The 57,671-nt window shown below is 50.9% G+C and carries 42 protein-coding genes and 1 tRNA gene; 26 read left to right on the forward strand and 17 right to left on the reverse strand.

What is annotated here, in order from left to right; genetic code table 11:
• The coding region (locus RIC19_RS15890) for a T9SS type A sorting domain-containing protein (RefSeq protein WP_350179327.1) at nucleotides 1-5,925 on the forward strand (5,925 nt) is incomplete at its 5' end.
• 102 nt (nucleotides 5,926-6,027) lie between these two features.
• On the opposite strand, the gene RIC19_RS15895 is transcribed toward RIC19_RS15890, so the two are convergent.
• A complete protein-coding gene (locus RIC19_RS15895) occupies nucleotides 6,028-7,893 on the reverse strand; it encodes a hypothetical protein (protein ID WP_350179328.1) in 1,866 nt (621 codons plus the stop codon).
• 195 nt (nucleotides 7,894-8,088) lie between these two features.
• Nucleotides 8,089-8,724 carry an N-acetylmuramoyl-L-alanine amidase gene (locus tag RIC19_RS15900; RefSeq protein ID WP_350179329.1) on the reverse strand — a complete coding sequence of 212 codons (636 nt, stop codon included), beginning with the start codon at nucleotides 8,722-8,724 and terminating at the stop codon, nucleotides 8,089-8,091.
• 307 nt (nucleotides 8,725-9,031) lie between these two features.
• Between RIC19_RS15900 and RIC19_RS15905 the strand changes: the two genes are divergently transcribed.
• A complete protein-coding gene (locus RIC19_RS15905; RefSeq protein WP_350179330.1) occupies nucleotides 9,032-9,520 on the forward strand; it encodes an FKBP-type peptidyl-prolyl cis-trans isomerase in 489 nt (162 codons plus the stop codon).
• Nucleotides 9,521-9,539: 19 nt separating this feature from the next.
• On the opposite strand, the gene RIC19_RS15910 is transcribed toward RIC19_RS15905, so the two are convergent.
• Both RIC19_RS15910 and RIC19_RS15915 read right to left on the reverse strand, forming a co-directional pair.
• Nucleotides 9,540-10,433, reverse strand: a complete 894-nt coding sequence (locus tag RIC19_RS15910; protein WP_350179331.1) for a glycerophosphodiester phosphodiesterase family protein — start codon at nucleotides 10,431-10,433, stop codon at nucleotides 9,540-9,542.
• Between the two features lie 178 nt (nucleotides 10,434-10,611).
• Nucleotides 10,612-13,851 (reverse strand): TonB-dependent receptor, encoded by a 3,240-nt coding sequence (locus tag RIC19_RS15915; protein WP_350179332.1) that lies wholly within the window; start codon nucleotides 13,849-13,851, stop codon nucleotides 10,612-10,614.
• Nucleotides 13,852-14,167: 316 nt separating this feature from the next.
• Here RIC19_RS15915 and RIC19_RS15920 point away from each other — a divergent pair, with 316 nt between their 5' ends.
• Nucleotides 14,168-16,834, forward strand: coding sequence for an Ig-like domain-containing protein (locus RIC19_RS15920; RefSeq protein ID WP_350179333.1), 2,667 nt, complete (start codon nucleotides 14,168-14,170; stop codon nucleotides 16,832-16,834).
• A 63-nt stretch (nucleotides 16,835-16,897) separates the two neighbouring features.
• Entirely contained in the window at nucleotides 16,898-17,689 is a 792-nt protein-coding gene (locus RIC19_RS15925) for a patatin-like phospholipase family protein (RefSeq protein ID WP_350179334.1), read from the forward strand.
• On the opposite strand, the gene RIC19_RS15930 is transcribed toward RIC19_RS15925, so the two are convergent.
• The gene (locus tag RIC19_RS15930) at nucleotides 17,682-18,176 is read right to left on the reverse strand and encodes a phosphoribosyltransferase family protein (protein ID WP_350179335.1); all 495 of its coding nucleotides are present in this window, start codon (nucleotides 18,174-18,176) and stop codon (nucleotides 17,682-17,684) included. The two genes, RIC19_RS15925 and RIC19_RS15930, sit on opposite strands and share 8 nt — an antisense overlap.
• A 149-nt stretch (nucleotides 18,177-18,325) precedes the next feature.
• Between RIC19_RS15930 and RIC19_RS15935 the strand changes: the two genes are divergently transcribed.
• From RIC19_RS15935 to RIC19_RS15945, 3 genes are all read left to right on the forward strand, one after another.
• Nucleotides 18,326-19,687, forward strand: coding sequence for a 4Fe-4S dicluster domain-containing protein (locus RIC19_RS15935; protein WP_350179336.1), 1,362 nt, complete (start codon nucleotides 18,326-18,328; stop codon nucleotides 19,685-19,687).
• A 40-nt stretch (nucleotides 19,688-19,727) separates the two neighbouring features.
• On the forward strand, nucleotides 19,728-20,519 hold the full coding sequence (locus RIC19_RS15940) for a (Fe-S)-binding protein (RefSeq protein WP_350179337.1): 792 nt from the start codon (nucleotides 19,728-19,730) through the stop codon (nucleotides 20,517-20,519).
• 606 nt (nucleotides 20,520-21,125) lie between these two features.
• Nucleotides 21,126-21,734 carry a hypothetical protein gene (locus RIC19_RS15945; protein ID WP_350179338.1) on the forward strand — a complete coding sequence of 203 codons (609 nt, stop codon included), beginning with the start codon at nucleotides 21,126-21,128 and terminating at the stop codon, nucleotides 21,732-21,734.
• 101 nt (nucleotides 21,735-21,835) lie between these two features.
• Here RIC19_RS15945 and RIC19_RS15950 read toward each other — a convergent pair whose 3' ends face one another.
• The gene (locus RIC19_RS15950; RefSeq protein ID WP_350179339.1) at nucleotides 21,836-22,132 is read right to left on the reverse strand and encodes a hypothetical protein; all 297 of its coding nucleotides are present in this window, start codon (nucleotides 22,130-22,132) and stop codon (nucleotides 21,836-21,838) included.
• A gap of 137 nt (nucleotides 22,133-22,269) precedes the next feature.
• Nucleotides 22,270-23,274: a class 1 fructose-bisphosphatase gene (fbp, locus tag RIC19_RS15955; RefSeq protein WP_350179340.1), complete on the reverse strand. Its 1,005-nt coding sequence runs from the start codon at nucleotides 23,272-23,274 to the stop codon at nucleotides 22,270-22,272.
• Nucleotides 23,275-23,376: 102 nt separating this feature from the next.
• Between fbp and RIC19_RS15960 the strand changes: the two genes are divergently transcribed.
• The 3 genes from RIC19_RS15960 (at nucleotide 23,377) to RIC19_RS15970 (ending at nucleotide 25,656) form a co-directional block, all read left to right on the forward strand.
• Complete coding sequence (locus RIC19_RS15960; protein WP_350179341.1) at nucleotides 23,377-23,844, forward strand: hypothetical protein; 468 nt, start codon at nucleotides 23,377-23,379, stop codon at nucleotides 23,842-23,844.
• 87 nt (nucleotides 23,845-23,931) lie between these two features.
• Nucleotides 23,932-24,399, forward strand: coding sequence for a sporulation protein (locus RIC19_RS15965; protein ID WP_350179342.1), 468 nt, complete (start codon nucleotides 23,932-23,934; stop codon nucleotides 24,397-24,399).
• Between the two features lie 9 nt (nucleotides 24,400-24,408).
• Nucleotides 24,409-25,656 (forward strand): ABC transporter permease, encoded by a 1,248-nt coding sequence (locus tag RIC19_RS15970; protein WP_350179343.1) that lies wholly within the window; start codon nucleotides 24,409-24,411, stop codon nucleotides 25,654-25,656.
• A gap of 25 nt (nucleotides 25,657-25,681) precedes the next feature.
• Here RIC19_RS15970 and RIC19_RS15975 read toward each other — a convergent pair whose 3' ends face one another.
• Both RIC19_RS15975 and RIC19_RS15980 read right to left on the reverse strand, forming a co-directional pair.
• Nucleotides 25,682-26,305 carry a DsbA family protein gene (locus RIC19_RS15975; protein ID WP_350179344.1) on the reverse strand — a complete coding sequence of 208 codons (624 nt, stop codon included), beginning with the start codon at nucleotides 26,303-26,305 and terminating at the stop codon, nucleotides 25,682-25,684.
• Between the two features lie 292 nt (nucleotides 26,306-26,597).
• Nucleotides 26,598-29,024 carry an alpha/beta hydrolase family protein gene (locus RIC19_RS15980; protein WP_350179345.1) on the reverse strand — a complete coding sequence of 809 codons (2,427 nt, stop codon included), beginning with the start codon at nucleotides 29,022-29,024 and terminating at the stop codon, nucleotides 26,598-26,600.
• A gap of 265 nt (nucleotides 29,025-29,289) precedes the next feature.
• On the opposite strand from RIC19_RS15980, the gene RIC19_RS15985 reads away from it, so the two are divergent.
• The 3 genes from RIC19_RS15985 (at nucleotide 29,290) to RIC19_RS15995 (ending at nucleotide 32,048) form a co-directional block, all read left to right on the forward strand.
• Nucleotides 29,290-29,880, forward strand: coding sequence for a YceI family protein (locus RIC19_RS15985; RefSeq protein ID WP_350179346.1), 591 nt, complete (start codon nucleotides 29,290-29,292; stop codon nucleotides 29,878-29,880).
• Between the two features lie 143 nt (nucleotides 29,881-30,023).
• The gene (locus RIC19_RS15990; RefSeq protein WP_350179347.1) at nucleotides 30,024-31,340 is read left to right on the forward strand and encodes a hypothetical protein; all 1,317 of its coding nucleotides are present in this window, start codon (nucleotides 30,024-30,026) and stop codon (nucleotides 31,338-31,340) included.
• 108 nt (nucleotides 31,341-31,448) lie between these two features.
• Nucleotides 31,449-32,048, forward strand: a complete 600-nt coding sequence (locus tag RIC19_RS15995) for a hypothetical protein (protein WP_350179348.1) — start codon at nucleotides 31,449-31,451, stop codon at nucleotides 32,046-32,048.
• A gap of 1 nt (nucleotide 32,049) precedes the next feature.
• On the opposite strand, the gene RIC19_RS16000 is transcribed toward RIC19_RS15995, so the two are convergent.
• Both RIC19_RS16000 and RIC19_RS16005 read right to left on the reverse strand, forming a co-directional pair.
• Nucleotides 32,050-34,002, reverse strand: coding sequence for a hypothetical protein (locus RIC19_RS16000; protein WP_350179349.1), 1,953 nt, complete (start codon nucleotides 34,000-34,002; stop codon nucleotides 32,050-32,052).
• Between the two features lie 15 nt (nucleotides 34,003-34,017).
• On the reverse strand, nucleotides 34,018-35,028 hold the full coding sequence (locus tag RIC19_RS16005; protein ID WP_350179350.1) for a PorP/SprF family type IX secretion system membrane protein: 1,011 nt from the start codon (nucleotides 35,026-35,028) through the stop codon (nucleotides 34,018-34,020).
• 62 nt (nucleotides 35,029-35,090) lie between these two features.
• On the opposite strand from RIC19_RS16005, the gene coaE reads away from it, so the two are divergent.
• The 3 genes from coaE to rsgA all read left to right on the forward strand — a co-directional run bounded on the left by coaE (nucleotide 35,091) and on the right by rsgA (nucleotide 37,968).
• Nucleotides 35,091-35,714 (forward strand): dephospho-CoA kinase, encoded by a 624-nt coding sequence (gene coaE, locus RIC19_RS16010; protein WP_350179351.1) that lies wholly within the window; start codon nucleotides 35,091-35,093, stop codon nucleotides 35,712-35,714.
• Nucleotides 35,701-36,819, forward strand: coding sequence for an LOG family protein (locus RIC19_RS16015; protein WP_350179352.1), 1,119 nt, complete (start codon nucleotides 35,701-35,703; stop codon nucleotides 36,817-36,819). The genes coaE and RIC19_RS16015 overlap by 14 nt, the downstream gene beginning before the upstream one ends.
• 81 nt (nucleotides 36,820-36,900) lie before the next feature.
• Nucleotides 36,901-37,968, forward strand: coding sequence for a ribosome small subunit-dependent GTPase A (gene rsgA, locus RIC19_RS16020; protein ID WP_350179353.1), 1,068 nt, complete (start codon nucleotides 36,901-36,903; stop codon nucleotides 37,966-37,968).
• On the opposite strand, the gene msrC is transcribed toward rsgA, so the two are convergent.
• Both msrC and RIC19_RS16030 read right to left on the reverse strand, forming a co-directional pair.
• Entirely contained in the window at nucleotides 37,965-38,483 is a 519-nt protein-coding gene (gene msrC, locus RIC19_RS16025; protein ID WP_350179354.1) for a free L-methionine (R)-S-oxide reductase MsrC, read from the reverse strand. The two genes, rsgA and msrC, sit on opposite strands and share 4 nt — an antisense overlap.
• 83 nt (nucleotides 38,484-38,566) lie before the next feature.
• A tRNA-His gene (locus RIC19_RS16030) sits at nucleotides 38,567-38,643 on the reverse strand.
• Between the two features lie 127 nt (nucleotides 38,644-38,770).
• On the opposite strand from RIC19_RS16030, the gene RIC19_RS16035 reads away from it, so the two are divergent.
• Nucleotides 38,771-39,538 (forward strand): hypothetical protein, encoded by a 768-nt coding sequence (locus RIC19_RS16035; protein ID WP_350179355.1) that lies wholly within the window; start codon nucleotides 38,771-38,773, stop codon nucleotides 39,536-39,538.
• 5 nt (nucleotides 39,539-39,543) lie between these two features.
• On the opposite strand, the gene RIC19_RS16040 is transcribed toward RIC19_RS16035, so the two are convergent.
• Entirely contained in the window at nucleotides 39,544-40,083 is a 540-nt protein-coding gene (locus tag RIC19_RS16040) for a hypothetical protein (RefSeq protein WP_350179356.1), read from the reverse strand.
• Between the two features lie 137 nt (nucleotides 40,084-40,220).
• Between RIC19_RS16040 and RIC19_RS16045 the strand changes: the two genes are divergently transcribed.
• Genes RIC19_RS16045 through RIC19_RS16055 form a run of 3 tightly spaced genes read left to right on the forward strand, consistent with a single transcriptional unit; the run spans nucleotide 40,221 to nucleotide 42,515 of the window.
• Nucleotides 40,221-40,808, forward strand: coding sequence for a Uma2 family endonuclease (locus tag RIC19_RS16045; RefSeq protein WP_350179357.1), 588 nt, complete (start codon nucleotides 40,221-40,223; stop codon nucleotides 40,806-40,808).
• Between the two features lie 24 nt (nucleotides 40,809-40,832).
• A complete protein-coding gene (locus RIC19_RS16050) occupies nucleotides 40,833-42,266 on the forward strand; it encodes an ArnT family glycosyltransferase (protein ID WP_350179358.1) in 1,434 nt (477 codons plus the stop codon).
• A gap of 18 nt (nucleotides 42,267-42,284) precedes the next feature.
• The gene (locus RIC19_RS16055) at nucleotides 42,285-42,515 is read left to right on the forward strand and encodes a hypothetical protein (RefSeq protein WP_350179359.1); all 231 of its coding nucleotides are present in this window, start codon (nucleotides 42,285-42,287) and stop codon (nucleotides 42,513-42,515) included.
• 249 nt (nucleotides 42,516-42,764) lie between these two features.
• Here RIC19_RS16055 and RIC19_RS16060 read toward each other — a convergent pair whose 3' ends face one another.
• Nucleotides 42,765-48,593, reverse strand: a complete 5,829-nt coding sequence (locus tag RIC19_RS16060; protein ID WP_350179360.1) for a non-ribosomal peptide synthetase — start codon at nucleotides 48,591-48,593, stop codon at nucleotides 42,765-42,767.
• 65 nt (nucleotides 48,594-48,658) lie between these two features.
• Here RIC19_RS16060 and RIC19_RS16065 point away from each other — a divergent pair, with 65 nt between their 5' ends.
• Entirely contained in the window at nucleotides 48,659-49,390 is a 732-nt protein-coding gene (locus RIC19_RS16065; protein WP_350179361.1) for a 4'-phosphopantetheinyl transferase family protein, read from the forward strand.
• Here RIC19_RS16065 and RIC19_RS16070 read toward each other — a convergent pair.
• Complete coding sequence (locus tag RIC19_RS16070) at nucleotides 49,387-50,511, reverse strand: hypothetical protein (RefSeq protein ID WP_350179362.1); 1,125 nt, start codon at nucleotides 50,509-50,511, stop codon at nucleotides 49,387-49,389. The two genes, RIC19_RS16065 and RIC19_RS16070, sit on opposite strands and share 4 nt — an antisense overlap.
• Nucleotides 50,512-50,515: 4 nt before the next feature.
• On the opposite strand from RIC19_RS16070, the gene RIC19_RS16075 reads away from it, so the two are divergent.
• The 5 genes from RIC19_RS16075 (at nucleotide 50,516) to RIC19_RS16095 (ending at nucleotide 56,204) form a co-directional block, all read left to right on the forward strand.
• The gene (locus tag RIC19_RS16075) at nucleotides 50,516-51,235 is read left to right on the forward strand and encodes a glycosyltransferase (RefSeq protein ID WP_350179363.1); all 720 of its coding nucleotides are present in this window, start codon (nucleotides 50,516-50,518) and stop codon (nucleotides 51,233-51,235) included.
• A complete protein-coding gene (locus RIC19_RS16080; protein ID WP_350179364.1) occupies nucleotides 51,232-52,152 on the forward strand; it encodes an aldo/keto reductase in 921 nt (306 codons plus the stop codon). Before RIC19_RS16075 ends, RIC19_RS16080 begins: the two co-directional genes overlap by 4 nt.
• Before the next feature lie 2 nt (nucleotides 52,153-52,154).
• Nucleotides 52,155-53,291, forward strand: a complete 1,137-nt coding sequence (locus RIC19_RS16085) for an NAD(P)/FAD-dependent oxidoreductase (RefSeq protein ID WP_350179365.1) — start codon at nucleotides 52,155-52,157, stop codon at nucleotides 53,289-53,291.
• Between the two features lie 209 nt (nucleotides 53,292-53,500).
• Entirely contained in the window at nucleotides 53,501-54,532 is a 1,032-nt protein-coding gene (locus tag RIC19_RS16090; protein ID WP_350179366.1) for an outer membrane protein assembly factor BamB family protein, read from the forward strand.
• A gap of 409 nt (nucleotides 54,533-54,941) precedes the next feature.
• On the forward strand, nucleotides 54,942-56,204 hold the full coding sequence (locus RIC19_RS16095; protein WP_350179367.1) for an arginine deiminase: 1,263 nt from the start codon (nucleotides 54,942-54,944) through the stop codon (nucleotides 56,202-56,204).
• Between the two features lie 224 nt (nucleotides 56,205-56,428).
• Here the strand turns inward: RIC19_RS16095 and RIC19_RS16100 are convergent, their stop codons facing one another.
• Nucleotides 56,429-57,553, reverse strand: coding sequence for a hypothetical protein (locus RIC19_RS16100; RefSeq protein ID WP_350179368.1), 1,125 nt, complete (start codon nucleotides 57,551-57,553; stop codon nucleotides 56,429-56,431).
• Nucleotides 57,554-57,671: the final 118 nt, after the last annotated feature.

Consider the following 57,671-nt stretch of genomic DNA (forward strand, 5'->3'; position numbering starts at 1 on the left):
CCGGCAGGCACAGATGTGTCCTTCCCCTTCACTGGAACACTGGATTTTGATGCCGACCACGACGCCTGCCCCGGCGACGTATTCGAGTACGGCACTCAAGCGAATACAGCAGGCATAAATACCATAAGCTGGGCTTTGTCCGGCGGCGGCAATATCCTGGACGGCCAGGACGACCGCAACATTCAGATAGAGTGGACGACACCGGGCACACATACCCTGTCGTTCCTGGTAACGAATAATGCGACTGGCTGCACCGCTGCGAACTCCCTTGAGGTGACAGTACAGGATGCGCCAGCTATCACGATTGGCTCATTCGCCGGCAATCCGTTTGACGAAGTGTGCGAAGGTGATCAGGCGATCTTTTTGTCATCAATCTCTTCTTCCGGTCCGCCACCGGTAGCCAATTACAGCTGGAGCTTTTCCGGCAGCCCCGCTGTAGAACCGGGTGCAGGCACAGGAGGTACCGGGCAATTGGCCTCAGATAATACACCACGGCGAATCGGTGCGACCTGGGCTGATGCAGGCTCAGAGATGGTGGATTTAATGGTAACTTATGACAATGGTTGTTCAGTAGATGCCCCAACCCATACAGTAACCGTCAATCCATTGCCAACAGTTGAAATTCAACAGTTTGCAGGTAACCCGTTTGCGGAGGTATGCTCAGGTGAGACCGGTGTCTACCTGGCTAACCTAAGTAATCCGTCCCCCGGAGGAAACGTAAACAGCTACAGTTGGAGCGTTAGCCCTGCTGCACCGATCACCCTTGCAGGGCAGTCAGGTGATGTAAGTGGCCGCCGCCGCGCTGAGATCGCATTCCCACCAAATATGGGGACGGCTCCGGTGATGTATACGGTGGAGTTGACGATAGAAGATGCAAATGGCTGCGTGAATACCGCTACACAGGTAGTAGAGGTTCGCCCCGAACTGAAGATGTCTTTCGACTTTAAAAACCCTCCTGGCTTTGCCAATAATGAAATTTGCAATGGAGGCACTGTTGAAATCGATCTTGATGTGCTGCCCGGTCAGGAAGCCTTTTACAGTGAAGGAAGCGACTATGAAATCCGTAATGTGATTGTACGCCACCGTACAGGCAGCGGCAGTACCTTTATTGCCGGTTACGGCCCTGTAAGCGGCGGCACGCTGAACAATGGAGATGTGATTTCGGGAGTAACCGAAACGCTGTCGCACAATGAAGCTGAGCCGGTTTTCATTCAGTACAACTTTGTACTGGAAGACCTGGTATGTGGCACGCAGGACTTCCGTTCTGTAGTAGTTGAGGTTCGCCCTCAACTGAAACTGGCGTTTGACTTTTCTGCTCCTCCCGGTTTTGCCAACAACGCGTTGTGCAATGGCAGCACCGTTGATATTGGTGTAGATGCTCTGCCTGCTCAGGCTGCGCTTTACGGATTGGGCAGTGATTATCAGGTAGAAGTAGTGGTGGTGCGCCACCGGGTAGGTAGCGTCGGCGGCTTTACCAATGGTTATGGTCCAGTTATGGGTGGTACATTGAGCAACAATGATATAATCACCCAAATCAATGAGTCCCTGTCGCATGACGAAACGGCTTCCGTATTCGTACAGTACAACCTGGTATTGAAAGACCTGAAGTGCGGCAGTAATGACTTCCGGTCCGTGGTAGTGGAGATCAAGCCACAGCCAAAAATCGGTTTTGTCTTCAATAACCCACCTAGTGCTTTCTGCCCGAATTCGAACGAAATTTGCAACGGAGACGAGGTGAACTTTGACCTGGTGTCCGAAGCAGAAGGCCTTGTGGAAGGTACAGACTTTGAGTTCCGCCTGCTCGGTGCGGCTTATAAGATAGGCGGTAACTGCCAGGGCGGTGGCTATACGGATGGCTACGGCCCGGTAAGTGGCGGTATCCCCGGCGGTACTACGCTGTCTGATTATGTAGCAACGCTCAGTCATGGAGAAACCGACATCGTTTGGGTCCGCCTGAGCTTCGTAGCAGAGGACCTTTCCGGCTGTGGTAATGATGATTTCCGCAGTGTTTGGGTCGGCGTACGGCCTTCACCAGCGGGTACGATCAGCAATTCCGGTCCGGTGTGTGCCAATGCGGATGCATTCCTGACTTTTGAAGGAACAATTGGCCAGCCGCCTTACGAGGTTGTCATTGCAGAACTCAATGGGGGCAATTACACCTCTGCCGGAGCTGGCAACGGCAATCCGTTCTGGACCCTGCAGGGATTGGAGCCGGGTTCTTACACCTATACCCTGACTGCTATCCGGGATGCCAATGGTTGTGAAACCACAGGTTTGAGCCAGCAAACTACTGTAGTAGTGCTGCCTGAGCCTGAGATTTCCTGCCCTGAGAACATTACGGTGCAAACCAGCAACAACGGTACCGGCGATTGCACAGCTTCAGCCAGCTGGACTAACCCAACCGAAAGTGCCAGCGCCTGCGCTCCGGTCACATTGACCATTAGTATCGATAATGGTACACCGCAAACAGTTGTACAGGGTGAAACTTTCACGACTACCCTGAGCGGTGGTGACCATACCGTGACTTATGTGGTTACAGATGGCAACAGTAATCAGGACGATTGCAGCTTCACCGTAACGGTTGAAGATGACGAGCGCCCATCCAGCATCGCACTGCCAGATGTAGCTCTGACAACAGAGGAGGATGGTGCTGCATGCCCCGGTGCTGCCAATACCAGCCTGGTCGTTGATCAGGCCAACCCGATTGCCACTGCAGCGGACAGCTGGAGCTACTTTGTGCACGGCGTGGAAATCGATGGTTTCAATGACCTCACCGACAATTGCAGTGATCCTTCTGAGATTGCAATTTTTGTTTGGGAAATCAACGAAATTTCTACCGATGCGTGCGAGAGCAGTTTCAAAGTTTTCTTCCGCTATTTTGATGAGGCAGGCAACTTCCGTCAGCGCGGTAAAACCTTTACAGTTGTTGATGATACCCGCCCGAGCAGTATCGCTTTGCCGGATATGACCTTCACTACAGAGGATGGCGCAACCTGCCCCGGATCAGCAGATACAGATTTGGTGGTTGATCAAAGCAGCCCAATCGCTACTGCAGCCGATAACTGGAGCTTTACGGTACATGGCAAAACGGTGCAGGGCTTCAATAACATCACCGACAATTGCAGTGACCCTTCTGAGATTGAAATTTTCGTTTGGGAAATCAATGAGATCACCACGGGCGACTGCGAGAGCAGCTTCAAGGTGTTCTTCCGTTACTTCGATGCCTGCGGTAACTTCCGTCAGCGCGGACAGACCTTTACCATTCAGGACAATACCAAGCCAGACTTCAACAAAGGCGGGTTCTCCGAGGAATTCACGCTGGCAACAGAAGATGGCGCGGACTGCCCCGCCAACGCATCAGTAGATGGCCTGGAGACAGGCGACGTGCTGACGCCTGGTGCAGCGGTGCCCTTCACTGTAGCTGGTGTGTCCTTCACTACGCCAACGGACATGGTGAGCGACAACTGCGTAGCGCAGAGCGACCTGCTGCTGACCGTAGATGTGGTGAACGAGGACGTGATGAGCGAAGGCGACGACTGCAGCAAGCAACTGCGCGTACGCTACAAGCTGGAAGACGGCTGTGGCAATCAGCGGTTCTTCACACAGGAGTTCACAGTGACGGACAATACCAAGCCGGACTTCAACAAAGGCGGGTTCTCCGAGGAATTCACGCTGGCAACAGAAGATGGCGCGGACTGCCCCGCCAACGCATCAGTAGATGGCCTGGAGACAGGCGACGTGCTGACGCCTGGTGTAGCGGTGCCCTTCACTGTAGCTGGTGTGTCCTTCACTACGCCAACGGACATGGTGAGCGACAACTGCGTAGCGCAGAGCGACCTGCTGCTGACCGTAGATGTGGTGAACGAGGACGTGATGAGCGAAGGTGATGACTGCAGCAAGCAACTGCGCGTACGCTACAAGCTGGAAGACGGCTGTGGCAATCAGCGGTTCTTTACGCAGGAGTTCTCGGTAACCGACAATACCAAGCCGGACTTCACCGTACCTGCTGATATTACGATCTTTACAGATGCAGATTGCGAATTTGATGCATCTGTAGCCGAAACTGGTGACGCAACGGATATAACCGACAACTGCGCATCCGGACTGGAGGCAACTTTCAGTGATGAAGTAGCAGCAGGCAATTGCGAAGGTGAGCAGATCATCACTCGTACCTGGTCTGTGGATGATGGATGTGGTAATGTAACCACCAAGGTGCAAACCATCACGGTGGAAGACAATACCGATCCCGAATTTACCGTACCAGCCAACACCACGATCTTCACGGATGCTAACTGCGGATTTAATGCCGATCCTTCGGAAACAGGTGATGTGGAAGACGAGTCCGACAATTGCACCACCGATCTTGAAGCCACTTACACCGATGAAGCAGAGGCAGGCGATTGTGCAGGTAAGCAGGTCATTACCCGTACCTGGAGCCTGACAGATGACTGTGGCAATACTACCACTCAAGTGCAAATCATCACGGTGGAGGATAACACCGATCCGACCTTTACTGTACCGGACAATACCACCATCTTTACCGACGCTGATTGTGAATACGATGCCGATCCTTCCATCACCGGTACGGTAGACGATGAGTCTGATAACTGCTCTGCAGATTTGACGGCCAAGTACGCGGATGTGATTGCAGCAGGCAGCTGCCCCGGCGAAGTAATCATTACCCGTACGTGGACGCTTACTGATGAGTGTGGCAATACCACAGAAAAGGAGCAGACCATCACGGTAGAAGACAATACGCCACCAACACCTGTTTGCCTGAACGGTGTGCTGATTCCACTCGACCCGGATGGTGAACGCACGCTTCTGGCAGAAGACGTGTTGGATTTCAGTGCTTCATTTGACAACTGCAGCGCGGTATCCGTTACGGCTATCAGCCCGGCAGTGGTAGATTGTGATGATGTGGGTGGATTAACTTCTGTCCTGGTCACGGCATCCGATGAGTGTGGCAATGAAGCAACCTGTACAGCAACGATTGAAGTTTCTGATGAAACCGCTCTGCCTGCCCCATGGGAAGGTGTAGACATCGGAGATGCTGGCACGGGTAACTTCTACAGCTACAACCCATGCGTACCTCCACTGGGCGAGTTTACCATCGAAGGTGGTGCAGGCAACACTCCACCATCGGGTGAAGATGACCTTGCAACGATCTCACAGACCCTGTGTGGGAATGGCATTGTTGGTATTCAAGTAAAAGTGGAGTCTGTATCTGGCGGGTTTGGCGGTGTTTTCATCCGTGAAAGTAACGCGCCGGGTGCCAAATACGCCGCATTACTTAGGTACAACAACAATAATGCGCTGGTGTGGGAAAGCCGGACAACAACGGGCAGTACGCTGAATTGGGGCATCAATGGTGCAACTTTCCCTTACTGGCTGCGGATCTACCGTCAGGGAGACCTGGTACGGGCAGAATACAGCGTAACAGGTAGCCAATGGGTTCCTTACCGTCAGGTAGAACTGGATATGGGCACTTGTGTTGAAGTAGGTATGGTTGCTTATAACGATCATCCTAATGCAGGAGGCCTGGTTGAAGCTGTGTTCAGTAATGTAATAGTGGCGGGCAACAACTCTGCCAGTACAAGCAGCCTGGTTATAGATCAGGGTACAAATGGGATGACGCAAGGCCTGGAAAATGAAACGGCCTTGGGAGGCAGCCATTTGGACCTGAGTGTTTACCCGAACCCTGCTTCTGATCAAGTGACCCTTGAGTTTGGTGCAGAAGTACCGGAGCTGTCTACCATCACTCTGCGCAATCAATTGGGGCAGGTGATGAAGCAAGAGCAGCTTCGTACTCCTGATACCCAAATGGATTGGGATATAACCACTTTGACACCGGGGGCTTACTTCTTTGAAGTACGTACGGCTTCAGGTGCTCCGCAGGTGGTTAAATTCCTGAAGATGAAATAGGTTAATTAAGCCTGAAATTTATCATTAACAGGTTACAGCGCTTGGTGCGACTTAGGTTTCGCGCCAGGCGCTTTTTTATGCCAATAAGTGCGTTTGCCTTTATTAGTTTCCGGGATCTGCACTATTATTGACATCTCCCGATTTTATGCCTACAAAGTCGAAATCAGGAATATTCCCGGTGATGTTATTGATCATGAAAATGTCCGGTAAGGGCGTAACCGTGGGAGCGTTGGAGCCATTTAGCGGCCAGGCTGCCGGCACAAATCGCCAGATATCTACCGAATTAAACTCAATATCAATACCCAGTATAGCTTTACGGATGGCTATTTGATCCAGTACTGAAATCGACTGAGAGTTGTTCACATCAGCAGCGATCTCTTTGTAGGGGCTGTCCAGGCTAAGTAAGCCGAGGTTATGCTGCCCGATACGGATAAGGTCGAGGTTGGAAATCCCTTCCTGAATGTCATCTTCCTTGGACGCGCGCAGCCCAACGACACTTCCGGTTGGTACGTCAAAAAAAGTGTACAGCCCATCCGCGCCGGTGGTGACGGTGTCGTTGACCAGTCCTGATAAATATACGGTAGCATTAGCAACCGGAGCCCCTACCTCATTGGCAAGGATTCCGCCTATACTTACCGTAGCGGGTGGCGCGGTATCAAGCCCCCCCAGGGTATCCGCTCCGGTATCTGCAGGGTCCAGCCAGTCCATCAGGCGGGTAGCTGATGTAGTACCTTCGTCCCAGGAAAGGGTCAGGCGGCCGTAGTAGGCATTCGTGTTGTCACACCCATTAAACCCACCGTGCAGCTGCCCTCTGATTTTGCCGGTGCTATCAAACAAAGCGCTGCCAGAGGATCCCTGCTCAAAGGTGCCAAGGCTAAAGTCCACATCAAAGTGGTGGTTAGGAGGCGTGGCGCCTGCCTGCCAGTTGATGCTGCTCGGATGAACCTGCGCCTGATCAAACGCTGACAGTTTTTTAATATCCCCGCTGGGGTGGTGGAACATCACCCCGGATGGCGGAGCAGTAGGTCGGCGGTCCCAACCCGCAAAATAGGCTTCGAAATTGGGCGGCAGGTTATTAACCAGCTCAAACAAAACAAAATCACTTTCTCTTCGGCTGGCCCGGCGCTGGCATCCCATGAGAGATTGGAAAGCTGGCTCGGTGGATGGATTGCCACAGTTTTCGCTTTCGTAGTTGAAATCGAACCGCCACATGCCGTACAAAGGCGTGTAGCCCTCGTCACAGTGGAAAGCACTCAGGACAAAGGGCGTTTCATCTTCGGCAGTATTGTTGATCAGGGTGCCACTACAGTATCCGGTCCCTTCCTCCAGCACCATCACAATACGGCATACACTGCGTTGGATATCACGGAAATCTGCACCCTCATCACAGTTGGCGTTGGGGTGGCAGTCCAGGCTGCTTCCAAAGCCAAAATTCAGGACACTACGGTTGGGACTTTGCCGGTACCCATAATCTACGCGGCGGATATGGATACGGCCTTGCTGCCGGGCGTGGGCGGGCTCCCGGTAAACCAGTTGTGCCGTTGCTCCTTTAGTAAAGCCCGAAAAAAAATGCCCGGTAGGCTGGTTATCCTGAAAGGTATAAGTGGCTTTGCGGTCTTCTTCCGGGCTGAACATTTCGAGTTGACTGCCCGGAGGTAGGTAGAATTGGTCGTAGATGAAGCCCAGCCCTAGTGCTCCGGGAACGGTAACGGTGCAGGTCCAGGTGGCACTGCCATCGGCGTGAGCCTCCCAGGTACCACTATTGTCCAGACCAATGTCGGCAACAACAGGCGCGGCCACCCGGCTGTGCAATCCGTTCTCTTCATCTGCCTTGAGCAGGCGTTCAACGTTAGGTGGGGCTAATTGTACCGCTGTGTTTGGATAGGAGGAATCAGGCGAGGCAATCTGGGCGTGCGCCCATTGGAATAAAGCCAAGCCAATTACGGGGAGTAAAAGCTTAAGTTTCATAGGATTATGTTCTTTGTCATATTCGTTTACAACAACAGGGTGCCTGTTCTTGTAATTTGTAAAAGTACAAAGAACTTACGGTAAGGCAATACGATTAAACGAGTATTCCGGTTCGGGTACCTTAGAGCTTAGAGCTTAGAGCGTGTTGGGACTTTTGTCTTCTATTCGTTCCAAAAGCAAAATCCCAACAAGTTCTTACAAACTATTGGCGTGATCAATGATGGTGCGTACCTGTGCCTCTGCGAACCGGTCTACGATTTCGGGGTTCATAAGCAGTAGAGCGTCCTGGTAGTTGTCAAAAAACAGGTGCTCAATCAGCACTGCCGGCATCATCGTCCGGGTAAGGACGTAGAAGCGTGCTTCTTTATCGTAGTCGCCATCCGACCGGTCTGTGCGCATAGTGATGCGGTCACCGAGCAGGTCCCTGACATGCCCCCAATGGGCATCGGCAATCCGGTCGGAGGCCGTCACGCCCGGCGAAGTATAGATTTCGTACCCTCTGGCCCCCGCACCGGAGGCATTTGCGTGGGTGGACAGGAAGATGCCACGCCGGTAGTTTCTGTAGTACCAGTTCGCCTGGTCCACCCGGTACTGTAGTGGAAAATCTACATACTCATGGTAAACGGGAAGGTACGGTATGCCCAGGATTTGGAGTTTCTGAATGACTCTAGCCACAAGCGCACGGTTCCAGACGCCTTCGTAGAACCAGGAGCCATTGTGGAATTGCCCTTGTTGGTGCTGAAATTGCTTGCCGGGCGCGGTCGTGTACTGTCCAGATGGATTGACGCCCCCGTGGCCTGCATCAAGGAATACGCAAAAGTTGTCATTCATAGTGGTTCCAGTTTGCCGTAATATAAGAACTTGTTGAATATGAATTGCTTGATAGAGATTTATAAGCGTAAATTTTGTATGCCCCTGAATCAGGCGCTCTTGGATCTGACAAAGAACCTTGATCCATGACCTATACAAAACCTACATTCATAAACGCTAATAGAATAAGAAAGCTATAGATTAACGTAATGCTACGGACGTTGTTTTTACGTTAGGGAATCAAAGAGTTGCTATATTTTTCTTTTTTTTGCATTATAATCGTCAAGCTACGGATTGACAATCACCCAAATAAAATTATCGGTGCGCTATGAAAAAACTGATTTTCTTACTTTCCGCTTTTGCAGTATTGGTATCTTTAGGCTGCGAACAGCAAAATCAATTTCTCCCTGAGCCTGTGGAGGACCGCTCGGAAGAAGACGAGATCACCATCGTCAACTATCTGGAGGAAAACAATCTTCTGGCTGATGCCGAACGCCACGAAAGCGGCATCTATTACATCATTGAAGAAGAAGGGGAGGGGAGTGAGTTCCCTACGGCCAATTCTCAGGTATTGGTAAAGTACAAAGGCTATCTGCTTGACGGTACAGTCTTTGATGAAACCGAGGGAGAAGATGCCCGTCAATTCAATTTGACGAATACGCTCACCGGCTGGCGCGTTGGCGTACCACTGGTCAAAAGAGGTGGGAAAATACAGTTGTTTATCCCCTCCAACCTGGCCTACCGAAATACACCACAAGAGGATATACCCGCCTACTCTATACTGATTTTCGAAATAGAGCTGGTCAATTTTCTATAAACCGTATGCTCAGTAGAAATTAATCTTCAAAGGCTTTAAATACGGCAATAGGGCGGTCTGTCGCGAGCACATCTGCACCAGCTTTGTACAATTTGCGGTACACCCGATCGCCTTTTGCTGTTGCGCTTTTGTCCAGGTTGCCTATCGTTCCTATGATTATGGTGATACCGGCATCTTTCAGGCTTTTGTAAAACTGCGGCGACCGCTCAGTGAGCCCGGTAAAAGCCATGAGGTTACTGCGCGTAAACGGCCCATCGAGGTAGCGTTGGAGTTCCTCCTGATTGCGTATAGTTACCGACAGCCTTATTCTGGGGTCTGTCAGATAAGCCTTTAATGCATCCTCGTAATTGTAAGTGATGACAGAAGCATAGTTTATCGCACCCATATTCCGGACCGTTTCCACCACCTTTTCAATAGGGACCCCACGTTTCACATCAAGGGTGAGTTGATTATCATTTGCTGCCCAGCTTAGTACTTCTTGCAGGCTAGGCGGGTGATAGCGCGTAATAATCCCATAATCATCTTGGAGGTATAGTGCGCTGATAGCTGCCCAGTTTGTTTCCCAGACCAGCCCGCTGCCCGTTGTTGTCCGGTCCAGGGATTGATCGTGCATAAGAAAAAGGATACTATCTGAGGACATATTCACGTCGCACTCAATAATGACCGGTGCCTGCCTGGAGACAAACTCAAAGGTTTCCAGGGCATTTTCCGGGTAGCCGGCAATGAACCTTCCGCCCCGGTGCGCGCTGATAAGCGGTCGGGTAGCCTCTTTGCAGATAACGGAATCACGTTTGGAGGGGGCTTTTTGAAGCGCGGTAACTTCAGGTGAATCGGGAGTGGGAGCAGCTATTGTCTGATTCCACATTAAGGGCATAAGCAAGAGCATACATGCCCACAAGGATGTTTTTTGCATGAGTTTGGGTTAGTTTTTTGTGCATTTGTTAAGAGTAAGAACGGGTTTGTTATGGTTTTTGTTTCTTATGGTTGAACAAAAAATAAAAAACCAGCAGCTAAAAGCTGCTGGTTCAGTATAAAATCATCTAAGCTATTTTGAGGTATCTGTAAGGACAGGCCTCAAATTATTAGTTAAACTAGTTGAAGATGTAGCGCAGGCCAAGACGCATACGCCAGCGTGAGCTGAAGTTGTTGATATTCAGCGCATCTGTATTCAGGCCTTCTTCGGTGTAAGAGAAAGTAGGTGTAGTTCCATCTTCTGCGTACCCTTCGAAAGTGTAGAGTTCATAGTAGTTGAAGCTGCCTGGCACGTTGTAACGTACACCCCAGCTTGGGTTGATCAGGTTAGCCAGGTTGAACACATCCCAGCTCAACTGCATCTTGTGGTTCTTACCACCTACGTTCACGCCAAAATCCTGACGAACAGAAAGATCGAGGAAGCTGATGAAAGGCAGGAAGTTAGAGTTCTTCTCTGCGTAGCCTCCGCGGTTTTCGCTCAGGTAAGGATCATCTTCAATGAAAGCATTCAGGCGGTTCCACTGTTCCTGTGGAGAAATGCCATCTGCTTCTACCAGGGTGATTTCGTTCTGGCTAGCAGGAATGTAGATCAGGCTACGGTTACGGCTGGTACTACCGGTCTCCTGGTTGATATTACGGGCATCTCGTCCGCCAATGACATAAGAGTAGGGGCTGCCTCTGAGTCCCTCATAGAGCAGGGTGATAGAAGTAGAGGCATTCTTTGCCTTGTTCCAGTCGAAGGTATAGTTCAGCGTACCCAGGACACGGTGGCCAAGTGCGAAGTCAGAACGACCAAGGACAGGGTTGTTTCGACCATCAAAGCCGACTTGTCCACGCCACTGTGAAGAGTTCTGAGATGAAGTACCTTCGTTGATAGCTTCTGCATCACCGTAAGTATAGGACACATTAGCGGTTAGACCAAAGTCAAAAGCTTTTGCCAAAGAGGCAGTAAGGGTGTAAGTATATCCCTCATTGGTATTAGATGCTACATAGATAGCGCTATAGCGTGGATCAACATCGTCCCGTACGAAAACTGGACGGTCATCATTACCTGTGTTGGTCCAGTTAAAGTCGACGGTTGGATCATTGTTGACATTCGTGTACAAGACGTTGTTGAGAGTCTTTGTATAAACACCCTCAAAAGATGCAAAAATACCACCTGGAAGTTCTGTATCTAATGCCAGGTTACCACGCAGTACCTGTGGGTAACGGAAGTCTTCTGTAAAGAGGTCTACCTGACCAGAAGGTATGCTAAAGTTCTCGTTGGTGTATTGACGCTGGATTTCAGGGATGAAGTCAATCGAACCTTCAATATCACCTTCGTCTACACTGCCCTGTGTCACACCGTTGTTATTGAACATCGCTCCTGGCCACACGAAGGGAATACGGCTGGTGAAGATACCAAGACCACCACGCAGAACGGAGCTTCGATTGCCAGTCAGGTCATAATCGAAGCCTAAACGCGGAGATATCATCAATTGACCTTCTGGAGCTTGTCCTCCCGTTATGTTTCCTGCCACGTCGTAAGTAGTAGCTAAGTCAGGAAGCGTTTCCGTATTAAAGCTTGGGTGAATATTTGGATCAGAGGTAATTATAGGCAGATCAAAACGGACACCACCGGTCAGGGTAAACTGAGGCGTGACTGCCCACTCATCCTGAACATAGAGACCCAACTGAATCGCGTTGAACTCTGAAGCAGCGGTAGAACCGTCACCAGTGATATCGTCTACCAGCGAGTAGGAACGGAAGTACTCTGCTGCACCTGAATTATTGACAAATGCGTCGATATCATCATACTCGTACACCCCGTAATTCTGAGGAATAAACAGGTTGTAAATGCTGTAGAATTCATTGTGGGTACCAATAGTAATGGTGTGATTGTTGTTGTAAATCTTGAAATTGTTAGTGATCGTGAAAATGTCCTGATCCAGTGCGTTTGCAGTAGAAAACTGCTCAGAACCAAATTCCAGAACGCCTTCTCCGTCACCGATAATTACGTATGGAAAATCACCTCCGATTGGGTCGCGGTCATCGCGTACAGCAGTGTAGCCAATAATCAGATTGTTACTGAATTTGCTTCCAAAGTTGGAGTTCAGTTCCAATGCCGAAGAGTTGGTGGTACTTGGGAAGAATACGCCATTATTTGAGAACTCGATAGAGCGCGCACCACCTGTATTGCGGTTGAGGTCTTCAGCTCTAACGTAGTTGTGGCGCAGCGTAAGGCGGTGGTTGCTGTTGAGGTTGAAGTCTAGCTTACCGAAAAGCTTCAAACCATCAAGGTTGTCTGTAACGTCTCCGAACGTGCCGGGGTCATAGCCATAGTTATCACGTACAAAGTTACGTAGATTGGTCAGATCACCCTGAGTAGCATCACCATCGTACTGCCCGAAATCAAAAGGCTGAGGCGTTTCGTCAGCACGAATTTCCGCGTTGGCAAAGAAGAAGATTTTGTCTTTTACGATTGGACCTCCTAAAGATGCGCCATAGGTAGTTTGAGTAAACTCATCAACACCTTCACGCTCGCTTCCGGTACGATCAGTAAGGCTTTGGTTGGTCTTGCCTACCATGCTTTCGTTCTGGAGGAAGTAATAAGCTGTACCTTCAAAGTTGTTGGTACCTGACTTGGTTACCGCATTCACGCCACCACCTGCGAAACCACCGTAGGTTACATCGTATGGAGAAAGTACCACCTGCAGCTGATCGATGATATCGATAGAGAAAGGAGCGATACCCGTCTGACCACCGTTGGTGCCTTGTGAGGAAAGACCGAATACGTCGTTGTTAACGGCACCGTCTACATAAATGGCATTATAACGGTTGTTGGTACCTGCAAAAGAAGTACCGCCACCAAAGCCACTAGCCTGTGGCGTAAGGCGTACATAGTCACTCAGATCACGGTTAAGTGTAGGTACATTTTCAATCGCTTCAGAAGTGATTTGTGTACTTGCACCTGAGTTGGCGCCTGCAGTACCCTGACGAGCGATCACCTGGATAGTTTCCAGCTCAATGCCGCCCTCTTCAAGATTATAATCCCGGCGGAAAGCTTCACCAAGACGGAGGTTGATCCCTTCAGCGGAAAGCTCAGCGTAACCTGTGTAAGTTACGGTCACTTTGTAAGGGCCGCCAACCCGCATGTTGGGGATGCGGTAGTTACCTTCAAGGTCTGTGGCAGTACCGTATACCGTACCAGATGGTTGGTGTACTGCAAGAAAATTCGCTCCAATGAGAGGCTCACCTGTAGTGTCCAGGATTTTGCCCCGCATAGAAGAAGTCGTCACACCCTGTGCCATAGCAGCAGTGCTGAAGACCAGCACCAGCGCCAAAGCGCCAAGGGCTCGCATAAGGTTTGTAAAGCTCATAAAACTAGCGTTTTTGATGATTGATAAGGAGTTATTTCCTAAAATCGCCGCTAATTTAAGCACCTTATGTTAAGGGTATGTTAACTTTTGTCAGGCAAGCGTCGCAAATTCCGGTTCAGGTACTTGTGATTTAGAATATCTTTTCAATATTACCTGCCTTAGCGTAGTATTTCTTGAATTCTCTCTGCGTCCATACAATTTTATACGGTTGGTTTTCGAACAGACTTAACGCAAAGTTTTTTATAAGCATTCAGCCATTTGCTTCCATTTCCCCTATTTTTGTGCTGCACTCAGTCCAAAACTAAAATTCCGTTTTATGAAAAGAATGATGACACTTTCCCTGCTGCTCACGGCGCTGTCGTGGTGCGTACAGGCTCAACAGAACTTTGCCGTCGATGTGCAAAGCAATTTCTACAGCCCCGAAAACCTGACCATTAGTGTGGGGGATACCGTTACCTGGACCAACCTCAACGGCTTCCATAATGTAAACGGTGACCAATCGGTCTATCCGGATAATCCGGAAAGCTTCAGTAATGGTGGCGCAAGCATCAGCGCCTGGACTTATCAATATGTCTTTACCATCCCCGGGACTTACACCTATCAGTGTGATCCGCATGCGGGGCTGGGCATGGTAGGCACTGTCACGGTGGAAAACGCACCTGCTGGTAACGCTGCGCTTATTCTGACTGCTGTCTACGACGGCCCGCTGCCCGGTGGCCTGCCTAAAGGCATTGAGGTCTACGCCACTGCAGATATTGCCGACCTGAGCGTCTACGGTGTAGGTTCTGCCACCAACGGCGGTGGTACGGATGGGGAAGAATACACCTTCCCGGCCGTTAGTGCTTCCGAAGGGCAATACCTGTACCTCACGAGTGGAGACGGCATAGCCTTCCAGGATTTCTTCGGGTTTGCCCCGGATTTCACAGATGAAACTGGTGCTGCCGTAAGTATTAATGGTAACGATGCGATAGAGCTTTTCTTCGAAGGCAACGTCATCGATGTCTTCGGTGAGATCAATGTGGATGGCACCGGTACAGCCTGGGAATACCAGGATGGCTGGGCCTATCGGGTCGATGGTACCGGGCCTGATGGCAGTACTTTTGTGCTCGGCAACTGGTCCTTCAGCGGTCCGAATGCCCTTGATGATGAAGCAACCAATACCGGTGCGGCTGTTCCGGTACCGGTTGGTACCTACAGCCCAAGTGGTACAGCTATGATTTCCGCCAATAATGATGTCGTGACTACCGATTTTGAAACCGGGATCACCATTGATATCCTGGCCAATGACCAAACGCCCAACCCACTGACTTCCGTGGAACTGACGACCGGTGCAAATACCAACGGTACGGCTATGCTCAACGCCGACAATCAGGTGGACTACGCTCCGGATGCCGGTTTCTGTGGCGAGGCGACGTTCGACTATGAAATTTGTGATGCGGATGGCTGTTCTTCGGCAACGGTAACCGTGAATGTGCTTTGCCCCGTGGATTATCCGGAGTACCCAATTGGCACCGTGACCACCACTGATGCGGACGGTGCGGTGGATTCCCTTGGTGTGACCTGCGCCCTGCGCGGCGTGGTGCATGGGGTAAACCTCCGTCCGGAGGGCCTGCAGTTCACCATCATTGATGAGGCTGGAGATGGCATCGGCGTATTTAGTGGCAACCAAAACTTTGGCTATACCGTCACCGAAGGTGATGAAGTGTTGGTGGAAGGGGCTGTTGATCAGTTCAATGGGCTGATACAGGTTGAAGTGGAGAACGTCACTTTCATTTCAGCTGGTAATGCTCTGCAAACCCCTGATATCATCACCGCACTTGGCGAAACAACCGAGTCCCAACTCGTCACCATTGAGAATGTCACCCTGGTTGATCCCGCTGCATGGGGAGACGGCTTCTCTGGCTTCAACGTAGACGTCACCGATGGCACCAACACCATCACCGTGCGTATTGATAACGATGTGGACCTCTTCGATTTGCCCGCTCCAACCGGCACTTTCAATGTGACGGGTATTGGCGGGCAGTTTGACAGCAGTTCACCGTTTGATGAAGGCTACCAGCTGCTGCCCCGCTATATGGCAGATATTGACCCTTATGACTCGGGCAGTGGTGGATCAGACTTCCCGCCCTACAGCATAGGCACGGTGACTACTGTAGATAATGATGGCGTGGCCGATTCCCTGGGCGTTGCCTGTGAATTGCAGGGCATCGTATATGGTGTCAATCTGCGCGGCAGTGGCCTGCAATTCACCCTCATAGATGCAACCGGCGAAGGCATTGGCGTCTTCAGTGCCAGTGAGGACTTTGGCTATACGGTCACTGAGGGCGATGAGTTGGTGGTCCGGGGTATGATTGAGCAGTTTAATGGCTTAACGCAAATTGCATTGGAAGAACTGGAAGTGGTGAGTACTGGTAATAGCGTGCTTGATCCAGATGAGGCATTAGCACTTGATGAAACGACGGAGTCCAGCCTGATTGTCTTGTGGAGCGTAACTTTGGTAGACCCTGCTGCCTGGGATGACTCTGGCGCTTCCTTTAATGTGGAAGTAACCGATGGAACAAATACCTTCACGGTACGGATAGATAATAACACGACTTTGGCGGGAACCACCTCCCCTAGTGATGCATTGTTGTCCATTGCCGGCATCGGAGGTCAGTTTGATTCCGACAGCCCGTTTGATGAGGGTTATCAGATCATCCCCCGCTACCTGGAGGATGTGCAGTTCATCGATAATACGGTAGACCAGGAACTTGGGCAGCAGGTAAAGATCTTCCCGAACCCTGCAAAAGGTACGGTAGTGGTAGAAACCACAGTAGATGTTGAATGGGTTACCCTTTTCAACACGCTGGGGCAGCCCGTGCAGCAACTGCGCAACCTCAATGGTATGCATACGCTCAGCCTCGGCCAACTGCCAGCGGGCCTCTACAACGTTGTGTTCCGCAACGGGCAGCATATCTGGACAGAGCCGCTGATGATTAAATAAAAAGTAGAAACAACCTATACGAGGCGGGCGCTGGCAATAGGCCCGCCTCGTTAACCTTCCAACATGGAAAAACCTTATCAACTGGGGCTTGCCCTCTCGGGCGGCGGAGCACGCGGCATTGCGCACATTGGCGTACTTCAGGCGCTGGAAGACCACGGTATCAAGCCGGAGATACTCTCCGGTACAAGCGCCGGGGCTATTGTGGCTGCCCTCTATGCTTCCGGCAAATCACCCGTTGAAATCCTGACACTAGTCAAAGAGGCCAGCCTGTTCAAGTTCTTCAAAGTGGGGCTGCCCTATGCGGGCCTGACCAAGCATACCTATTTGCAGGAGCGCCTCAAAGAAACAATAGCAGAGGACAGCTTTGAATCCCTGCAGATTCCTTGCTTTATTACGATCTCAAACCTCAACACAGGAGCTTGTGAAATAAGGAGCAGTGGGCCGTTGTTTGATGTGGTAGCGGCGTCTTCTGCCATTCCATTGATCTTTAAGCCTGTGGAAATTGACGGGCAGCATTATGTAGACGGAGGGCTGCTTGAAAATATGCCGGTGGCAGCTATTCGCGAACAGGCCAGTTTTGTGATCGGGGTGAATGTTATGCCAACGCTGATTGCTGAAAATAGCGAAGTGAAAAATGTATTCGGCATCGCCCAGCGTTGCTTCGATTTATCCATTTTAGCCAATACCCAACCCAGTATTGATTTATGCGATCTGCTCATCGAACCCGAGGGCATTCGGAAATATACCATCCTGCACCTCAATAAATACCAGGAAATTCACGATATCGGCTATGCGGCTATGAAGGCTAAAATACCGGAATTGGAAGCGGCCCTGTCTGCGAAAAGTGCTAATTAAGGAAGACCGACTGCTCTTCAACTTCGCGAATGTTTACCTCAATGTCCTCCATGAGCGTAGTGGCCAAAGATAGGCCCACGTAGTCCACCCGGATAGGAAAGGTCTTGTGGGTACGGTCAATCAGCACCGCAACTTCCACTTTCTTCGGCAGTACTGACATAAGTGGTTGGGTAGCGTAGAAGATCGTACGGCCGGTATTGGCCACATCGTCTATGATAATAATCGTCTTCCCTTCGAGCTCCTGTGCCGGCATTTCGAGTTTGACGCCTTCCTTTAGCGGGGCTGCCGGGTTAAGGCGGATGCGGCTAAGCGTGATATGCTGATCAGTGATAGGCAGGAGGGCCTGCATTAGCATTTGGGCGAACTCCATGCCATTATTGTTAATGCCAATCAGGATGAGCTCTGATTCCTCAAAGTTATCTTCCAAAATTTCGATAGCCAGGCGCTTGACTTTCTGTTGAATCTGGCTTTGGTTGAGTATCTTCATCTTTGATCAGCATTTGTCTCAAAATTAGTGAAATACACCACATTCTGCCTGACGGAGGATCACTTTTTAGTAAAGAATCGGAAATATGGCTATATTTCCGCAGGGATACATTATTTTAGCGAAAATTCGCTGAGCAAAGAATTGAGCTTATGGTACAACAAATCGCCTTCATCCTGATAAGTGCAGTCGCTGTTGGCATTGCAATGAAAGCTTTTGGTAAAGTCCGACGGAATATTTTCCTGGGGCAGGACGAGGCCGTCACCGGTGATACCGGGCAACGCTGGCGCAACGTGCTCCTGATAGCCTTTGGCCAAAAGAAGATGTTTAAGCGTTGGATTCCGGCGGTTCTGCATTTTATTATCTATGCGGCTTTTGTGGTTACCCAAATCGAGCTTATTGAGATTTTCATTGATGGCGTTATTGGGGAGCACCGCTTTTTTGCTGACAAGCTTGGGGGCTTCTATACCTTCGTCATCAGCTTTATTGAGGTCCTGTCTTTACTGACTTTCTTCGCCACCTTTATCTTTCTGGCCCGCCGGAATCTGCTCAAAATCCCACGCTTCAAAAAGCCGGAGATGAAAGGCTGGCCCAGCCTGGATGGTAATCTGATCCTTATTTTTGAGATCATCCTGCTCATTGGCATTTTCACCATGAATGGCACGGATGTGGTGCTGCAGCAAATGGACCCGGAGCATTTCAAAGATACCGGTACGCTGGCCGTCAGCAGCTGGCTCGGACCGGCATTGTTCGGCGGCATGAGCGAAGGTACATTGATCATCCTGGAAAGGGTAGGGTGGTGGCTCCACTTTGCGATGGTACTGACCTTCCTCAACTACCTGCCGTACTCCAAGCACCTGCACATTCTGCTGGCTTTCCCGAATACCTACTACGCCCGCCTGAAGCCCCGGGGCGAGATGGACAATATGGAGGAAATCACCAAAGAGGTCCGTAGCATGATGGATCCCGAGGCGGCTTTCGATGAGGCGGATATGAGCGAAGAACTGCCCGAGTTTGGTGCCAATGATGTATTTGGATTGAGCTGGAAGAACGTCATGGATGCCTATAGTTGCACGGAATGTGGGCGATGCACGGCGGTTTGCCCAGCCAATATCACGGGCAAAAAACTGTCTCCACGGAAGGTGATGATGGACATCCGCGACCGGGCAGAAGAAATTGGCCGCAATCTGGATTCCGGTTCTGAAGAATTTGCAAAAGACAAGAGCCAACCGCTCAGTAAAGATAATTACGACGACGGGAAGTCATTGTTGGATTACACCACACCGGAAGAATTGCACGCCTGCACGACCTGCAACGCTTGTGTAGAGGCCTGTCCGGTCCTTATCAACCCGCTCGATCCGATCCTGAAAATGCGCCGGTACGAGATCCTCACCCTTTCTCAGGGCCCGCAGGACTGGCTGCCGATGTTCAACAGCCTGGAAAACAGCGGCTCCGCCTGGTCTATTCCGGACGACCGTGACAAATGGGCAACGGAAGCGACGAAAGAAGCGTAACCGGATCATAAAATCAGCAAGAAAGAAAAGCAATAAAAATATGAGTGATCTCCGCATACCAAGGATGGCAGAACTGGCAGCAGAAGGCCGGGAACCGGAAATTTTATTCTGGGTGGGCTGCGCCGGGAGCTTCGACAGCCGGGCACAGAAAGTCACGGTGGCCTTTTGCAAAATCCTCAATGCCGTTGGTGTTGATTTCGCCATTCTGGGCAACGAAGAAAGTTGCACCGGTGACCCCGCCCGCCGCGCCGGCAATGAGTTCCTCTTTCAGATGCAGGCCCTGCAAAATATTGAGGTGCTCAACATGTACAATGTAAAGAAAATGGTGACGGCCTGCCCCCACTGTTTCAATACCATCAAGAACGAGTACCCGGCACTGGGCGGCAACTACGAGGTGGTCCACCACACTCAGCTGCTACAGGAGCTCATCAACGAGGGCCGCATCAAAATGAAGGAGGGCGGTGAATTCAAAGGCAAGCGCATCACCTACCACGATTCCTGCTATATGGGCCGCGTGAATGGCGTGTACGAAGCCCCGCGCGAAGTGCTGCAAACCCTCGATGCCGACCTGGTGGAAATGAAGCGCTGCAAGTCCAACGGCCTGTGCTGCGGTGCCGGCGGTGCCCAAATGTGGAAAGAAGACGAGCCCGGCAATAAGCGCATCAACATCGAGCGTGCCGAGGAAGCCCTGGAAACCGGTGCCAAAGTCGTAGCCGCCAACTGCCCCTTCTGCCTGACGATGATGGGCGATGGCATCAAAGCTAAGGACAAGCAGGAGGAGGTGATGGTCTATGATTTGGCGGAGTTGATCTTAAACAATATGGAGGATTAGCATACAGGGTGAATCCTCACTGATTACTCATGCTGGATTTAACTTATTAAGAGCGTGTTGGGACTTTAGTAATCGGTCTGTAAACTGCACTTTTTCGCTTGTACTTCGCCCCGAAAATCCTCATTTAGCTTAGGCTAAACTCCGGTTTTCGGGTCTCGTCTAACCAAAAAATTGCTAGTTTTCGACTAGAAGACCAAAATCCCAACACGCTCTAAGCCTGGAATTGCTACTGTTATAGTTGGTTTCTGTAATGATCCTGGTCAATGAACCGGTAATCTATGATGTAATCTGGGGAAAGATGGCTGAAATCTTTATCTGTAGCTAGGGCAAACCCACCAAATTAAGTTTTCATGAAAACGGGCGATGAAGGCTCTCGGGCATTGTGATTTAGTTTGTTCTTCGCCTCAAGCCGGCGGGCTTTCACTTTTTTCCCGGTTTACCGGGACCAAAAAGTGAACAAAAACGCTAGAAATTCGCAAACTCCTCCGTCAAACATGCAATTTCGGCAGCCGCCACCCGCTCTTACGTGTTCCGCGACACGTTCCAAGCGTGCTCCAATCGCATTCAAATTTTGGTGCGTTTGCCCTAAAAGAAAATTGATACATCATGGAAAAGATATTCTTAATACTGTTAGTAATAGTTAGTCTAGCTTCCTGTAAAAAGGACAATGGGTCAAATGTTAATCCTAATTCAGGTCAATTAGCATCATTGGAAGTGGATCCGCTACTCCCTTTTTTACCTTTAGAAAATATGGAAGGTGTTACAAGGGTTGTATTCGAAGATGCTATGGGTGAGGAAAAAGTCTATGATATTGAAATAACAAAAAAAGCTATTGATAGAGAGGTGAACTCTGTAGAGTATCAAGCAGATCAAATTGCTATTCTGTATTCTAATCCAGATGATTTTTATACTATTGCTGTAACAGCGAGTGGTAATTATTCATCGGTAACTGCTTCTAACTTGTACATACAAGCAATAGTAAACCAGACATTAGTGCCTTGTTCCTTATCTATAAATGAGCAAGGACAACCAAATTTTGCGTTCTTTTACGAACAAAAAGATTTATTAGGCCAATCTTTTAGTAATGTGTTTTCCAACATGTTCCATGATAAAGATAGTGCCTTCGGAGAATTATATTACAACTTCGAACACGGCATCATTGGATTCAGAGATGAGAATGGGAATCTATTTGTGTTCAAGGAATATAAAAGCTAAATTTTGGGATCAGGAATCAAAAGGAGATATAAAACAACAGCGAGACACTAAGTAATATTAAGATGATATCCGTGTCTAAAAGATATTTCATAGGGGCAACATTAATCAGCAATGTCTGCTAACAACTCGTCAATATCTCCTTCAATACCAATTTGATCTGCTAACTGTTTGAAGGTTGTATAATCGAGAGGCTTGTAGGGCTGTTCCTGATCAATATCTGCTAAAGTAACCTGAGTGCGTATTGAACATATAGCAGATTCAAGTTCCTTCTGTTTTTTGAAGTCTTGATCTGCCGCCTTATTTATGGCATACTCAACTTTATCCAAGGTCTGTTTATCCTCGATAGCCATAATGTACTCAATAAGCCGGTACTTTTTATCTCTTAGGTCTATAGTCATAAGGCATTTTACTAGTTTATCTCTTATGTCGACTGAATAACAAATTAATGAAAGGGTAGCGTTCCATACTTTATGTAGTTTGGTGTCTGGATGAATTAATGGTTACTCTAAAATAAGGAAAATTTCCTAATGCAGTCTCACTTTAAAAACCGCATTGCTTCCTTTACCATCCGCTCAGAGCCAATGACCAATGGCACGCGCTGATGCATATCCACCGGAGCAATCTCCATGATACGCTGCCCATTGCCAAAGGCGAGCCCGCCGGCCTGTTCTGCAATAAATGCGAGCGGATTGCATTCGTACAGTAGCCGAAGCTTGCCTTCCGGATACACACCGGGCGTGGCAGGATAGAGGTAGATGCCCCCCTTGATCAGGCTGCGGTGAAAGTCGGCCACCAACGAACCAATGTACCGCGCGGTATATCCTTCTTGCTTGCAATGATTCAGATATTGCTGTACGGTCTCACTATATTTGAAATAGTGGCTTTCGTTAATGGAGTAAATATTACCCTCCTCGGGGAATCGCATCTTGGGGTGGGACAAATAAAACTCCCCCAGCGAGGGGTCGTAGGTAAAGCCATTAACGCCGTGCCCCGTCGTGTAAACCAGCATAGTCGAAGAACCGAAGAGTACATAACCGGCGGCGACTTGTTCATGCCCGGCTTGCAGCGCATCTGGTTCAACCTCAGGGGAGGTGCCTACATCCGTCTTTCTGCGGTAAATGCCGAAGACGGTACCAATGGGTACATTGACTTCGATATTGGAGGAGCCATCAAGGGGGTCCATAGCGATTACGTATTTGGCATCATTCTTTCCGGTCAGTACCAGTTCTTCCTTTTCCTCAGAAACGATACAACAGACCTGACCACCCATTTTTAGTGCCCGCACAAAGCGGATGTGCCCGACGATATCCAGCATTTTTTGATCTTCGCCCTGAACGTTCTCCACACCTGCCATACCTGTTATGTCTCCGAGCCCCGCCCGGTTAATCTCCCTGCCTAATATCTTGGCAGCCAGAGCAATATCTCTGAGTAAGCGGGATAGGTCGCCCGTAGCGTAGGGGAACTGATCCTGATTAAGGTCGATCCAACGGTCAAGGGTGGTGCCAACCGGAGCGCTTAGCGCTTTGATTTTTTCGTTCATGCTTTTTTCTCAAGATAAATAAAAAGCAACCAACTGTCCACCATTTGCAGTGTTCTAATATTCAAATGCTTTCCTTAAGTTTGGAAATAAAACAAATCAAACATGACTCTTTCCGACACCACTCGTCTTTGGGTATACCAAGCTAACAAGCCCTTTCCCGCACAAGCAGTGCCTGAAATCAAAACCACGCTGCAAAGTTTTGTGCAGCAATGGGTCAGCCACAACCGGCAACTGAAGGCAGGTGCAGATGTACTGCACAACCGCTTTGTGATTCTTATGGTCGACGAGAGCCAGGCAGATGCCAGTGGATGTTCTATTGACTCCTCTGTGCATTTCCTGAAACAACTGCAGGCTCAATATGGTGTTGATCTGTTCGACCGTATGTATTTCAGTTATCAGGCAGGGGACGAGGTGCACACGGTTAGCCGCGAAGAATTCGTTGAGCGGTACGCTAATGGTGAGATTAATGATAAAACGTTGGTGTTCGATACGCTCGTGGAGTCTAAGGCCGCCTTTGATAAGGGCTGGCTCAAGCCGCTGAGCGAGAGCTGGCACGCGCGATTGGTATAATTTCCACCTGCCTTGATAGAAAAAGCACGGCGCTTTGGCTAAGGCGGGTTATTTTGGCAAGTGCAAAACAACAGATTTGCAATACGCATGATCGGACGAGTCAAAAAGTGGTTAGGCATTGAAGGGGTGAAGCTGGAGCTACTGCTGCCGGAGCAGTTGGAGCGTGGAGAAGGTTTGCTCTGCGGGCGGGTCCGCTTGCAGTCGCTCAACCCGCAGGTCGTTCGACGTATCCGTATCATCCTTATCGAGCGTTACAGCCGTGGCCGGGGTAAAGACAAACTGGTAGACGAGTACGAACTCGGGCAGGTGCAACTCGACCACCGGCTGGAGGTCCTGCCTGGAGAAACCCGTGAGCTGCCTTTCGAGCTGCCCTTTGAGCTGGTGCAGTCTAATATGGATGGCTTTGGGCGCCGCAATTTGTTGTTTGGTGGTTTGGCGAAAGCCGCTAAAGCCATCAATGCAGTAGGTTCTGAGTTCCGCGTGGAAGCAGAAGCAGAAGTGGAGGGCGTTGCCCTGAACCCCTTTGACAAGAAAGCCATCGCCATAAAAGGATAAGCCATCACCATGATTGTACTGCGTATCATCTACGAAGCTATCGGCCAAGCCTGGCAGCAGCTGTACTCCAACCGCTTGAGGAGCCTGCTTTCCCTGCTGGGCATCTCTATTGGTATTTTTTGCATCATCGGTGTACTATCGGCGGTGGACTCCCTGGAGGACAACGTCCGGGGTAGCCTGGATAAACTGGGCAGCGATATCGTTTATGTCAAGAAGTGGCCCTGGGCAGATGTGAGCGGCGCCTGGTGGAAGTACATCAAACGGCCCAACCCTGACCATGCTGACTACGAGGTGATCAACGAAAAAGCCAAGACTGTTGACATGGCATCCTTCCATGTCGTTATCGGGTTCAAAAGCGTTCGTTTCAAGTCCAATAACGTTGAAAATGCCGTCCTGATCGGTGCCTCTCTGGAGTTTGCGGAGATGTTTCAGATCGATTTTGAAAGGGGGCGCTACTTTTCGCCTTCCGAGTACCACTATGGCAGCAATAAAATCGTGATCGGTGCCGTGGTTGCAGAAGAACTGTTTGGAGAAATTGACCCTATTGGCCGCACCATTAAAATGATGGGGCGGAAATATGAGGTTATCGGCGTGATCGAAAAGGCAGGCGATGCCCTGCTCAATCCACTGGATTTTGACGACTGCCTGCTCGTTTCCTACAATAACGCCCGCGGGCTGGCAAACCTCAAAGCCCGGCAAATTTTTGATACGACCGTCAATGCGAAAGCAGCGCAGGGGGTGAGCATGCAACAAATGAAAGATGAAATCAAAGGCATACTGCGAGCCCACCACCGCCTGGCACCAAAGGTGGAGGATAACTTCGCTCTCAATGAGCTATCTATGATCTCCAGTGTTTTTGACAGCTTCTTCGGTATACTCAACCTGGTGGGTATTGTCATCGGTTTATTTGCGATGCTCGTGGGTGTCGTCAGCGTGGCCAACATCATGTTCGTTTCCGTCAAGGAGCGGACCAACCTGATAGGGGTCAAAAAAGCACTGGGCGCCAAACGCATCGTCATTCTCCTGGAATTCCTGATCGAGTCCGTCGTACTGTGTTTTATCGGTGGCCTCGCCGGGCTGGGGTTGATTTACGGAATCATTTCAATCCTCTCGAATGTCATCGAATTTGAAATGTACCTGTCCTTTGGGAATATGGTATTGGGCGTAGTGGTCTCCGTTCTGGTCGGGGTTATTTCCGGGCTGATCCCTGCCATACAGGCCTCCCGTATGGACCCGGTTGAGGCCATGCGGCAGTAACAGTAACGGAGAGCACTAGTATAACCTATTTCCGTACCTTCAGATAAGCATCCTCCAGTCTTGACAGGGGAACGTATCCTCTTGCCAGGACAAAGAGTTGTCCTTCGTGCTCTAAAAATACAGAGGGAAACCCGGTGACACCCAGCTCAGAAGCGCGCTGAAACTCTTCCCGGGCGTACTGTAGATTTTCGGTACGTTTCATTTCGGCGACAAACGCATCAGAGTCCAGTCCAAATTCAGCAGCCAATGGCCCATAGGCCTCATAATCAACCGGTTTGATTCCATCGTAATAAATGGCTTTTTGCAAGCGGGCAGCAAAGAGGATGGCCTGTTCGGGCTGGTGTTGTTTGAAGACCGCAAGAGCTACGGCGGGGGGGATAGAAGTGAAAATAGCAGAGCCCTCCTGTAAGACGCCCTCCAAAAAACCTTTCCCGAAAGTGACTCCGGTAGCCCGCTCCACATCTTTGTATGCCTGACTGATATAACCGGCTACTTCTCCTATCGGGCCAATACGGCCACCCGTGATCATGCCTCCGGAGATGACCTCGACCTCCAGCTCTTCCTTATGATTATTGTGAAATTCGGTAATGACGGGTGAAAAGCCATAGCACCAGCCGCATAGGGCATCATAAACATAGACTAGTTTCATATTGTCTTGGTTAGTTTGTTGACCATGAGCGCAACTGCTGCAGAACAGGACCAACGCAAAAATGAAAATCCGCATAGCGTTTTAGGTACATTAAGCTACCGGAGCGCATTTTGGTTTTGGCAACACCAACTAACAATTTTGTAAGGAAGCCCACCCGAAGGTTAGATTCGCTTTGAGACAGGTGATCATTGAAAAACCCCACTCACGTACAAGGTAAATGAGTGGGGTTTGGTTTAGAAGGACCCATGTTGCGAGTCGTAAGCAATAAGCCTGAAATCTCTGGCCGATGCCCTTAAGGCTTCACCTCCCGGTTCTTCACATACTTATCCAACCAGGCATCCTGCTCGTACAGCATATGCATGATGGATTCTTTGGCGCGGTAGCCATGGCTTTCGTGCGGCAGCATGACCAAACGTGCTTTTCCGCCTAAGCCGTTGATGGCCTGGTACATCCGTTCGCTCTGCAGTGGGAAAGTGCCACTATTGTTATCGGCTTCTCCGTGAATCATCAGCAGGGGCTCGTTGACCTTGTCGGCATGCATGAAGGGGGACATGGTGTAGTAAACCTCCGGTGCATCCCAGTACGTCCGTTCTTCGCTTTGGAAGCCAAAGGGGGTCAGGGTCCGGTTGTAAGCCCCGCTGCGTGCAATGCCCGCTGCGAAGAGGTCAGAATGAGCCAGCAGATTGGCCGTCATAAAGGCGCCGTAGGAATGCCCGCCCACGGCAATACGGTTGCGATCAGCAATACCTTGCTCTGCCAATACATCAATAGCAGCTTCGGCATTGCCCACGAGTTGCTCCCGGAAGAAGTCATTCGGTTCTTCATCTTCCTCACCCACGATAGGCATGGCTACCCGGTCGAATACCGCATATCCCTGCGTAAGCCAGTACAGCGGGGAGCCCCAATAGAGGCGTACAAACTCATAGGGTGAGCCCTGCACCTGCCCGGCATCGCCTTTGCTTTTGAACTCTCTCGGGTAAGCCCACATGATCACCGGCAGTGCCCCGTCTGTCTTTGGGTCGTAGCCTTTTGGTAAATACAGGTCTCCCTGCAGGTCCAGCCCGTCTTTGCGTTTGTACTGTACAACCTGCTTCTCGATACCGGCCAGGCCAGGGTAGGGGTGATTAAAGTTAGTGATGGCATTCATCTCCCCGGTCTTCCAGTTGCGGATGAAGTAGTTGGGCGGATCTTCCGGTGACTCGCGCCGGGTTACGGCCAGCCCTTGCGCTGCATCTAGGATAAACACAGGCGACTCATAGTAAGGGGCCTCCGAGCGCCACAGCTCAGTGGCCTCTTTCGACTTCAGGTTGAATGTGCGGATAAAGGGGCGGTTGCCTTCCTGCGAAGCCCCCTCGCCGGTAAGGAAGAGGGTTTGGCCATCATCTGCCATGAGCAACACCTGTTCGCCGTAGTCGTTGTAAGTGGTTTCGAAGCTACCGGGGTCGCTGTAGCGGTCCTGATAGCTCCGGTCGAAGAGTACCGTTTTGCTTTTGGGCTGGCCAGGGGTGAAAACACTGGTCTTGAGTTTCCGCGTGGCCCACCAGTATTCATAAGCGATAGCCGTAGAGGTATTCCCCCACACAATACCGCTGAAGCGAAGCTCAAAGTCCAGCCCGGCCTCAATACTGCCGTCTTGGAATGGTGCCGTCCAGTAAAACAGCCGGTCACGGACGGCTGTTTCCCGTTCCGGGTCACCGCCGTCCTGCGCTTCTACCCAGTATAAGGTAGCTGGTTGGTCGTCTCTCCAGCTGATACGGCGCTTGCCCTCGGCCACGGCTCCAAACCCCTTAGGTAGTTGCTCAATCAGGGGCTGCTCATTGATCAATTTGACCAGGTTGCCCTTCAGGTCGTACACTTCTGTTGTGGTGGGAAAACGGTAGTAGGGCACCAGGTAGGAAAATGGGCGGTGGATGGTCTCCACCAGAATGTACTGATCGTCGGGTGAAGGGCTCGCCCCGGCAATCATCCCTGCTTCTGCAAAAGCCTTAGCGGTCTCGTCCTGCAGGTTGAGCATCACGAGCTCAGCAGTGGTATAGTATTCGAATAAGTCTTCATCGTAGGCATTCTCGAGCAAGTCCTGATAGGTGCGCAGGGTTGTTTTTTGACCCGCAGACTCCTGAGTGATAGGGCCCGTTGGCACAAGGCGTTCCTGAGGCAGTGCCTCCCGGTCTTCAGGCAAGAGTTTGACCAGTATTTGCGCACTGCCAATCCAGTCGTAGGGCATACCGCCCATAGCATCGTTAACGCGAGGCCCGGTAATTGCTTTTGCAGACTTGCCGGCAACAGTCCCTGCCCAGAGTGCAATACCGGTATTGGTAGTGATGGTGAAGGCAAAGCGTTGGCCATCCGGCGACCAGCTCAGGTTCTCAATTTGAGCGTCATTGGGCAGGCCTGAAACCGCAAAGGTCCGGCCACTTTCCATGTGCTTCAGCGTTAGCCCGGAATAGCTGTAGCTGCGGCTGCTGCCGTTGGTGCGGGGGTTCATTCTCAAACCAGCCAGTCGGAGTTCAGGTTGTGCCAGCTCTTCAATTGAGGGATAGCCCGGCCGTTCCATCAGCATCATCCAGTCTCTGGTGCTGTTGATGCGCAGCGCAGGAGGAAGTGGCGCGTTAGCCAGGTCGGCAATCGCTTTCGGCGGCATTTGGTAGCCTGAAGGGGCTTGTGCCGATAGTGTGGCAGATAATAGGAGAAGAGCAATAACCCATATATGGTTTTTCATAAAATCAGGTTTGGTTTGGTACATGATGCGTGTTGGGATAGTCGAAAACTAGCAGTTTGCAGACCGGTTACTATAATCCCAACTCGCTCTTAATTCTTGAAACTGACCTTAAATATCGTAAAAAACTGAAAGAAAGATACTCTGCGGTTGGCATTGTCTGGGCTTTGGCGGCAAAGTGATAAAGGTCACATACCGCTTTGAGAAAAGTCACTAAACCCCATCCGGTTAGTGGGATATCTTTACATCAACAAAAAATGAAAGAGATATGAAAAACCTGCTATTGAACTTACTCGCACTACTGATTGCGGTTTCACTTTCCGGGCAGGCCTACGAGGTGGAAGATTTTGAGATGACCGTATCTGGAACTTCCACCTTGCACGATTGGACATCGGATATTACCAAGATAAATGCAGAGACATCTATCGACTGGGAAAATGGCAAGGTAGGCAACATCAGAAACTTGTCGGTGACTGTACCCGTTGAGAGTATTATCAGTACCAAAGGCCGGATTATGGACGGCAAAACCTGGGATGCCCTCAAAAAAGACCAACACCCCAACATCACCTTTAAAGCAAGCGCTGCGGATGTGAAATGGGTTGACGGTAACTACCTGATCACCGCCAACGGTAAGCTTACGGTAGCCGGACAAACCAAAAACGTCACCCTCAAAGCCAACGGAAAGCCGGTAGCCAATGGCGGATTAGTATTCTCCGGCAGCTACGACATCAACATGCCTGACTATGGAATGGAACCTCCCACTGCACTGATGGGCTCCATCAAAACCGGTGAAAAAGTCACCATTGAATATAGTGTCAGGATGCAGCCTTCCAACGGCAATGCCGGCCTGGACCGGTAAGACTTAAAGATTCATCTGGATTTTCTCGAAAAACAGCGCCCTTGCTAACAGGACTTCTGACCGGGATCGTCATGCCCGGTCCTGCCTGAACGGTGCGTGTGTTAGCGATTCACATAAAACAACCACGTTAAAACCTACTCGACATGAAATTATTCAAAGCATTATTCAGCCTTATCGCTTTGTTAGCGGCAACCTCACTTATCGCCCAGCAGGCAAAGATCGACAACCTCCGCCCTTACGATCAGGAAGGGGTGAATGAATTTGAGTACCTCAAAAAAGACAACCTCGATTTTGAGGGTGTTAAGGTCCGCATCGGCGGCAACTTCGCTCAGCAATTTCAGGGCCTGAACCACACCAATACACTCATGGATGTGGATGGCGATGGCCAAAACGACAACGAACTATACAGCCTGAAGCCTGGCTTTAACCTGGCAACAGCGAACCTGAACATTGATGTAGAACTGGCAAAGGGCATCCGCCTAAACCTGGTTACTTACCTGTCTTCCCGCCACCACCCGGAAGCATGGGTGAAAGGCGGCTTCATTCAGGTTGATGACTTATCCTTCCTCAACAGTGATTTTGCCGATAAGCTGATGGAAAACATTACCGTCCGCGCCGGCCACATGGAAATCAACTACGGTGATGCCCACTTCCGCCGCACCGATAACGGTAACGCCATGTACAACCCATTCGTTGGCAACTACATCGTAGATGCTTTCAACACGGAGATAGGTGGTGAAGTCTACTATAAGAAAGATGATATGTTTGCAATGCTGGGAATCACCGGTGGTGAAATCAACGGCAACATTACAGAACCGAACACCAGTGATGTGGACGAAAACGATAAGCGTGCTCCGTCTATCATTGGTAAAATCGGATACGACGGGCAGGTGGCTGAGAATGTACGCCTTCGGGTTACAGGTTCTGCTTACCACACTGCAAGCTCTGCCGTAAACCACCTCTACAGTGGTGACCGTGGCGGCTCCCGCTACTACCTCGTGATGTCTCCTCCCGGTGCCGGTGCAGGCGACCGCGGTATCTTCTCTTCCGGCCGTTACAGCCCGGGCTTTACCGACGAAGTGACCGCTTTTATGGGCAACGTATTCCTGAAAGCAGGCGGACTTGAATTCTTCGGTACTTACGAAATGGCAAGCGGCCGCAACTGGTTTGAATCTGATAAGCGCAATATGACTCAGGTTGCTGCGGATGTACTGTACCGCTTTGGTAAGAACGAAGACTTCTACCTTGGTGCACGCTACAATACCGTTAATGCTGATGTAGCTGGTGGCGATGCCGTTACCATCAACCGTTACCAAATTGGCGGTGGCTGGTTTGTGATCGACAACATCCTGCTGAAAGCTGAATACATGAATCAGGATTACCTCGATTTTGCACCTGGTACCTTGCTTTCTGATGGCAACTTCAACGGCCTGATGATCGAAGCCGTAGTTGGCTTCTAATGAAGAAAAGAACGTAGAGTCGAAAGACGAGCATAATTTTGATAAACAGGCTCCCGGCCGGCGCTCTTTTGCCAGCCGGGAGTGTTTTTTTTAAGCAAAATCCAAGCCATGCGTTACCCTATCCAATCTGCACTTTTGTTGATAACCCTTGCATTCCTTTTTTCTGGTTATGCGAGCCGGGAGCGCGCCTACATTCTTAAAGAGTCAGAACTCACCCTCACCGGAGCATCTAATGTCAAGCCTTTCTCTTGTGATTGTGAGCAGGACTTTGAGCCCGTTTACTACGAGTTGTCCCGGCACTGCGATGGGCACTATATTTTCAAAAGTACAAGGCTCCGGGTACCGGTCCGCACGTTGGACTGTGGCAACCGGATCATGAATAAAGACTTGTACGAAGCATTGAAAGCAGAGACCTATCCTGAGATTGTCATTCAGCCCAGGGAACTGCACCTGCCCTTGTCTTTAGGCCCTCAGTCCGGGTGGGTGGACTTTACAGCCGATGCTACAGTGAGCCTTGCCGGGCATATCCAAAAAATAACACTCCCTGTCCGGGCCAAATATGTTTCTGAATCTCAGTTCCGCATACAGTCCAGTAAAACTCTTTGTATGCTGGATTTTGGTATCGCGCCACCCACTGCGATGGGCGGTTTGATCCGGGTGGAGGAAGAGATTGATATCCATTTCAATTTGCTGGTGGAGACGCGGTAGGTCAATCTCTGATTTCTACAATCTCCACCCTTCTTTCCCGTGCAGCATCGGGGTGGTAAATACTATTGCGCAAGTCGTCCAGTGCATCACTCACCGTATTGGCGGCTTCCGCTTCTCCAAACGGGCGCTCGGACAATACCAATTGCCCGGCGGACAAATAAGGCAGGAAAACGCCCTCCTGATAGGTCCGGAAGTGGTTGCGCACACTACTAATCCGCCGCTTGCTCAACGCCAGGTTGTAATCGCGTTTGGCACGGGGGCTCGTGTATCCTTTCATGAAGATCTCAACGGTATCGCCGCGCTCCAGCCTCTGGAGTAAAATTTCTGAAAAGCGCCCTAAGAACTGATAGCCTTTTTCTACTTCCTGCTCAAAAAATGTTTCGACCGCAAAAGTGGCTTCTTCCTGCCTATCCGCTTCCAGGGGGTCCGCGAAGTTGTCCAGGTAGTCTGATTTTCTATCTGAATAAGACTCGTAAGTGTCTCCGTAGGTCTGCTGTGTCGTCGTGCGCCGGGTGCGCTTGTCGGGCTCGTCGTTGTCAAAGTACAGGGCCAGGGGAAGAAAGTCCTGCAAGGTGGTGGGTACGGGCACGGGCTCAGGGACTACCGGGACGGGCTGCACGGGCTCAGGGGGAATTTTAGCGAGGGCGGTCGTATCGGGCGGCGGCAGGTACTGTACGGCATACAAATCATTGCAACAGGCTTCAAAGTCATCGTCCAGATAGTACGCTCCGGTCCGGTTGCTGGCCAGGTAGGCCAGGGTGGTGTCTTCAGGCAAACTGTAGTACAGGTCATTGTAGCTGGAGTTGACCGGTTGCCCAAGGTTTTTAGGGCTGGACCAGCCTGCCGGAGTCCATACCGCTCGGAAAATATCATAGCCGCCAAAATTTTCCCGGCCCGCCGAGCTGAAGTAGAGGGTTTGAGTTGGCGTATGGAAAAACGGCGTTAGGTCATCCTGTTCGGTGTTCAAGTCTTTCAGGGGTTCCGGTTGACCGGCCTGTCCGGCTGTATCGATAGGGGCACGGAATAAATCCAGGTCACCTCCGGGGCCTTCGCTTACAAAAAACAAGACTTCCGTTTGTGCCGTGGAGTCGTAGCCAATACTGGGATGGGTAGCCGTAAAGTCTTTGCGGTTGATGGCATCCGGCAACAACTGTGCTTTTCGGTCCCACCGCCCTTTGCCTTCCCGTTCACGGAAAGCGATCTGGCAGCGGATTTCAGAAGCGGAAACGTAGTCGCAACGAGTAAAGTAGACGCGGCTGCCATCCAGGCTGAAGGTGGTATGAGCGGTATGCAACTGATCGTCATTGAAGCCCCGCCGCAGGGGCCTGCCGCGGCTCTGCCCTTTGCGGTACAGCACTTTGGTAATACGCCGCACAGGGTCATAGTCGTCTTCGGACCGTTCGTAGCGGAAAGAGGAGTAATAAAAGGTGTCGTTGTACAGAAGGGGGGCGAATTCAGAGTAATCGGTATTGACACTACGCCCCAGATGCGTGGTCTTTACCAGGGTGGCCAGCTTTTGGGTTTTAGCCCAGCGGCATTGCTCAAGTAATCGCTCGGCCTTTAGCCGGGCAGGAGTGCCGGCAGCTTCGCGCTTCAGGAAAGCCGTCAGATAACCCACTGCTTCGCTGTACGCGCCGGTATGCTGATACACCTCGCCCAGGCCGAGCAGGGCTTCCGGAAAGTCATCCCCCTTTGGGCTGTCCAGTACTTTTTGGAAATGCTCAGCAGCTTGCTGATAGGCATGGAATTTAAGCGCGACTGTTGCGTATTGCAAACTCACGGTATGAGCGTCCGGTTTAAGCGTGAGGGCACCGTTGTAATGTTGCATGGCGGCCTGATAGTCTTTGCGGGCGAGGGCTTCGGCTCCCGCCTTTACATAAGCTTTGAAGGTTTGGGCACCCAGAGTGGCCGGTACCGCGCAGATCAAAAGGAGGAAGCGTAATCGATAGAGCATAGGCTTTGGATTGGGCTAAAATACCGGGCAGGCTTTAAAGGCTTTAGGCGGTTTGACTTCGGTAATGAAATATTGTAAGGATAGTTCTGTACCGCCCCGGCCATTGGTCGCTTGCCGGAAGGGCGAAGTGTTGATATCGTAGCTCAGCCCCAGGCGCCAGTCCCGGTAGTAGAGTTCAAGCATCACGATGGCGGCGTCACTCAGCCGGTAGCCGCCGCTGAGTTGTACGGCTAATGGCCAGCCTGTCAGTTCATTCAGGTGGTACCGCCCGCCGGCCAGCCCTACGATCTCCCGGTAACTGCCTTGGCGTTGCCCGAGTAGGTAGACGGAAAGGTCCCAGACGTCATTCAACTCAACGAGGGCGGTAGCGTGGAGGTTGAGCAGGATAGGCAGGGGCACCGCCTCATTTTCCAGAAAAGATAGGGTCGGCTGATTGAGGTGGGCACTGCCGGCACCGATCAGGATTTCCGTCCGGCTGCGCGGGTCGGCGTAGCGCCAGTTGAGCCCCGCTCCCAGGCTACTGTAGCCAGAAGCGGTACGTGCGAACACCTCTGCGGAAGCGGTCTGCGGATCAAAAAAGTTGTCGGTAAACTGATCGCCAAACTGAAAAGCCCCGGGTTGCAGGGTCCGCTGCCCCATGCGGGCCTGTACCCCCGCTGACAAGGTCTGTTCGTCCGAAAGCCGCAGGTGATAAGCCAAAGAAAGAGACACCTGAACCCAGCTCAGCTGCCCGTCCCCCGCCTGATCATAGAGGAAGTGGGCGCCTACGCCAAATCGGTGTGTCTTGAGCTTGGGCAGGGTCATTTTGCGGCTGTACCCGGCGGAAATCGTCTCGTAGGCCACCGGTACCGACTGCCACTGCGAGCGGTAATTGGCACCCAACCGGTGATCGGCCCGGTACGCGCCCACCAAAGCCGGATTAAGCTGTTGGGGGGCATTGTGGAATTGCGAAAAATGCAAATCCTGAGCAGGGAGGGCGATGCTCATTCCAATGAGTAGTACCAGGAGGTGTGTTTTTCTTCCCATGATTCTAAAAATAGGCCGATTGTGCGGTTTTTTAAACTTCAGGCACTTATTTTTAGCGGCATATGGAAAGCAAATTACCAAAACCGCCCCTGAAAGTCGGCATTACCGGTGGCATTGGCAGTGGGAAAACCACCGCCTGCCGGGTTTTTGAAGCGCTTGGTATTCCGGTCTATTATGCAGACGACCGCGCCAAATGGCTGATGGCCCATGATGAAGCACTCCTTGAAAAAATCAAGCGGATCTTTGGGGAGGATGCCTACGATAAATCCGGGCAGCTCAATCGCCCGTACATTGCCCGCCTCGCCTTTGGGCATCAGGAACTCCTGGACCAGCTCAATGCGGCAGTGCACCCGGCTGTAGGGAAAGACGCTGAGGCCTGGCATGAGCAGCAGTCCGGTGTGCCTTACACCCTAAAAGAGGCCGCATTGCTTTACGAAAGCGGAAGTTTTGAGGGGCTGCATGCCGTAATTGTGGTAACTGCGCCCCAAGCGCTCCGCCTTGAGCGGGTGATGGCGCGGGATGGGGTAGAGGAGGAAGCGGTCCGTGCCAGGATGCGCAAGCAAATGCCAGAGGAAGAGAAGGCCCGGCGAGCCGACTTTCTCATCCACAATGACGGGGCGCAGTCCATCGTTCAGCAGATTCATGCTATTCATCAGGAACTTAAAGACCGCTATGACAAAATTTGATCATCCACAGGAGGTATTGATTACCAGGCAGGCAGACCTGGAAGGCCGCAAAGACTTAACAAATTGCACCCTGCAGGGGCTTGACTTTTTCGCGAACCCTGTAGACTGGAAAGGCTGCCATATGGACAATACGGCTTTTCTGGGCTGCAAAATGCCACTGGAAGCAGAGCTGCAGCTGCGTCAGATGGGCGCACATATCTACCCACCACCGGCACAGCCTTTGCCCTATGACCCCTTCCGCAAGTCTTTGTACACCTGGCAGGAGCTGATTGCAGAGGTAGAGCGTCAGCCAACCGACCTGCGCATCTATGAGCACTTTTCGGAAACCAAGCTCAACCCGCCGATCAATGAAGCCCTTTGGCAACGCATTCACGACCACTCTATTGATGAGGGGCTGCGGCAGTTGCTGCAATTTGATGAAGAAGGCATGACCAGCCGCCGCTGCGTGGGCATCATGGGCGGGCATAGCACGTTGCGCACGGATCCGTATTTTGAGAAAACCGCCCTTACCGCCCTGCTTTTGGCGAAAGCCGGCTACTTTGTGGTCTCCGGTGGCGGACCAGGCATTATGGAAGCCGCTAACCTCGGTGCCTATCTTTCCCCCTACGGCCCCGAAGTGCTGAAGCAGGCGCTGCGTACGCTAAAAGCAGCACCCCATTACACCGATCCCGGCTACCACGAAGCGGCTCTGAGTGTGCTGAGAGACTATCCGGAAGGGGAAAATAACCTCGCTATCCCGACTTGGTTTTACGGGCACGAGCCCAGCAATCTCTTCGCTAGTCACATCGCCAAGTATTTTTCCAACAGTATACGCGAAGATACCCTGCTGGCCATTAGCCTGTACGGTATTATCTGTGCACCTGGCAGTGCAGGCACTACGCAGGAGATTTTCATGGATGCTACGCAGAACCATTACGGCACTTTCAATTACTATAGCCCAATGGTTTTCCTCGGCCGGCAGCGGTACGAAATTGAGACGCTGATTTACCCACTGCTGCGGCAGCTGGCTTGGGGGCGGGAATATTACGATTTGCTCTGCCTGACGGATGAGCCGGAAGAGGTGGTGCATTTCCTGCAAGCCCATCCACCCAGGAAAGTAGGCTAGGCTTGAAATAAAATTACAGCTACAGGGGCACTTATTTGAACAGGTGGATGTTATCGCTTTGTCAACAACGCAGGACGATCAATGAATCTGGAAGATCTTGGATACAATGAAGCCCTTGAGGCCTACCGGCAGGAGTATGGCTTTGACCACCATTTAGTAGGCAGGGTGACGGTAGAGCACCGTGAACGCTATATGGTAAGCAGTGAAGAGGGAGAATTTGACGCCGAATTACTGGGCAACTTGCGGTACGCAGCAGCTTCAAAAAACGATCTGCCCGCAGTGGGTGATTGGGTCGCTATTTCTGAATACGACGAAGGCAAAGCTCTGATTCATGCGGTATTTCCCCGCCATACCGTTTTGGAACGGCAGGCGGTTGGCAAGCTTGGCGAACGGCAAATTATCGCTACCAATATTGACTATGGGATTATTGTCCAATCGGTGAATAGAGATTTCAGCATCAACCGGTTGGAGCGATATCTGACGCTTTGCCACGCTGCAAAAATACAGCCCCTAATTGTGGTCACCAAGGTGGATTTGATATCGAAAGCAGAGCAGGAAAGTCTGCTCGGAAAAATAAGGTCCCGTATTGCTGATGTCCCGGTTTTTGCGGTCAGTAATGAAACACAAGAGGGGATTAATGCGCTGAAAGATATGGTTGTAAGGGGAAAAACCTACTGTTTACTGGGCTCCTCCGGTGTTGGGAAATCCTCTCTGATCAATAGCCTTAGCGGTGTGGAGCGTATGAAAACAGGCGCCATCAGCGAAGGGATCGACCGGGGTAAGCATGTAACCACCCACCGGGAGCTGGTCCCCCTGGTCAACGGCGCTGTGTTGATCGATAACCCCGGCATGCGGGAAGTAGGCATCACTGACCGCTCGGGAGGGCTGGAACAAACCTTTGAGCAAATTTATGCCTTGTCTGGATCCTGTAAGTTTTCAGACTGTACGCATACCTCTGAGATTGGCTGTGCTGTTTTGGCTGCTTTGGATTCAGGTGATCTTGAGGAGGCCACGCTGGAAAACTTCTATAAAATGGAGAACGAGCAGGCGCATTTCACCTTCACCGTTTTGGAGCGAAAAAACAGGGATAAAAAATTTGGCAAAATGGTTAGGGAGGTCAAGAAATACAAAAAGAAAACTAAGTACTAAAACACTTCCTTCATCAGGCGCTCCAGGTATTTTTGATCCACCTCATCAAAGGAGTCTTTCAGCGTACTGTCCACATCAAAAACAGCGATGAGCGCACCATCCTTTTTAAAGACGGGCACTACAATCTCAGAACGGGAATTAGGATCACAGGCAATATGGTCGGTGCCTTGCTGCAGGGCGTGGGTGTCGGGCACAATTTGTGTTTTTTCCTCCCGCGCAGCTTTACCGCAAACACCCTTGTCGTAGCTGATATGCAGGCAGCCCAGAGTCCCCTGATAAGGCCCTACCGACAACCGGCGCTCACCGCTTTTGACATAAAAGCCCACCCAATAGTAATACGGCAGATAAGTCTTGAGCAAACAGTTGATAGTTGCCATTTTCAGGGTGGCATCCGTTTCCCCTTCCAGATTAGCCTGAATGGCCATCAGGGCCTGCTCGTAGGCTTCCGTTTTTGCTGACCGGTCGAGGTTGACAGAAGGCTTAATGAAATAGGGCATTTCTGCGGATGCGCTCATATCGGTTTTTTTGTATTCCAAACATCACCAACCGGGGAGCGGTTGCATAAAAAAAGCCCACCGGGATGACCGGCAGGCTTTGGTGGGGTGGAAGACCGGATTTGAACCGGCGACCTCTGGAACCACAATCCAGCGCTCTAACCAACTGAGCTACAACCACCATTTTACTTTACCAGAAGCCGCTTTTTGACTTCCTTTTTATCAAAGCGATGCAAAGATAGAATAGTTCCGGAATTCGCGAAAACTTTTTTTTGAAAATATCACTACCTTTATCAAAAAGGAAAAACATGCATCGACCAATTTTTTTACCTTTCCTCTTTTCTCTGGGCCTGCTGAGCTTTGGTTGTGCACCGGATAAAGAAGCCACGCAAGACCTTAACGTTCGGTTGCTTTGCGAGTCCAAGGGCGAAAGCGAAGCAGGCATACCCCAAAGTGCCGTTTACACGCTTATTGGGGAGCAAAAGGTCAAAATTGCTAACATTGCGACTTGTGATAGTATTCCACCTGGTGATTTTTCAGAGTATGGGATTCCGGACGATGCGTTGGCTGCTGCCGGTGGCTGGTATGCCGGAGCAGGTGACTACCTCTATGCCATCCGGGAAGGAGAGGCGATTATCTATTATCGAGGTTGGCAGGATGAAATGCAAGAGGATGAGGGCTTTCATTATACCCAACTGGGAGGGTATAAAAACGGGAAGTTTGAGTTGCAACTACCGCCAAAGCGGGAAGAGCTTGTGGGGACTTACACGCTAAGCCAGGAAACCGGCTCTCATATTTTATTTGTAGGCATGCATGGAGACACCCTGATTGGGGAGCACTTCGTCCTGGATGGCATATTGCCCCCTCTCAATCAGCTGAATGTATTGATGACCGGTATGGCACCTCAGGATTCTGCTGCTTTGGATCTTGTCGATCAGAGCTTTCGTTTCTCTTCTGCTATGGGAGACGGGACGTTTCAGCGCTCGGGAGACGGGCTGGAGGTAAGCCTGAATCTGAACGGGCAGCAGGTGCGCCTGCAAAAAGCCCTCAGTAAGGACTACAGTTTACCTGAATAACAGGCTTAGTTTTCCCAAAACCGCCAGTTGATGCCCTCTTTCTGCCGGCGTTTTTTTCTTCGTTTTTTCTCCAGCCAGTTGCGTTTGAGGATAACGTAGCGCACAGAAATCCCTGTCTGTGCGTACACGGTCCGCTCGCCACCGATAAGGTTGATAGCGGGTTTGATATCGTAGGTCAGGTTGAGTTTGCCCAAAGACAGTTCTAACCCCCCAATGATGGTAAGTCCGAAGGGGTCTTTGTAGGCATTCCCTTCGGCGTTGGTAGGCACATTGCCCCAGCCTTTGTGGAGCCCGCCGCCCACGTAGAGGTTCAGGCGTTTGGTGATAAACGGAAGGTGCTGTGTGCCGAGCAGGGTGACGAGTGCTTCTTCCCGCTGCAAACTGGTCTGTAAAATAACCTCAAGGGTGGTCTTATCAAGAATCCGCTGCTTAACGGTCAGCCCCCAGTCGGTACCCAGGCGCATGCCAAAAGCGGTGTCATAGGATTGGGCGCTGATGCTTAGCGCTGTGCAACAAAGGAAAAAGGTGAGTACTCTTGCGTTCATGTTGCTAGGAACGCATGACCAGGGCTGCATATTTTCCGGGAAGGGAGCATTTGGTCAAGCCAGTCCGGAATGCCGCCACTGAGTTGAAAGGCTGGCGGAATATAGCTATCTTTGAAAGGCATAAACAGCGTGATTTTATGGCAGAGCAGCAAACCGAATACTATTCCATTGAGGATTACCTGGCCCTGGAAGCCCAGGCAGAAGAGCGGCATGAGTATGAAGCAGGGCGGATTCAGGCGATGAGTGGGGGCTCAATCAATCACTCCATTATGGGGGGTAACATTATTACAGCCCTAAACAACAGCCTTAAAGATTCCAATTGCACAGCCTTAAATAGTGATGCCCGACTTTGGATAGACCATGCTCATTCCTTTGTTTACCCCGATGCCATGGTGATTTGTGGTAAAATTCAGGCAGCGGAGGAAGACCCGAATGCCGTTGTTAATCCGGTTTTGATCGTGGAAGTATTATCAAAATCAACCGTTGGCTACGACCGGGGCGATAAATTCCACAAGTACTGTTCCCTGCCTTCTTTTCAGGAGTACATTCTAATTGATCAGGACAAACCCGTTGTGGATGTCCTTTTCCGGGAGGAGCCCGGCTACTGGAAGATGACGACAGCGATCGGGCTGGATAAATCTATCAGCCTGGGGAGTTTAGGCTTTGACATTCCTCTGGCAGCGATCTACCGCAACGTGCAGGACCTGGGTGAGCCTGTTTTTTGAAATAGCGACCGCTTAACATAAACCATGACTAATTCTCCAATCTGGTGGGGCGTGTTGCTCGGGGCGGTCTTTTGTTTTGGATACGCCTGGTACTTCCACAACAAATCAAGACACAATACTGCCGTCCTCTTATTGATGCTGGGCGGCTTTTTGCTGCGACTATTCAGCGCCAATGACCCGTTTTTGAACCCCTGGGATGAGCGCTTCCACGCACTGGTGGCAAAGCATATGATGAGCCATCCCTTTCGCCCTATGCTGTATGCCCATCCCGTTTTACCCTATCCGGCAGAGGACTGGTCCGCAAATCACATCTGGCTCCATAAGCAACCTTTTGCGCTGTGGCTGATGAGTGGCAGCATGAAACTTTTTGGCACCCACCTGCTGGCACTTCGGCTGCCAAGTGTGCTGATCACCACTTTGGGGACAGGAGCGATGTACGGACTGGGTAAGCGCCTTTACCATGCCCGCATTGGTTTTGTTGCTGCTTTCCTTTGGGCGATACACGGTATGCTGGTGGAGCTGGCTGGTGGGCGGCGGGCTACTGACCATGTCGACGCTGTATTTGTTGCGCTGATTCTGTTTGGGGCGTATTGGGCGCTGCGGGCGGCACAGCAAAAGCGGATGGGTTTCACCTTGATTACAGGCCTGTTAACCGGGCTGGCTGTGCTTACCAAGTGGCTTCCCGGGCTTATTGTACTGCCAGTCTGGGCGCTTTGGGCGATTCACTACCGGCAGTATTCCTGGAAAAGCTGGTTTGGGCATGGTCTGCTGATGACCTGTACTGCATTTGTTGTGGCTGCGCCCTGGCAGATTTACACTCATCAGGCTTTCCCGGTAGAAGCCCGCTGGGAGCAATACTACAACTACCTCCACCTGTTTGAAGGGCTCGAAGGGCACGACCAATCCTGGTACTTCCACCTCAATAACATACGGATGCTGTTTGGCGAGTTTATCTACCTGCCTTTGGTTTGGTGGGCATGGGTTGCCCTCCGCAAGCGAACCGATGCCAGCCGGTGGGCACTACTGGTATGGATAGCGATCCCACTGGGGTTCTTCTCCTTCGCTGCCACCAAAATGCCCGCCTACATTCTCATTTCGGCACCTGCCATTTTCCTAATCACTGCTCTGGCCTGGCAGCATTTTAAGATTTACCAATACCGGTTTGGGCGCTGGCGGCGGTTGGTGCAGGTTTTTATAATGGGCTTGCTCCTCCTTCCGGTCCGTTACAGCTTTGAACGCCTCAAGCCTTTGGATAGAGACGAAGCCGCGTGGGCAAAACGGATTGAAGTGGAAGGCCTGCGGCAGACGTCCTCTGCGGATTCTGTGATTTACTTCAATGTACCGCATCCAATTGAGACCATGTTCTTTCTGGGAGGTACGGCCTATGGGTATACGCCCGGGCAGGGTGTTGTGGATAGTCTGAGGAAAGAAGGGTATCGGGTAATTGTGAAAGAATAGGAATTGCAGAAACCCGCTATGGATAAAAGAAAAATAGGGCCCTATTTACCAAAATCGTTGAAGTCAACTTCAGCAAGCCTCACTCAAAATTGGAGCTTAAGCTTTGGTCAGGCGAAATTTGGAGCAGACTATAGGCAGAGGCATGATTTTGCTGCCCAGCTACGCGCTGAATGGCTGAAGCGGGATTTGGAGGCCGGGCAGAACATCTTCTGCGCTCAGAATATTTGGAGTTCAGGAAACTTTTGGTAAAATGAGATGAATTCAGCAACGGACAAGGGGCCTTCTAATTGGATGGGGCCTTTAGTAACTCAATGAAATTGTTTCGCTCCGCAATTTCTGACTGAGCCATGTTGATAGTTTTTGAATGATCTGCTTTCTAAGATAAGAACTTTATGGGTAGAAAGCAATGAAGGTAAAAACTTCAGTTCCGCTTAAGCTTAACTAAAACATGCGTAGGTCTGTCATTAAGGTGAGCGCAGCCTTGGGTCAATGCTGAACTCACTCCACGAATTCGTTTTTTCGGGTAGCCATAGCCACAGACTGGTCCAGCGCTTGTTGCAGGTCCTTTGCAAAAATAGCTTCGTTAGGAGGGGCAAAGATTTCGCTATGCTCGCCGGGGACCTCGATGACCTCCACGCCCTTTAAGGCGTAGTGTTGCCAGTCGTACCGTTCCGGGTCAGCAATAAAAAAGGTTTGTTTTTGGGCTTTAAACAAGTGGACTTTGATGGGGCAGGGCTGCTGCCGGTAAGTATTAAGTGCGGTGTACTTGGCATGTTGCACTTCTTTTTGATAGGCCGGCACTTCGTCTTCCAGCCCTTCAAAAACGCCTGCGTAATCTTTATTTTGCAACAAGCGGTATTTGAGCTCATACCGGATGGTCTTCAGCTTCTTAACCCAAAGCCGTAGGGTCTCGCGGGGGGAAGCGCTCAGCGCGAACTTAAGGTTGAAGGCAAGTACCTGAGCCATTCGTTGCCATGAGCCCACTGGTTCTGGAGGTAAAGCGACTGAGTCAAACAATCCAACAAAAGCCACTGCTTTGCCCATATTCAGCAACTTACGCCCCATTTCAAAGGCAACAAAGCCGCCGAATGAGAAACCGGCAACTGCATAAGGGCCTTCCGGTTGATGTGCCAGAATCTGCTCCAGGTAATAGTCCGCAATGGCCTCCATGCTATATAGTGGTTCGTCTGTGCCATTCATCCCTTTGGCCTGCAGCCCGTACACCGGTTGGTCGGGGTGCATGTATTTTGAAAGGGCATTGAAAAGCAGTACATTCAAGCCTGCTCCATGTACGATGTAAAGGGGTGTCCGGTTGCCTGATGCCTTGATCGGGACCAGGCTCTGCCAACCGGAAGCAGCTTTCGCTTCATCTGCCAGCAGACGGGCAATTTCCCGCGCACTTCCATATTGAAACAGAGAAGCCAGCGGCAGCCGTTTTCCAAAGAAATCCTCAATTTTTGTCATCAGTGAAACGGCGAGCAGAGAGTGTCCGCCCAAATCAAAGAAGTCATCGGTAACGCTGATTTGTTCTATGGCTAAAACTTCCCGGAAAAGATCCAAAACTTTGCTTTCTGTACCATTCGCTGGTGATGCTGGATTGGTTTTTTCCGTCTCCTGCATGGGCTCTGGCAATTGCTTTCGGTCCGTTTTGCCATTGGGAGTCTTTGGTAGGGCTTCCAGTAGCGTCATGCCGGCAGGCACCATATAGGCCGGCAGGTGCTCCTTTAGATACTGTTTCACTTCTGCCCAATGTATTGATTTGGCTCCGGCGGGCACAAGGTAGGCATGGAGTTCTGGATTGCCTTGCTGCCTGACTACCGGTTGAACTACGCAAGAGGAAATAGCAGGGTGTTTTTGCAAAATCTGCTCAATTTCTGCAAGCTCTATGCGGAAGCCCCGGATCTTGACCTGATGGTCGAGTCGCTCAACGAATTCCAATGCTCCGTTGTGGTGAAAGAACCCCCGGTCGCCGGTTCTGTACATCTTCGTGCCGGGTGCGAAGGGATTAGGGATAAAACGTTCGTCGGTAAGCTCGGGTAGGTGCAGGTAGCCCTTTGCCAGGCTGCAACCTCCAATGTAGACCTCTCCGGCTACGCCCGCCGGTACCGGGCAAAGCGCTTCGTTGAGCACGTAGAGCCAATTGTGCCGGACAGGGAAACCAACAGGTACAAGGCTGGTCGGACCAGAGGCAACATCCTGCTTACGCACTTGATGAATCGCGGAGTAAACTGTGGTTTCAGTAGGACCGTAGAAGTTCCATACAGCGGCACAGCGCCCCAGCAATTCTTCAGCCAGGTTTTTATCTAATGCTTCCCCGCCGCTAAGGGCTTGCAGATTAGCTTTTCCCGCCCATCCGTCCTGAAGGAGCATCTTCCAGGTAGCCGGCGTGCCTTGCATCAGCGTAATATCATGCTGCTCCAGCGCCTGAGCCATCAGTCTGGGATCAAGGATGGCTTCCCGGTCGGTCAGGATAACCTGAGCGCCATTGAGCAGCGGCCAGTAGAGCTCCATAACGGCTATATCGAAGGAAATGGTAGTGACGGCATAAAACCGGTCATCCGGACTAATCCCCGGCCGGTCGTTTAGGGCCTCCAGGTAGTTGGATACCGACAGGTTGCCGATACTTACGCCTTTGGGGCGTCCGGTCGAGCCGGAAGTATAGATCAGGTATAACTCATCTTCGGGCTGCAAAGGATTGCTGTCGGGGTTATCGGCAGGTAAATCATGCAGTAGGTTTTTAAGGTCTTCGTAAACCACGGTCTGAGCATCAAAGCCCTGAAGCTGTCCCCTTAACCCTGCGGTGGTAAGGATGATCTTCGGGCGGGCATCTTCCAATATTAACTTCAGCCTGTTGGCAGGGTGATCGGGATCAAGGGGCAGGTAACTGCAGCCAGCTTTTTGGATGGCTAAAAGTGCAATCATTAAATCTGCTGAACGTGGCAGCAGCACCCCAACCCGCGCTCCCTTCGGTAAGGCGTAACCCCGTAGATGTTGGGCGAGCTGATTGGCCTGTTCATTGAGCGCTTGGTAGGACAGGGATTCCTGGCGAAATACCAGAGCTGTTCGGTTAGGGTGCTGAGCTGCAGCGGCTTCAAATTGCCGGATGATTGGCGTTAGGGTTTCGGGGAGGGGTTCCGGTATTCCAGTCAAAGCCTGCCGCTCTTTTTCTGACAAATACTGAGCTTTGGCAATCACGACTTCGGGGTCATCTAAAATTTGCCGCAGCATATTGACGTAATGATTAGCCATCCGCTCTATGCGCGCTGCATGGAATAAAGCGGCATTGTATTCAAAGGTGCACTTCGTCCGGCCCTGGTCCTGCGAAATAAAGAGGGTAAGGTCAAACTGAGCGACCTCATTATGGTACCCCAAAGGCGTTACTTCCAGTCCCTGTAGCCCGAAGCGCCCGTCGTAGGCATTCTGAAAATTAAACATGACCTGGAATAGCGGATTGATGCCGGGTATACGCTGAATTTTCACCTGTTGCAAAATGAGGTCAAAGGGGGCATCCTGATTGGAAAGCGCCTCTATCATCCGCTGATGGATCTGCTCTGTAAGGCCGCCTAACGGCACAGTGTGGCCCGCCCGGATGCGAATGGGGAGCATATTGATGAAAAAACCCTGCATCTTTTCCGTTGCTTTTTGAGTACGGTTGGCCACAGGTACTCCAATGACGAAGTCTTCCTGACCGCTGTACTGCTGAAGCAAGGCCGCAAAACCGGAAAACATAAGCGTACTCATGCTAATCCCCGCCTGCCGGGCATGCATTTCCAGGTCTCCGGACAGGTCGCCGGGCAAAAAACGGATGGCCTCTCCTCCTTCAAATGTCGTGGCATCCGGCCGCTTGAAATCGGCAGGTAAACGAAGGAAAGAAGGGGCGCCGGATAGCTCTTGTTTCCAATACTCCAATTGCGGTTGAATTCCGCCCTGCTCCAAAAGCTGCTGCTGCCACAGGATAAAGTCTGTATACTGGTATGGATCGGTTGGATGCTCCGGAACCTGCTTTTGCAAAAGCTTGCCATAAAGCCAGCTCCACTCCTTCATCAACAAATCAATGGAGGAAGCATCGGAAATGATATGGTGGATGCAGAAAAACAGATGCCATAGATCGTCCTCCAGCCGCAAAAGCCCTAATCTTATAAGAGGTGGGGACTGTAAGTCGAAATTGAATTGCCGGAAGTTGGCCGACCACTCCTGCACTATTTCTTCAGGTTTGTGGCGCTGACGAATATCTAATTGCTGCAGTGGAACCTTTAGGTTTTCAGCAATATGCAATTCAGGGATTCCATCTTTGGTATGAAAGGAGGACCGCAGCGCATGGTGCCTGGCCACCAGCAAATTAAAGGCCACCTCCAGTGCTTCAGTATCCAATGCGCCTCTTAGTATGAACTCAAAGGGAATGTTGTACGCGCTGCTGCCCTGTGTGGCCTGCTCAATAAACCAAAGCCGTTTTTGGGCAGAGGATAATGGGAGGACGGGGCCGGTTTCGAATTTCTGTATGGGCGGGAGACCGTTGGTTTGCTGCTTGCTTTGATTTAACTGTCTGGCAAGGGCCTGTATCGTTGGGGCATCGTACAGCTGCTTTAAAGTTAAGTGGTAGCCCATCCGTGCACTAATATTGGAAATCAGCTGCAAGGCCAGCAAGGAGTGCCCCCCCAGGTCGAAAAAGCTATCCGTGGTACTGATTTTGCCCGATTGCAGAACGTGCTGCCAAATGGACAGGAGCGCAACTTCAGTTGGTGTTTCGGGATGAACCAGCGTTCTCTGTTCTTCGACGGGGACTTCAGGTAAATTGCGCCGGTCAATTTTTCCGTTGGGGGTTCTTGGGAAATCATCCAGCGCAATAAGTTGGGTCGGGATCATGTAAGCAGGAACTTTCCGGGCCATGGCCTGCCTGATATCAACCGTACTGACGTTGGCGTTTTTCCCAGCGCGGAAATAGCCAATCAGCCGGTTGTTTCCATCCGTATCTGCTCTGGTGATGGCTACGGCTTCCAGCAGGTTTGGGACTTGCTCCATCACTGCTTCCACTTCTCCCAGTTCAATCCGGTGCCCACGGACTTTCACCTGCTGATCCTTTCGGCGGTCGAATACCAGGTTCCCATCGGGCAGGTAGTGCGCCAAATCCCCCGTTTTGTATAAGCGCCCACCATCAGGATCGAAGGGGTCAGTGGAGTACCGGCCTTCGTTCTCCGGAGTGGGGTTGACATAACCACGACCTACGCCAGGCCCGGCAACCCATATTTCTCCGGTTTCGCCCGGCTTGCAAAACTGCTCTGCTTCATTGACCAGGTACAGGGTATATCCGGCGACGGGCTTACCGATGGGCACCCTGCCATCGGGTGGCGTATGGGTGCCTGATTTGTAATAAGTAGCCCCGACGGTCGTTTCTGTAGGCCCGTAAATGTTAACCAGCTCAAGGTTTGGGATGCAGGCTTGAAACTCATCCCACACCCGCTGTTTAATCGGCTCCGCTCCTGTCAGTACGCGTTTTACTGGAAGTGTTGGCCGTTGGTTAAGCTTTTGCGTCAACGGGGGCAAAAGGGAAGCAGGCAGGTAGCAGGAATGAATGGACTGTTCTTCCAGAAAATCAATAAAATCATCCAGTTCAACTACAAAAAGAGTATCAATCAGGAATAGAGTGCCATCAAAAAACAAGGGCAGGTAGATTTCCCATACCGAAGCGTCAAAGACGAAAGGGGAGAGGCATAGCCCGTTAAAGCCAGCAGGCAGTGGTGCGTATTCCTGAAAGCCGCAGATTTGATTATCCACGCATTGGTGGTCGATCATCACCCCTTTGGGCTGACCGGTAGAGCCGGAAGTGTAAAGGACGTAAGCAAGGTGCTCCGGTAAGACTTCTGGCAGGGCGTAGCCTGGTTCTTTTTCCGGAAGAGCTGAAAGGTTTAAAGTGGGCAAGCCTAATTCCTGTGCCCGCTCAGTAGTGGCCGGCTCGCAAAGCAGAAGCGGTGCCTGAGTTTCTTTCAGGATGTACTCAATCCGGTTTTTCGGATAGTCAGGAATAATAGGGACGTAGGCACACCCGGCTTTCAACACGCCCAACATCCCAATAATCGCCTCTGCTGACCGTGCGCAAAACAAGGGAATCATAGTCTGGGCTGGTATTTTTCGGCAGACCAGTTGAGCCGCCAACCGGTCTGACTGTTCATCTAAAGATTGATAGGAGAGGGACTGCTCCCTGGCAACAATTGCAGTTTGATTGGGATGCCGCTGTACGGCAGCGCTAAATCGCTGGAGAATAGTCTTGTAGCCATCTTGAACATAAATACTTGGCGTTTTGGAGTTGGGCGCTCCGGTTGGGGTTTTCATGTGCAATATTTGTTGGATGATGAAATATAAGCTATTTTGCTAATAGATGCCAATAATTTTTATCAATGCCCTCCGATAACCATGCTGACTTACCCTTGCTGACTCTTCATTGTATCCAGGCATTGGAGAAAGGTGTAGTGGTTACCATAGCCGGTAAAGCTGCACCTGAAGCGTGGTATAACACTCTGCTGAAAAGATTGAATACTGCTGAAAAAGCGCAGTTGTCGCGTTTTAGGAATAACGCACAGCACGGCGTCTATCTCTCGGCTCACGCCGTGCTCAACACTTTGCTTGGTGCTTGCACCGGGGAAAACCCTGCGGAGCTGCAGTTTTCTTTTGGTACGCAACGGAAGCCCTATTTGGTACCGACTGAAGTTGGGCTTTACTTCAATTTATCTCATTCAGGAGATTACTTTCTGATCGGGCTATTGAAAAACCGGGAAATCGGAGTGGATGTAGAGGTGCACCGGGCGGGCATTCCAACTGTGGTCTTGGCTCAACGCTTTTTTCACCCCCAGGAACAAGAGCTATTGGGAAATGAATCCACATTTTTTGACACCTGGACAAGAAAAGAAGCCTTTCTAAAGGCTCTTGGAACTGGCCTGAATTATCCCATCACTTCTTTTGACGCTACAAAAGACCGTATCCTTACAGATAAGGGTTTCGTGGCACTTAAAAGCCTGCCGTACTTTGAGGGCGCAAGTGCTGCAATCGCGATAGCGCAAGAGATACCGCCCCTTCAAGCCTATCAGCTTTGGGCCCCTGCAGAGTGGGAATTATTCTTGGAAAAAGGCTAGTCAAAGAAACTATCATACTGATTCCGCCGCCCTTCCTGCCGCACCGGCTCCTTGATGGGCTGATCGAGGTCGAGCACATCACTGTCGTTGGCGGCCTGAGAAAGGAGGGTTTGTTTTTCATCTTCGCCCAGAATGAGGGAAGTGCTCTCTTTTTCCCACTTTTCCAGCATTTTGAGCCCGTCTTCTTCAAAGATACCGTTGCGCAGGTCAATGGAGTTCATAAAGTTAGAGGATACCTCCATGAAGCGGTCCATTTCTCCTACCTTGTTGGCCACGTCATCGGTTATGGCTTCCATCGCGGCATCAAACATGGCCCGCTTATCGGGGTCGCCCTGCATGATGCTCATGGCAGAGTTCATTGCCCCGTGACTGGCGTGTATGGCCTTGCGCTCCTGTTCCTTGATCATGACCTGATCCTTCACATCCTCGGCAAGGATAAGGGAATTCTCGTGCATTTTGGTGAGCACACGGTACAGCACCTCCATTTTTTGGTAGAGGTCCTCCAGGCGGACATTGGAGTCCTTCAGGCGGCCGGCTTTGCGCGACTTCAGGATCATCACCGTTTGCTTGTTGCTGGCTTTGGCTTTGCTGGCCAGTTGGAGGTTGGCCTCAATCTCTTTTTTGTTGTTATAGATCAGCTCTTTGAGCTTGTGCATCTGCCCGCGCAGGATGTTGATCTGCTTTTCCATCTGCTTGACCTTCTTTTTGAGGTCTTCCACGTAGTTTTTGAGGATACCAATGGGGTCAAGCTCCACGAAAATACCGGTAACCCATCGCATGACGCTGCGGTACATGTACCAGATGAGGTTGCGCATGCGCGGGTCGAGTACCATATAAACGACTGCGGCCAGCACAGCCAGCATTCCCGCCAGGTAGAGCGTGTTTTGCGCCAACGCAATCAACGCCGGCAATGCCGTATATAGCAGGTACCCGCCACCAACGAGGAGGGCACCCAGAAAAACAGCGCCAGTGACGCCCTCGGGGCGCTTCCAGAATGGTTTGGGCTGTACTTGAGAATTGTTGTTCATGATCATCATTGAGTTGAGGACTACAAATAACGCAAAATTCAGGTAGTTGTACAACCGCAGTTGTTTATCTTCGCCGCTAATGACCAATCTCATACGCATGAAGACCTTTGATGTCACCATTCCGGTGCTGAACGAAGAGCCAACGCTAGCCCAACAGGTGGAGCAGTTGCATGCCTTTCTGAAAACCCATTTCCCGGACGAAGGGCAGTGGCAGATCGTCATCGCCGACAATGGCTCTACAGACCGGACTTTGGAAATCGCCCAGGAACTCAGCAACCGTATCGCGGAAGTTACTTTCGTGAAAGTGCCCCGCCGCGGCGTTGGGCTGGCGCTGAAGACCTCCTGGGGACAGTCCAAAGCAGATATCGTTGGCTACATGGACCTCGACCTGGCCACCGACCTGCCGCATTTCCTGGAAGCCTACCGGGCTATTGCTGAAGAGGATTACGATCTGGTCTATGCTTCCCGCCTGCACCCCAAATCACAAGTAGTCAACCGGCCTTTCAAGCGCGAAGTGGCGAGCCGGGTGTTCAACCTGATGCTCAAAACGTACCTCGGCGTAGGCTTTTCGGATGGGATGTGCGGGTTCAAATGGCTGAAGCGGGAGGTGTACCCGGAGCTGCATGAAGCCGGGGCGCAAAACGATGGCTGGTTCTTTTCCACCGAGCTGCTCACCACGGCCGAGTGGCTCAACAAGCGGATTTACGAACTGCCCGTCAAGTGGACCGATGACATCAGCAGCAGCCGGGTGGAAATTCTGCCTCTGGCCAAACGCTACATCAACTCCATGATCGAACTCAAAAAACGACGGCCATGACAAAGGCTCCCGCTTTAATACTAGGTACTGCGATGTGGGGGTGGACCACCGAAAAACCCACCGCCTTTAAGCTGCTCGACCAGTTTTACGACCGGGGCTACCGGGAGGTGGATGGGGCTACCAACTATCCCATCAATAAAAACCCCGGGGACTTCCGCCGGGCAGAGCAGATCCTCCTGCAATGGATCAACGCCCACGGCATCAATGACCTCCAGGTGATGATGAAAGTGGGAAGTGTCAATAATATGCGTACGCCGGAGTGCAATTTGTCCAAAAGTTTCCTGCTCATCATGCTCGATGAATACCGCTATGCCTTTGGGGACAACCTCGATACCTTCATGCTCCACTGGGATAACCGGGAGGCCACCGAAGAAATCGAGGCCACCTTTGAGGCTTTTCAGCGTGCACAGGACCTGGACTACCGGCTTGGGCTGTCCGGCATCCGCCACCCGGAGGTCCACGCAAAAGTGAACGAAGCCTTTGATTTCGACTTACGCATTCAAATGAAACACAACCTGTTGCAATCGGACTATGACCGCTATGCACCCTTTCACGGGCAGCCCCGCTTCATCGCTTATGGTGTGAATGCCGGGGGGATAAAGCTGGATCCTAGTGCCTACCACCCGGACAGCTCCCTCAAAGCCCGGGGCGGTGATACGGAACAGCCGCACCCTGTCGTCGGGCCTTTGCAAGAAGTACTCGCGGCGGCCAATGAGCAGCCCGGTCGCCCTGCGGTCTCCAATATGAACCACTGCGGCATGGCTTATGCCTTTCACAGCCCGGATGTAGCCGGCATACTGATTGGCCCTTCCCGGCCGGAGCAATTGGAGCATACGCTCAACTTCCATGAGGCCCTGCAGCGTTATGATTACAGTGATTTTTACGAAGGGCTCAAACAGGTAGCGGCACAATTTTAAATATGGAGCAGTACGATTTCCTGATCGTCGGCGGCGGTATTTTTGGTATATATGCGGCTTTGTTTCTCCGGGAAAAAGGGCAGCGGGTACTGCTCGTGGAGAAGGAAAAGGTGTTGCTGAAAAAGGCTTCCATCGTCAATCAGGCGCGACTGCACAGCGGGTACCACTATCCGCGCAGCGTTGCAACGGCCCGGATGTCGGACGACAACAAAGCGCGCTTTACTGCTGACCATCAGGATTTTATCAACTTCGAGTTCGAGAAGTACTACGCCATCGACCGCTTCGGCTCCTTTACGGATGCCGCGCAGTTCGAACGGTTCTGCGCTTTCATCGGTATTCCCTGCGAGCCGGTGGAGCGCCATCCGTACTTCAACTACCACCGGCTGGAGGCTTTGTACAAGACCGTGGAGTATACTTTCGATCCCATTCTCATCGCAGAATACTACCGGCAGCGGCTCTACGAGGCAACCCCGGAGGTGACGCCCCGGCTTTTCACGGAAGTGATTGATGCAGCAGCCGATGGAGACCAATGGCAGGTCGGGTTAAAAGACCTGAACAGCGGTAAGCTTGAATCCGTAAAGGCTCGTCAGGTGATCAACGCGACCTACGCCGGCAGCAATGCCATCAACCGCCTTTTTGGCGTGCGCGATATCGACCTGATGCATGAGATTTCAGAAATGGCTTTCGTCAATTCCCCTCAGGTCCGGGACATCGGGCTGACGATTATGGACGGGCCCTTTGGCTCCATTATGCCTTACGGCAAAAGCGGGCTGCTGTCCCTGTCGAGCGTAGCCTACACCCACCACAAAGTCTCCTACGACAACCTGCCCACCTTCGACTGTCAGCAGGTGAATACCAACTGCCGCCCGGACTTTACGGACATCTGCAACTTCTGCCCCGCCAAACCGGCCAGCAATTATCGCAAAATGCTGGGGCAAATCCGGCACTACTTTACCGACAAGGTCGAGTTTCAGTACTTCACCTCGATGTTTACCATCAAGTCTAAACTCAAAGCCAGTTATATTGACGATGGGCGGCCTACGGAGATTTCTGTTTTACATGACAATCCCCGGTTCTATTGCATTTTTGCGGGCAAGATTAATTCTATATATGAGATTGAGAAGGTCGTATCTCTATGAGTGCTTTCATTCTTTTGGCACAATATTTTTTTTAAATGAACAATGAAATATTTGGAATTTTGCAAGGAGGGGGTACCTTTGTAAGGTGATTTGATAAAATTTTGAAATATTAAAACGGTGCGCGCCTAAACTGTATTTCCCATCTTTCATCTATTGTAATTTTTTTGCCGGGATGGGTAAAGGTCCCTTCCCCATAAAACCCCAGCCTCATGAAACGCCATATCTTTCCGTTACTATTCATGTTCTTCCTTTTTACAGTTTTCTCCTGTTTAAACGACAAAACCGTTGTCAACCCCCAAGAGTTACCGGCCCCTGAATTTACAGATACCCTGGATTTAAGTGGATTGCTTACAGATTCTGATCAGCTGTTTTTCTATTCCCTTAAATTGGTGAATGGCAGATACCTGTTGATTTTCGAAGCAGGCGCATCTATTGGTTATTCTAATATTTACCGGTATGACCTTGAAAACCAACAGCTCATCAAGCTGGATGACTTGACCTGGGGCGATTTGCGGTCCTCAACGATTTCCATAAAAGGAGATGAACTCATCCTTATGAGACGTGCAGGAGCGCCACTCCCTCAGCATGAAGTGGCGATTATTGGAATCCCGGAGTTAGAGATCCGAAGCCGGATTCCTATTGAAACAACCAATTATGAGCATAAACTGACAGGCTCTAATCTGTATTTCAAGCAGTACGGGGCATCCGCCACAATAAACCTCAGGGAGGTTGATCCGGAAAGTGGGGAAGTAAGAACGGCCTATCAGATGAGCAGGGAGTATGAAAAGGACTTTGACTTGAAAATCGAGTGGGACTTTTTCACCTCCGAAGACTATGGCAATGCAGTTGTTACATTGGACCGCTTTCCTGAAGGGGGCATTCAGCTTATCAATTTTAGCCTCACTGAAAGCGCAGAAATATGGCGGAACCCTTTGGTTGAGTTCGGTGAGAGTGACCTCAAACCCTACAAAGTGATTGCCGGTGATGACCGGGTATATATTTTCAGTAAAGACAAAATGAGTTGCCGGGACCTTTCAACCGGTGCTTTGTTGTGGTCTGAATACACGCAGGCCGCTCAGGACGAGCACAATGCATGGCTTCAGGGGGACAAGGTCTTTATTGTTAGTGACGAAAAAATAGCTGCCTATAGCGCAGTGGATGGTGTGCAAATCTGGTCGAAACCCAAGTTTCAGTTGGGCCCTGTAGCAAATTTGGAAAGGTACGAAGATTACTTTTTGTGAATCAGGTTCCATTTTCGGTTGAAGCCGGTGATGCGCTCTGGACGGAACCCGTTTTGTGGGATGAGCAAGATCCTTTTTCCAAAATCTACAATCAGCCAGCCGTTGATTTAGAAGCCGGTAAGATTTATTATCTCATTGATTTCAAATTGTACACTGTGGCGCTGCCACCTTTCGAATAATACACAGCGTTCTTATTTGCAGTTACTCCGTATGGCCTCTCGTTTTCGGAATGGGGAAACTCCTATGTCCCAATTTGGAGCGTTGTCCGACGTATATCAATTTGATGCGTTGCGCCTGATGCAAGTGCGCTGCGCTTCCAAAATTCCCCAATTTTATTGCATCTTTGCCGGAAAAATCAATTCCATTTACGAGATCGAAAAAGTTGTATCCCTTTAAATCCTAACCAAGTATGGCTGTAACTGTAAACGTGGCTTCAGAAATTGCGCCACTCAAACGCGTGATCATTCACCGCCCCGATGAGGGCATTGCCCGCATTAGCCCAAAGCGGGCCGAAGAGCTCCTGTTTGACGATATCGTGTACCTGCCGCAGATGCAGGAAGAGCACGATGTATTTTCGGAAATTCTAAAGCATTTTGTAGGAGAAGACAATGTCCTCGAAACAGAAGACCTCCTCTTTGAAGCCCTGGAAGCTGCCTCGGAAGCTGACAAAAGAGAGATGATCGAGAAAATTATCGACTACGAGGAACTGCCACGCTCCTACGAGGATATGCTCCTGAAACTGGACAACAAAGCACTGACGGAGACGCTGATCACGGGCTACCTGCAGCAGGAAGACATGATTCTCTTTGATCCTATCCCGAACTTTATCTTCACCCGGGACATCGCGGTCACGGTCAACGACCATGTCATCATCACCAAAGCGGCTAAAGAGGCGCGCTTCCGCGAAAATTTCCTTACCCGGTACATTTTCTGGGCACACCCCATCTTCAATGCGCTGAGCAAAGAGGGGCGTATCATCAACCTGAACAACGTAGAGCTATTCCCGCCTTCCCGCCGGCGGGAAATGGTGAGCATCGAAGGTGGAGATGTGATGGTCATCAACGAAGACTACTTGCTCATTGGTTGCAGTGAGCGGACGACCGCCCATGCCATTCAATCGCTCAAAGACGTTCTTTTTGAAAAGGGCGTGGTGAAGCATGTCGTGCAGATTAATATCCCGACCGACCGCAGCTACATGCACATTGATACCATTTTTACGCAAATCAATACCAACCACATCGTGGCTTTCAAGCCAATTGTGCTGGATGGGCTGGGGTCTTATGTCGAAGTGTTTTCCTCCAACGGCGCAACCCGACATTATCCTTCTATCAAAGAGTTTTTCCATGCGGAGATCAATCCGGATATGGAGTTCATCCTCAGCGGTGAGGGCATCTCGCCTTATCAGGACCGGGAGCAGTGGACAGATGGTTGCAACCTCGTGGCCCTGAAGCCTGGTGTGGCGATTACTTACGACCGTAACCCGTACACGGAAAAAGCCTTCCGCAATGCCGGGTATCAGATTATGCATGCCACGAGTATGCTGCAGGCGTTTCAGGATGGTTCCTTAAAACCGGAAGACGTGGAAAATACCATCATCGCACTGCCTTCGAATGAGCTGTCCCGGGCCCGGGGCGGATCGCATTGCATGACTTGCCCGGTGGAAAGGGGGTAAGCTCTAAGCCAGGTACCTGGAGAAGAGCAGAAGGCACCTCTCCTCCGATGGGGATGCCCTGCGACTTTCTCCGAAGTTGACCTCCTCTGGTGTTCACCAGGGTAAAAAAAGGGATGACTTTTCCGAAGTCTTGCAGTGCTTATTGATCTGACTTGATGCTTCATTTGATACTTGACAAAGCACTAGCAGGCACGCTGACTAACTGTGTGCCTGCTACCACTCCACTATCGTTCAAACTGCACGGACAGATTTACCTTTGCGCTGAACCCAATGAAGGGGCGTACAAAAAGCACCTGCCGGTCCCCGGCGCTGGTTTCCTCAAGGAATGTAGCCCCCAGGTTGAGGTACACAAACTGGAAGAGTTTATAGTCGAGGCTGGCGTAAATGGGCAGCCCGGTAATAGGGCCGGTCAAATTCTGTTTATCTGCATTCTCAAAATCCTGAAGGAAGACCCCAAAGCCTAAATAAGTGTTGCTGAAAAAGCGGGGCGCAAAAGCACGGTTGCCCAGTGGAAAGGACAAGCCGACAAAAGGGGCGGTATCGTAATCGAGGTCCTCACCGAGGTCACCGCTAAAGTAGACGCCACCGTAACCGGCAGTGACGGCCAGCGCGCCTTTTTTGGACTCGGTCGGGCAGTCGTCGAGGTAGCGGGCATCAACCATTTTGTAGAGTGGAGCAGGGAGGATGCGGCTGAGTTCGTCTTTCAGCAGTTGCCGGAGCAGTACTTGTTCCTCTGCCATTCGTACCCTTGCGGTGCTGTCTTTAGTCCGTATTTTTGACATCTTTTCCATCTGCAACGCCACCAGGCCGGACAGTTTTTGCTCCGGAGCCGCAATTCCGGTGCGGTAGTTTTGTAGGTCTGATCGCAAGAGATCGTTCATATCAGCGAGCAGGCGTTTGGGTTTGTTTTCCCATTCAATCATTTTGGTATCCTGAGTAAGCTGGGTCTCCAGAAACAATTGTAACCGGCTGTTGAGCGTTTGGATGAGTTCCTGCCGCTGTGCGGTGCCCAGGGTCTGGAAATAGCGCACTTCAATATCGTAATTGGAAGAAGAGCGGAATTTATAGTTGACCGGCAGGCTGTAGGTTTTTTCCTTATTATCCAGTGGGCGTTGCCACACGGCCGTGTGCAGAGGGGCAGATTTGCCTTTGGCGGACAAAATGTTCAGCTCAATCCGGTCGATATAGGACGGGATCGAACCCGTAAACAAGATATTGGTTTCGGCTGGCAATGGGTTGTTATCACCAATGTAAGCACTTTCAAAATCCAGGTTAACGGTTTTGTATTGGGCGGTGAGGAATATGGGGCATAAAAAAAGAAGTAGCAGTAGAAATTGTAGCTTTCGCATATTGAGAAGTGTTTGTAACGTTTCTTGTGATGGTGCTTGGGTTGGCTCAAAAGCACCTGGTCATTCGATGCCCAATGCGGGCAGAGGGGGCTTTCTGTAAGCCAGTAATAACCTCTTT

Origin of the sequence: Phaeodactylibacter sp., from assembly GCF_040219495.1 — a bacterium.
Lineage (GTDB): Bacteria > Bacteroidota > Bacteroidia > Chitinophagales > Saprospiraceae > Phaeodactylibacter.

Bases quoted from the DNA above. Each gene is read 5' to 3' on its own strand.
- RIC19_RS15895 (WP_350179328.1), bottom strand. From the start codon at position 7,893: ATGAAACTTAAGCTTTTACTCCCCGTAATTGGCTTGGCTTTATTCCAA.
- RIC19_RS15900 (WP_350179329.1), bottom strand. From the start codon at position 8,724: ATGAATGACAACTTTTGCGTATTCCTTGATGCAGGCCACGGGGGCGTC.
- RIC19_RS15905 (WP_350179330.1), top strand. From the start codon at position 9,032: ATGAAAAAACTGATTTTCTTACTTTCCGCTTTTGCAGTATTGGTATCT.
- RIC19_RS15910 (WP_350179331.1), bottom strand. From the start codon at position 10,433: ATGCAAAAAACATCCTTGTGGGCATGTATGCTCTTGCTTATGCCCTTA.
- RIC19_RS15915 (WP_350179332.1), bottom strand. From the start codon at position 13,851: ATGAGCTTTACAAACCTTATGCGAGCCCTTGGCGCTTTGGCGCTGGTG.
- RIC19_RS15920 (WP_350179333.1), top strand. From the start codon at position 14,168: ATGAAAAGAATGATGACACTTTCCCTGCTGCTCACGGCGCTGTCGTGG.
- RIC19_RS15925 (WP_350179334.1), top strand. From the start codon at position 16,898: ATGGAAAAACCTTATCAACTGGGGCTTGCCCTCTCGGGCGGCGGAGCA.
- RIC19_RS15930 (WP_350179335.1), bottom strand. From the start codon at position 18,176: ATGAAGATACTCAACCAAAGCCAGATTCAACAGAAAGTCAAGCGCCTG.
- RIC19_RS15935 (WP_350179336.1), top strand. From the start codon at position 18,326: ATGGTACAACAAATCGCCTTCATCCTGATAAGTGCAGTCGCTGTTGGC.
- RIC19_RS15940 (WP_350179337.1), top strand. From the start codon at position 19,728: ATGAGTGATCTCCGCATACCAAGGATGGCAGAACTGGCAGCAGAAGGC.
- RIC19_RS15945 (WP_350179338.1), top strand. From the start codon at position 21,126: ATGGAAAAGATATTCTTAATACTGTTAGTAATAGTTAGTCTAGCTTCC.
- RIC19_RS15950 (WP_350179339.1), bottom strand. From the start codon at position 22,132: ATGACTATAGACCTAAGAGATAAAAAGTACCGGCTTATTGAGTACATT.
- fbp (WP_350179340.1), bottom strand. From the start codon at position 23,274: ATGAACGAAAAAATCAAAGCGCTAAGCGCTCCGGTTGGCACCACCCTT.
- RIC19_RS15960 (WP_350179341.1), top strand. From the start codon at position 23,377: ATGACTCTTTCCGACACCACTCGTCTTTGGGTATACCAAGCTAACAAG.
- RIC19_RS15965 (WP_350179342.1), top strand. From the start codon at position 23,932: ATGATCGGACGAGTCAAAAAGTGGTTAGGCATTGAAGGGGTGAAGCTG.
- RIC19_RS15970 (WP_350179343.1), top strand. From the start codon at position 24,409: ATGATTGTACTGCGTATCATCTACGAAGCTATCGGCCAAGCCTGGCAG.
- RIC19_RS15975 (WP_350179344.1), bottom strand. From the start codon at position 26,305: ATGAAACTAGTCTATGTTTATGATGCCCTATGCGGCTGGTGCTATGGC.
- RIC19_RS15980 (WP_350179345.1), bottom strand. From the start codon at position 29,024: ATGAAAAACCATATATGGGTTATTGCTCTTCTCCTATTATCTGCCACA.
- RIC19_RS15985 (WP_350179346.1), top strand. From the start codon at position 29,290: ATGAAAAACCTGCTATTGAACTTACTCGCACTACTGATTGCGGTTTCA.
- RIC19_RS15990 (WP_350179347.1), top strand. From the start codon at position 30,024: ATGAAATTATTCAAAGCATTATTCAGCCTTATCGCTTTGTTAGCGGCA.
- RIC19_RS15995 (WP_350179348.1), top strand. From the start codon at position 31,449: ATGCGTTACCCTATCCAATCTGCACTTTTGTTGATAACCCTTGCATTC.
- RIC19_RS16000 (WP_350179349.1), bottom strand. From the start codon at position 34,002: ATGCTCTATCGATTACGCTTCCTCCTTTTGATCTGCGCGGTACCGGCC.
- RIC19_RS16005 (WP_350179350.1), bottom strand. From the start codon at position 35,028: ATGGGAAGAAAAACACACCTCCTGGTACTACTCATTGGAATGAGCATC.
- coaE (WP_350179351.1), top strand. From the start codon at position 35,091: ATGGAAAGCAAATTACCAAAACCGCCCCTGAAAGTCGGCATTACCGGT.
- RIC19_RS16015 (WP_350179352.1), top strand. From the start codon at position 35,701: ATGACAAAATTTGATCATCCACAGGAGGTATTGATTACCAGGCAGGCA.
- rsgA (WP_350179353.1), top strand. From the start codon at position 36,901: ATGAATCTGGAAGATCTTGGATACAATGAAGCCCTTGAGGCCTACCGG.
- msrC (WP_350179354.1), bottom strand. From the start codon at position 38,483: ATGAGCGCATCCGCAGAAATGCCCTATTTCATTAAGCCTTCTGTCAAC.
- RIC19_RS16035 (WP_350179355.1), top strand. From the start codon at position 38,771: ATGCATCGACCAATTTTTTTACCTTTCCTCTTTTCTCTGGGCCTGCTG.
- RIC19_RS16040 (WP_350179356.1), bottom strand. From the start codon at position 40,083: ATGAACGCAAGAGTACTCACCTTTTTCCTTTGTTGCACAGCGCTAAGC.
- RIC19_RS16045 (WP_350179357.1), top strand. From the start codon at position 40,221: ATGGCAGAGCAGCAAACCGAATACTATTCCATTGAGGATTACCTGGCC.
- RIC19_RS16050 (WP_350179358.1), top strand. From the start codon at position 40,833: ATGACTAATTCTCCAATCTGGTGGGGCGTGTTGCTCGGGGCGGTCTTT.
- RIC19_RS16055 (WP_350179359.1), top strand. From the start codon at position 42,285: ATGGATAAAAGAAAAATAGGGCCCTATTTACCAAAATCGTTGAAGTCA.
- RIC19_RS16060 (WP_350179360.1), bottom strand. From the start codon at position 48,593: ATGAAAACCCCAACCGGAGCGCCCAACTCCAAAACGCCAAGTATTTAT.
- RIC19_RS16065 (WP_350179361.1), top strand. From the start codon at position 48,659: ATGCCCTCCGATAACCATGCTGACTTACCCTTGCTGACTCTTCATTGT.
- RIC19_RS16070 (WP_350179362.1), bottom strand. From the start codon at position 50,511: ATGAGATTGGTCATTAGCGGCGAAGATAAACAACTGCGGTTGTACAAC.
- RIC19_RS16075 (WP_350179363.1), top strand. From the start codon at position 50,516: ATGAAGACCTTTGATGTCACCATTCCGGTGCTGAACGAAGAGCCAACG.
- RIC19_RS16080 (WP_350179364.1), top strand. From the start codon at position 51,232: ATGACAAAGGCTCCCGCTTTAATACTAGGTACTGCGATGTGGGGGTGG.
- RIC19_RS16085 (WP_350179365.1), top strand. From the start codon at position 52,155: ATGGAGCAGTACGATTTCCTGATCGTCGGCGGCGGTATTTTTGGTATA.
- RIC19_RS16090 (WP_350179366.1), top strand. From the start codon at position 53,501: ATGAAACGCCATATCTTTCCGTTACTATTCATGTTCTTCCTTTTTACA.
- RIC19_RS16095 (WP_350179367.1), top strand. From the start codon at position 54,942: ATGGCTGTAACTGTAAACGTGGCTTCAGAAATTGCGCCACTCAAACGC.
- RIC19_RS16100 (WP_350179368.1), bottom strand. From the start codon at position 57,553: ATGCGAAAGCTACAATTTCTACTGCTACTTCTTTTTTTATGCCCCATA.